Annotated in this window: 54 protein-coding genes and 1 pseudogene (1 of these 55 running past the window's edge); 25 read left to right on the top strand and 30 right to left on the bottom strand. The window is 33.5% G+C overall.

The window, feature by feature from the left end:
- Nucleotides 1-242: 242 nt before the first annotated feature.
- Together AB671_RS00340 and pdeM are read left to right on the top strand one after the other, a co-directional pair.
- Nucleotides 243-2,645 carry a ligase-associated DNA damage response DEXH box helicase gene (locus AB671_RS00340; protein WP_066678315.1) on the top strand — a complete coding sequence of 801 codons (2,403 nt, stop codon included), beginning with the start codon at nucleotides 243-245 and terminating at the stop codon, nucleotides 2,643-2,645.
- A gap of 148 nt (nucleotides 2,646-2,793) precedes the next feature.
- Nucleotides 2,794-3,438 carry a ligase-associated DNA damage response endonuclease PdeM gene (pdeM, locus tag AB671_RS00345; protein ID WP_066678286.1) on the top strand — a complete coding sequence of 215 codons (645 nt, stop codon included), beginning with the start codon at nucleotides 2,794-2,796 and terminating at the stop codon, nucleotides 3,436-3,438.
- A 3-nt stretch (nucleotides 3,439-3,441) separates the two neighbouring features.
- Here the strand turns inward: pdeM and AB671_RS00350 are convergent, their stop codons facing one another.
- Nucleotides 3,442-3,792 carry a hypothetical protein gene (locus AB671_RS00350; protein ID WP_066678285.1) on the bottom strand — a complete coding sequence of 117 codons (351 nt, stop codon included), beginning with the start codon at nucleotides 3,790-3,792 and terminating at the stop codon, nucleotides 3,442-3,444.
- 317 nt (nucleotides 3,793-4,109) lie between these two features.
- Here AB671_RS00350 and AB671_RS00355 point away from each other — a divergent pair, with 317 nt between their 5' ends.
- The gene (locus AB671_RS00355; protein WP_228390933.1) at nucleotides 4,110-4,736 is read left to right on the top strand and encodes a Crp/Fnr family transcriptional regulator; all 627 of its coding nucleotides are present in this window, start codon (nucleotides 4,110-4,112) and stop codon (nucleotides 4,734-4,736) included.
- A gap of 219 nt (nucleotides 4,737-4,955) precedes the next feature.
- On the opposite strand, the gene AB671_RS00360 is transcribed toward AB671_RS00355, so the two are convergent.
- Nucleotides 4,956-5,456 (bottom strand): CinA family protein, encoded by a 501-nt coding sequence (locus tag AB671_RS00360; RefSeq protein ID WP_066676381.1) that lies wholly within the window; start codon nucleotides 5,454-5,456, stop codon nucleotides 4,956-4,958.
- Between the two features lie 377 nt (nucleotides 5,457-5,833).
- Nucleotides 5,834-6,448, bottom strand: coding sequence for a Crp/Fnr family transcriptional regulator (locus tag AB671_RS00365; protein ID WP_228390897.1), 615 nt, complete (start codon nucleotides 6,446-6,448; stop codon nucleotides 5,834-5,836).
- Between the two features lie 618 nt (nucleotides 6,449-7,066).
- On the opposite strand from AB671_RS00365, the gene AB671_RS00370 reads away from it, so the two are divergent.
- The gene (locus AB671_RS00370; protein ID WP_066676375.1) at nucleotides 7,067-7,573 is read left to right on the top strand and encodes a pyridoxamine 5'-phosphate oxidase family protein; all 507 of its coding nucleotides are present in this window, start codon (nucleotides 7,067-7,069) and stop codon (nucleotides 7,571-7,573) included.
- A gap of 38 nt (nucleotides 7,574-7,611) precedes the next feature.
- On the top strand, nucleotides 7,612-7,962 hold the full coding sequence (locus tag AB671_RS00375) for a hypothetical protein (protein WP_066676373.1): 351 nt from the start codon (nucleotides 7,612-7,614) through the stop codon (nucleotides 7,960-7,962).
- A gap of 41 nt (nucleotides 7,963-8,003) precedes the next feature.
- Here AB671_RS00375 and AB671_RS00380 read toward each other — a convergent pair whose 3' ends face one another.
- From AB671_RS00380 to AB671_RS00405, 6 genes are all read right to left on the bottom strand, one after another.
- A complete protein-coding gene (locus AB671_RS00380; protein ID WP_066676372.1) occupies nucleotides 8,004-8,597 on the bottom strand; it encodes a Crp/Fnr family transcriptional regulator in 594 nt (197 codons plus the stop codon).
- Entirely contained in the window at nucleotides 8,594-8,974 is a 381-nt protein-coding gene (gene ytxJ / locus AB671_RS00385) for a bacillithiol system redox-active protein YtxJ (RefSeq protein WP_066676371.1), read from the bottom strand. Before ytxJ ends, AB671_RS00380 begins: the two co-directional genes overlap by 4 nt.
- Nucleotides 8,971-9,426: a DUF1569 domain-containing protein gene (locus tag AB671_RS00390; protein WP_228390896.1), complete on the bottom strand. Its 456-nt coding sequence runs from the start codon at nucleotides 9,424-9,426 to the stop codon at nucleotides 8,971-8,973. Before AB671_RS00390 ends, ytxJ begins: the two co-directional genes overlap by 4 nt.
- On the bottom strand, nucleotides 9,423-9,962 hold the full coding sequence (locus tag AB671_RS00395) for a YfiT family bacillithiol transferase (protein ID WP_066676370.1): 540 nt from the start codon (nucleotides 9,960-9,962) through the stop codon (nucleotides 9,423-9,425). Before AB671_RS00395 ends, AB671_RS00390 begins: the two co-directional genes overlap by 4 nt.
- Nucleotides 9,919-10,542, bottom strand: a complete 624-nt coding sequence (locus tag AB671_RS00400; protein WP_066676365.1) for a hypothetical protein — start codon at nucleotides 10,540-10,542, stop codon at nucleotides 9,919-9,921. Before AB671_RS00400 ends, AB671_RS00395 begins: the two co-directional genes overlap by 44 nt.
- A 65-nt stretch (nucleotides 10,543-10,607) precedes the next feature.
- Nucleotides 10,608-11,750: a DEAD/DEAH box helicase gene (locus AB671_RS00405; protein WP_066676363.1), complete on the bottom strand. Its 1,143-nt coding sequence runs from the start codon at nucleotides 11,748-11,750 to the stop codon at nucleotides 10,608-10,610.
- A 170-nt stretch (nucleotides 11,751-11,920) separates the two neighbouring features.
- Between AB671_RS00405 and pncA the strand changes: the two genes are divergently transcribed.
- Nucleotides 11,921-12,526, top strand: a complete 606-nt coding sequence (gene pncA / locus AB671_RS00410) for a bifunctional nicotinamidase/pyrazinamidase (RefSeq protein WP_066676361.1) — start codon at nucleotides 11,921-11,923, stop codon at nucleotides 12,524-12,526.
- Between the two features lie 152 nt (nucleotides 12,527-12,678).
- Here pncA and AB671_RS00415 read toward each other — a convergent pair whose 3' ends face one another.
- Nucleotides 12,679-13,644 carry a pseudouridine synthase gene (locus AB671_RS00415; RefSeq protein WP_066676379.1) on the bottom strand — a complete coding sequence of 322 codons (966 nt, stop codon included), beginning with the start codon at nucleotides 13,642-13,644 and terminating at the stop codon, nucleotides 12,679-12,681.
- Between the two features lie 286 nt (nucleotides 13,645-13,930).
- Here AB671_RS00415 and aroB point away from each other — a divergent pair, with 286 nt between their 5' ends.
- On the top strand, nucleotides 13,931-14,977 hold the full coding sequence (aroB, locus tag AB671_RS00420; RefSeq protein ID WP_066764695.1) for a 3-dehydroquinate synthase: 1,047 nt from the start codon (nucleotides 13,931-13,933) through the stop codon (nucleotides 14,975-14,977).
- 250 nt (nucleotides 14,978-15,227) lie between these two features.
- Entirely contained in the window at nucleotides 15,228-15,872 is a 645-nt protein-coding gene (locus AB671_RS00425; RefSeq protein WP_066675893.1) for a porin family protein, read from the top strand.
- A gap of 78 nt (nucleotides 15,873-15,950) precedes the next feature.
- Here AB671_RS00425 and purF read toward each other — a convergent pair whose 3' ends face one another.
- The 6 genes and pseudogenes from purF to AB671_RS00455 all read right to left on the bottom strand — a co-directional run bounded on the left by purF (nucleotide 15,951) and on the right by AB671_RS00455 (nucleotide 22,016).
- Nucleotides 15,951-17,450 (bottom strand): amidophosphoribosyltransferase, encoded by a 1,500-nt coding sequence (purF, locus tag AB671_RS00430; protein ID WP_066675891.1) that lies wholly within the window; start codon nucleotides 17,448-17,450, stop codon nucleotides 15,951-15,953.
- 57 nt (nucleotides 17,451-17,507) lie between these two features.
- Nucleotides 17,508-17,860 (bottom strand): annotated as a pseudogene (locus tag AB671_RS00435) (four helix bundle protein).
- A gap of 37 nt (nucleotides 17,861-17,897) precedes the next feature.
- Nucleotides 17,898-18,620 (bottom strand): phosphoribosylaminoimidazolesuccinocarboxamide synthase, encoded by a 723-nt coding sequence (purC, locus tag AB671_RS00440; RefSeq protein WP_066680769.1) that lies wholly within the window; start codon nucleotides 18,618-18,620, stop codon nucleotides 17,898-17,900.
- A gap of 73 nt (nucleotides 18,621-18,693) precedes the next feature.
- Nucleotides 18,694-19,389, bottom strand: coding sequence for a DUF3307 domain-containing protein (locus AB671_RS00445; protein WP_066680770.1), 696 nt, complete (start codon nucleotides 19,387-19,389; stop codon nucleotides 18,694-18,696).
- 2 nt (nucleotides 19,390-19,391) lie between these two features.
- Nucleotides 19,392-19,997, bottom strand: a complete 606-nt coding sequence (locus tag AB671_RS00450) for a SatD family protein (RefSeq protein ID WP_066680772.1) — start codon at nucleotides 19,995-19,997, stop codon at nucleotides 19,392-19,394.
- 153 nt (nucleotides 19,998-20,150) lie between these two features.
- On the bottom strand, nucleotides 20,151-22,016 hold the full coding sequence (locus AB671_RS00455; protein WP_066680773.1) for an endonuclease: 1,866 nt from the start codon (nucleotides 22,014-22,016) through the stop codon (nucleotides 20,151-20,153).
- 192 nt (nucleotides 22,017-22,208) lie between these two features.
- Here AB671_RS00455 and AB671_RS00460 point away from each other — a divergent pair, with 192 nt between their 5' ends.
- From AB671_RS00460 to AB671_RS00505, 10 genes are all read left to right on the top strand, one after another.
- Nucleotides 22,209-23,348: an acyl-CoA dehydrogenase family protein gene (locus AB671_RS00460; protein WP_066680774.1), complete on the top strand. Its 1,140-nt coding sequence runs from the start codon at nucleotides 22,209-22,211 to the stop codon at nucleotides 23,346-23,348.
- A gap of 221 nt (nucleotides 23,349-23,569) precedes the next feature.
- Nucleotides 23,570-26,500, top strand: coding sequence for a reprolysin-like metallopeptidase (locus AB671_RS00465; protein ID WP_066680775.1), 2,931 nt, complete (start codon nucleotides 23,570-23,572; stop codon nucleotides 26,498-26,500).
- A 251-nt stretch (nucleotides 26,501-26,751) separates the two neighbouring features.
- Nucleotides 26,752-27,219, top strand: a complete 468-nt coding sequence (locus AB671_RS00470) for a nucleoside triphosphate pyrophosphohydrolase family protein (RefSeq protein ID WP_066678581.1) — start codon at nucleotides 26,752-26,754, stop codon at nucleotides 27,217-27,219.
- 24 nt (nucleotides 27,220-27,243) lie between these two features.
- Nucleotides 27,244-27,840: a TlpA family protein disulfide reductase gene (locus AB671_RS00475; RefSeq protein WP_228390941.1), complete on the top strand. Its 597-nt coding sequence runs from the start codon at nucleotides 27,244-27,246 to the stop codon at nucleotides 27,838-27,840.
- Nucleotides 27,837-28,442 (top strand): DUF4230 domain-containing protein, encoded by a 606-nt coding sequence (locus AB671_RS00480; RefSeq protein WP_066678579.1) that lies wholly within the window; start codon nucleotides 27,837-27,839, stop codon nucleotides 28,440-28,442. The genes AB671_RS00475 and AB671_RS00480 overlap by 4 nt, the downstream gene beginning before the upstream one ends.
- A 12-nt stretch (nucleotides 28,443-28,454) precedes the next feature.
- Entirely contained in the window at nucleotides 28,455-28,637 is a 183-nt protein-coding gene (locus tag AB671_RS00485) for a hypothetical protein (protein WP_066678577.1), read from the top strand.
- Between the two features lie 319 nt (nucleotides 28,638-28,956).
- Nucleotides 28,957-32,844, top strand: a complete 3,888-nt coding sequence (locus AB671_RS00490) for a response regulator (protein ID WP_066678576.1) — start codon at nucleotides 28,957-28,959, stop codon at nucleotides 32,842-32,844.
- Between the two features lie 12 nt (nucleotides 32,845-32,856).
- Nucleotides 32,857-33,213 carry a response regulator transcription factor gene (locus AB671_RS00495; RefSeq protein WP_066678574.1) on the top strand — a complete coding sequence of 119 codons (357 nt, stop codon included), beginning with the start codon at nucleotides 32,857-32,859 and terminating at the stop codon, nucleotides 33,211-33,213.
- Nucleotides 33,214-33,219: 6 nt separating this feature from the next.
- A complete protein-coding gene (locus AB671_RS00500) occupies nucleotides 33,220-34,290 on the top strand; it encodes a HEAT repeat domain-containing protein (RefSeq protein ID WP_082987188.1) in 1,071 nt (356 codons plus the stop codon).
- A complete protein-coding gene (locus AB671_RS00505) occupies nucleotides 34,284-37,697 on the top strand; it encodes a sulfatase-like hydrolase/transferase (protein ID WP_066678572.1) in 3,414 nt (1,137 codons plus the stop codon). Before AB671_RS00500 ends, AB671_RS00505 begins: the two co-directional genes overlap by 7 nt.
- 165 nt (nucleotides 37,698-37,862) lie before the next feature.
- On the opposite strand, the gene AB671_RS00510 is transcribed toward AB671_RS00505, so the two are convergent.
- Complete coding sequence (locus AB671_RS00510) at nucleotides 37,863-39,098, bottom strand: YaiO family outer membrane beta-barrel protein (RefSeq protein ID WP_066678571.1); 1,236 nt, start codon at nucleotides 39,096-39,098, stop codon at nucleotides 37,863-37,865.
- A 558-nt stretch (nucleotides 39,099-39,656) separates the two neighbouring features.
- Between AB671_RS00510 and thrS the strand changes: the two genes are divergently transcribed.
- The 6 genes from thrS (at nucleotide 39,657) to AB671_RS00540 (ending at nucleotide 45,649) form a co-directional block, all read left to right on the top strand.
- Nucleotides 39,657-41,594, top strand: a complete 1,938-nt coding sequence (gene thrS / locus AB671_RS00515) for a threonine--tRNA ligase (RefSeq protein ID WP_066678570.1) — start codon at nucleotides 39,657-39,659, stop codon at nucleotides 41,592-41,594.
- A 161-nt stretch (nucleotides 41,595-41,755) separates the two neighbouring features.
- The gene (infC, locus tag AB671_RS00520) at nucleotides 41,756-42,256 is read left to right on the top strand and encodes a translation initiation factor IF-3 (RefSeq protein ID WP_066678569.1); all 501 of its coding nucleotides are present in this window, start codon (nucleotides 41,756-41,758) and stop codon (nucleotides 42,254-42,256) included.
- Between the two features lie 244 nt (nucleotides 42,257-42,500).
- Nucleotides 42,501-43,322: an alpha/beta fold hydrolase gene (locus AB671_RS00525; RefSeq protein ID WP_066678568.1), complete on the top strand. Its 822-nt coding sequence runs from the start codon at nucleotides 42,501-42,503 to the stop codon at nucleotides 43,320-43,322.
- Between the two features lie 400 nt (nucleotides 43,323-43,722).
- Nucleotides 43,723-43,920 carry a 50S ribosomal protein L35 gene (gene rpmI / locus AB671_RS00530; RefSeq protein WP_066678566.1) on the top strand — a complete coding sequence of 66 codons (198 nt, stop codon included), beginning with the start codon at nucleotides 43,723-43,725 and terminating at the stop codon, nucleotides 43,918-43,920.
- 118 nt (nucleotides 43,921-44,038) lie between these two features.
- Nucleotides 44,039-44,383: a 50S ribosomal protein L20 gene (gene rplT, locus AB671_RS00535; RefSeq protein WP_066678564.1), complete on the top strand. Its 345-nt coding sequence runs from the start codon at nucleotides 44,039-44,041 to the stop codon at nucleotides 44,381-44,383.
- A 96-nt stretch (nucleotides 44,384-44,479) separates the two neighbouring features.
- Nucleotides 44,480-45,649 (top strand): M28 family peptidase, encoded by a 1,170-nt coding sequence (locus tag AB671_RS00540; RefSeq protein WP_066678562.1) that lies wholly within the window; start codon nucleotides 44,480-44,482, stop codon nucleotides 45,647-45,649.
- Between the two features lie 126 nt (nucleotides 45,650-45,775).
- On the opposite strand, the gene hisIE is transcribed toward AB671_RS00540, so the two are convergent.
- From hisIE to AB671_RS00605, 13 genes are all read right to left on the bottom strand, one after another.
- Nucleotides 45,776-46,366, bottom strand: coding sequence for a bifunctional phosphoribosyl-AMP cyclohydrolase/phosphoribosyl-ATP diphosphatase HisIE (hisIE, locus tag AB671_RS00545; protein ID WP_066678561.1), 591 nt, complete (start codon nucleotides 46,364-46,366; stop codon nucleotides 45,776-45,778).
- Nucleotides 46,363-47,115, bottom strand: a complete 753-nt coding sequence (gene hisF, locus AB671_RS00550) for an imidazole glycerol phosphate synthase subunit HisF (RefSeq protein ID WP_066678557.1) — start codon at nucleotides 47,113-47,115, stop codon at nucleotides 46,363-46,365. Before hisF ends, hisIE begins: the two co-directional genes overlap by 4 nt.
- A 244-nt stretch (nucleotides 47,116-47,359) precedes the next feature.
- Complete coding sequence (gene hisA, locus AB671_RS00555) at nucleotides 47,360-48,073, bottom strand: 1-(5-phosphoribosyl)-5-[(5-phosphoribosylamino)methylideneamino]imidazole-4-carboxamide isomerase (RefSeq protein WP_066678552.1); 714 nt, start codon at nucleotides 48,071-48,073, stop codon at nucleotides 47,360-47,362.
- 2 nt (nucleotides 48,074-48,075) lie between these two features.
- Nucleotides 48,076-48,654, bottom strand: a complete 579-nt coding sequence (gene hisH, locus AB671_RS00560) for an imidazole glycerol phosphate synthase subunit HisH (RefSeq protein ID WP_066678550.1) — start codon at nucleotides 48,652-48,654, stop codon at nucleotides 48,076-48,078.
- Complete coding sequence (gene hisB / locus AB671_RS00565) at nucleotides 48,655-49,749, bottom strand: bifunctional histidinol-phosphatase/imidazoleglycerol-phosphate dehydratase HisB (protein WP_066678549.1); 1,095 nt, start codon at nucleotides 49,747-49,749, stop codon at nucleotides 48,655-48,657.
- Nucleotides 49,750-49,775: 26 nt separating this feature from the next.
- The gene (gene hisC, locus AB671_RS00570) at nucleotides 49,776-50,816 is read right to left on the bottom strand and encodes a histidinol-phosphate transaminase (RefSeq protein ID WP_066678548.1); all 1,041 of its coding nucleotides are present in this window, start codon (nucleotides 50,814-50,816) and stop codon (nucleotides 49,776-49,778) included.
- A gap of 4 nt (nucleotides 50,817-50,820) precedes the next feature.
- Nucleotides 50,821-52,095 carry a histidinol dehydrogenase gene (gene hisD / locus AB671_RS00575; RefSeq protein WP_066678547.1) on the bottom strand — a complete coding sequence of 425 codons (1,275 nt, stop codon included), beginning with the start codon at nucleotides 52,093-52,095 and terminating at the stop codon, nucleotides 50,821-50,823.
- Nucleotide 52,096: 1 nt separating this feature from the next.
- Nucleotides 52,097-52,954 (bottom strand): ATP phosphoribosyltransferase, encoded by an 858-nt coding sequence (hisG, locus tag AB671_RS00580; RefSeq protein WP_066678545.1) that lies wholly within the window; start codon nucleotides 52,952-52,954, stop codon nucleotides 52,097-52,099.
- Between the two features lie 253 nt (nucleotides 52,955-53,207).
- A complete protein-coding gene (locus AB671_RS00585) occupies nucleotides 53,208-54,308 on the bottom strand; it encodes a glycosyltransferase family 4 protein (RefSeq protein WP_066678544.1) in 1,101 nt (366 codons plus the stop codon).
- Nucleotides 54,292-54,966: a glycosyltransferase family 32 protein gene (locus AB671_RS00590; RefSeq protein WP_066678542.1), complete on the bottom strand. Its 675-nt coding sequence runs from the start codon at nucleotides 54,964-54,966 to the stop codon at nucleotides 54,292-54,294. Before AB671_RS00590 ends, AB671_RS00585 begins: the two co-directional genes overlap by 17 nt.
- 11 nt (nucleotides 54,967-54,977) lie before the next feature.
- On the bottom strand, nucleotides 54,978-55,790 hold the full coding sequence (locus tag AB671_RS00595) for a 2,3,4,5-tetrahydropyridine-2,6-dicarboxylate N-succinyltransferase (RefSeq protein ID WP_066678540.1): 813 nt from the start codon (nucleotides 55,788-55,790) through the stop codon (nucleotides 54,978-54,980).
- Nucleotides 55,791-55,899: 109 nt separating this feature from the next.
- On the bottom strand, nucleotides 55,900-56,502 hold the full coding sequence (locus AB671_RS00600; RefSeq protein WP_066764699.1) for a methyltransferase family protein: 603 nt from the start codon (nucleotides 56,500-56,502) through the stop codon (nucleotides 55,900-55,902).
- A gap of 66 nt (nucleotides 56,503-56,568) precedes the next feature.
- Nucleotides 56,569-57,138, bottom strand: a complete 570-nt coding sequence (locus AB671_RS00605) for a C40 family peptidase (protein WP_066675719.1) — start codon at nucleotides 57,136-57,138, stop codon at nucleotides 56,569-56,571.
- Between the two features lie 142 nt (nucleotides 57,139-57,280).
- Here AB671_RS00605 and AB671_RS00610 point away from each other — a divergent pair, with 142 nt between their 5' ends.
- Nucleotides 57,281-57,671 carry the 5' portion of a hypothetical protein gene (locus AB671_RS00610; RefSeq protein ID WP_066675571.1) on the top strand. It continues 263 nt past the right edge of the window, so the window shows 391 of its 654 coding nt (coding positions 1-391); the start codon lies at nucleotides 57,281-57,283; its stop codon lies off the right edge, out of view.

Raw genomic sequence — 57,671 nt, forward strand, 5'->3', positions numbered from 1 at the left:
TAAATTTAAACGCAAAGCGCGCAAAGTTTAATTTTTAAAATATTGAAAACATTTCCGTTCGCAAAGGCACTTCGTTCAGCAAATGATAGCAGATTATCGTAGCTGAGTGAAACGCCTTTGCGAACGAAAAATATGTAGTAGAATATCAAAAAATCTTTGCGCTCTTTGCGTTTATAAATAATAATTAATAAAATTTGAGCAACTTCGAAAATACCAACGGCTTTAAGATCATTCAAAACTGGATGATGGAAAAATCGATTTCTCCATTCAAATTTCAAATAGATACTTGGAAAAAATTCGGAAATGGTTACAGCGGAATGGTCGTTGCACCTACAGGTTTTGGGAAAACCTATTCCGTTTTTTTAGCTTTAATTTCTGATTTTCTAAATCATCCTGAAAAATATAAGAAAGGATTAAAAATGATCTGGATCACACCGCTTCGATCTCTTTCAAAAGATATTGCGAAAGCAATGCAGGAAGCTATTGACGAAATTGGTTTAGATTGGCTGGTTGGGGTAAGAAACGGCGATACAGACCCAAAAGTACGACAGAAACAGGTCAAAAATATGCCGGAAATTTTAGTGGCAACACCTGAAAGCTTACATCTGCTTCTCGGACAAAAAGATCATCAGAGATTCTTCCAAAACCTGCAAAGTATTGTTATCGATGAATGGCACGAATTATTGGGCTCGAAACGTGGAGTAATTGTTGAATTAGGGATCTCTCAATTGAGGAAATACGTTCCGAAATTAAAAATTTGGGGGATCACTGCGACAATTGGAAATCTTGATGAAGCAATGGAAGTGTTGATCCCTTACGATATAAAGAAAACAAAGATCACTGCTAAACAGCATAAAAAGATCGATATTATTTCGGTTTTTCCAGATGAAGTAGAGATTTTGCCGTGGGCAGGACATCTCGGTCATAAATTGGCAGATAAAGTGGTTCCGATTATTTTAGGATCTAAATCGACAATTGTTTTTACCAATACAAGGAGTCAGAGTGAGATGTGGTATCAATTATTGCTCGATGCTTATCCAGATTTTGCCGGACAAATAGCTATTCATCACAGCTCGATCGATGCACATTTGCGAATTTGGATTGAAGAAAATTTAAGTTCAGGAAAATTAAAAGCAGTTGTTTCTACCTCATCTTTAGATCTAGGGATTGATTTTAAACCTGTTGATACTGTAATACAAATCGGTTCTGCGAAAGGTGTTGCAAGGTTTCTGCAACGCGCTGGACGAAGCGGTCACTCCCCTTTCGAAACGTCAAAAATTTATTGTGTTCCTACGCATTCTTTAGAATTGATAGAAGTTTCCGCTTTGAAAGAAGCCGTTAAACAAAATGTAATTGAACCTCGTGAACCGCAGGTTTTATGCTTTGATGTTTTGGTTCAGTTTCTAATGACTTTAGCAATTGGTGACGGATTTTTTCCTGAAGAAACATACGAAAGAATCAAACAGGTTTATACTTTTCAGGAAATAAGAGACGAAGAATGGAAAGAGATCATCGATTTTCTCACGATTGGCGGAAGTGCGCTGAAAAACTATGAAGAATATCATAAAGTTGTGGTAATGGAAGATGGTTTGCATAAAGTCATTTTAAGAAAAATTGCAATGCTTCACAGGATGAATATGGGTGCGATTGTAAGTGATGCCATGCTGAAAGTGAAATTTATCTCCGGCGGATATATCGGAATGGTTGAAGAATATTTTATTTCAAGGCTGAAAAAAGAAGAAAAATTTATTTTGGCTGGAAGAGTTCTGGAAGTGGCGATGGTAAAAGATATGACGGTCTTTGTGCGTGCTTCTAAAGGAAAAGCAATGGCTCCAAGTTATCTGGGCGGAAGATTACCTTTAAGTTCAAATTTAGGCCGTTTTCTAAGAGAAAAATTATCCGGAGCATTAAATCCGAAAGCTACAGAAAAAGAACTTAAATTTTTACATCCCTTATTGATCGATCAGGAAGAGCGGTCGCACATTCCGAAAGAAGATGAATTTTTGGTGGAAATGATTAAAAACCGAGAAGGTTATCATTTGTTTATGTACCCTTTTGAAGGTCGTTTGGTTCACGAAGTGATGGCTGCTTTAATTGCTTACAGGATTTCAAAATTAGCTCCGATTTCCTTTTCTATGGCAATGAATGATTATGGTTTTGAATTATTTAGCGATAAAGAAATTCCTGTAAATGAAGAGGGTCTGGAGAAAATCTTAACCCGGGATAATCTGATGACTGATGTAATTTCTAGCATTAATTCGGCTGAAATGGCAAGAAGGAAATTCAGGGATATTGCAGTAATTTCGGGAATGGTTGTACAGAATTTTCCGGGACAGCAACGGTCGAATAAAGCTTTACAAAGCTCGGCAGGATTAATTTTTAAAGTATTGGAGGATCATAATCCGAATCATTTTCTTGTGAGACAAGCCTATACCGAAGTTTTCAATATGCAATTGCAGGAACAACGTTTGGTAGAAGCTTTTAAACGGATTGAAAGATCTAAGCTTATTTTAAAATATTCCAATAAATTTACGCCTTTGAGTTTCCCGATAAAAGTAGATAGTTTACGACAAACTTTAACAAGTGAAAGCTTGGATGCGAGAATTCAGAAGCTGATCAAACAATCGGGAAGAAATATAAAATGATCTTTAATTTATTTGGGCAGCTTATCCGCCCTCCGTTCCCGCTTTTTTGTTTCGCTTTGCTGCACAAAAAGAGCTTCACTCAGGTCGGGCTGCGAAGTTTGTTATCAAACAAAATGGGTCAATAGAAACATAATTTAACCCTTTCAAAATGAAAATAGCAACTAAAAATATAAATATTCAAAACCAAACTTTTACTTTGACCAATCAGCGTGCTCTGTTTTGGGAAAAAGAAAAAGCATTGATTTTTTCGGATTTGCATGTAGGTAAAACGGCACATTTCCGTAAAAACGGAATTGCTTTGGCCAACCAGATCATGAAAAATGATTTGGAAAGATTATCAATTTTAATTGAGTATTTTCAGCCCGATAAATTTATTATTGTCGGTGATTTATTGCATGCAGGAGATAATTCTGATGTTGATCAGTTTTGTGAGTGGAAAGATCAACATCCAAACATTAAATTCTGTTTGATAGAAGGTAATCACGACAGAATTTCAAAAACTTTAGATAAAAAATTGTGTTTAAATTCAAGATCTAATTTTTTAGAAATTGATAAAATTTCTTTTGTTCACGATTTCGATAAAAATAGAAATGAATTTCAGATTACAGGTCATATTCATCCGGGTTTTGTTATCAATTCTATGGTTAAAAAAATAAAACTTCCCTGTTTTGTAATTACAGAAGATCAATTATTGCTTCCGGCTTTCAGCGAATTTACAGGATTAGATACAAAAAATCTCCCTAAAAAAGGAAGATTTTATGTTTTTACAGATTCAGAGATCTATGAGATATAATATTTACAATTGATCAAACCATTTATAAATATCAGTATCGGAAGATATTGTAAGCTTTTTTCTTAATCTGTTTTTTCTATTCTGAATGGCTTTTGGTGTTACAAAGGTATAAATGGCGATTTCTTTTGTACTCAATCTCAACTTGAGATAAATACAAAAAATAATTTCTGAATTTTGAAGATTTGCATTAATTGCAGACAAATTTTCAAAAAACTCAGGGTATGCAGATTTAAATTTACTTAAAAGACGTGGCGAATTTTGTTTTGCAAGTCTAATGATCTCTTCGTCGTCCAAGATTTTTGCGCTGTAGTTTTCTGCGTTAAAGTTTTGTGTAGTTTCTATATTTCTATTCATAATGTGGCAGAATTTTTCTCTATCATTATCAAAAACTTCGGGTAAAGGTCTGATTTGATTAACGTTCTTATTATCAGTTTTTTTTATTCTTAATCAAGAATCATCGTTTTTAAGATTCCAGATTCAAATGTATCAGAATTTTCATATTGCTTTTTATGATTCTAATCAACATTTATATTTTTAAGATAAGTAAAATATTATCTGTTTAATATCTAATGTGGTATCTGTGTGGTATGTAAATAATTCACTTTTGCATAAAATTATTCTTTCTTTACACCTCTAAAAATCTGAACATTTGGATGTTTTTTAACATTTGAATGGGATTTTTAGATAGAATTAATCCCAATAATATGATAAATGAAGAAGAATTATTTTCTTTTGGAGCAGATCTGAAAACTTACGATCCTGATGATCTTATATTTTCTGAAGGTGAAGTTCCCTGCTTTTTTTTCCTGATCTCAAAAGGAAAAATTAAATTAAATAATTATAATGAAGAAGGTAAAGAGTTTATTCAAGGAATATTCTCACGAGGTCAAAGTGTTGGTCTATCGTCACTTTTTACAGAAAAAACATATCCTGTAAATGCGGTTGCAGTAGAAGGGTCTGAAATTATAAGATTATCGAAAGCGCAATATTTTCAATTTTTGAAACAGCATCCTGAAAAATATTTTAGAATCATACAGTGTCTTTCTGAGCATATGCATTACAAGTTTTTGATGATGCAGAGTATGGCTTTTCAAAAACCTGCCCAAAAACTTTTAACTTTGATGACTTATCTTAAAGACCATCACCATGACAAATCAGAAGATGCAATACAAATCCTTTTAACCAGACAACAGCTCGCTTCTCTTACCGGATTGAGCGTAGAAACCGTAATCAGAGTAATAAAAAGCATGGAAAAAGAAGGGATCTTGAAGATCCAAAACAGAAAGATTTTTTATTAAGAGCGTGTTTAAAACTTATTCAATATTTTTATTATAACCTTTTTCTAAATTAAAATAAACTTTGTTTATTCTTGTTTTAACATTAAGAATTTTAGTTATTTAAGCTAATAGGTCTTAATTCCTTAATGTTAAAAATAAACTTAATTTTTAAACAGGTTCTAAGTTTAAAAATATTCTTTATTTGGATTTTGTTTAATCTTAAAATACAAAGATCGTCCTTTATTTTAAAATTAAAAGCTTATTGATTTCACTTTTAAAGCAGCCTAAAATAAATTCGGTATAATATTCCTGCGCTCCCAAAGCCTGTGTTTTCGGGTGAAGTTCTAATTTTTTAGATAAAATGATCTCACCTTTGTAGGCAAAAGAATAGTATGAAAATATTTTATACGTTGAACTTCTAATTGGGTTGGCGTAGCCTGTAACCGCTATAGACCAGTCGGTTTCGAATAGTTTTGCTACACTGAGGGCCATGGTTTCCGCAATTTTATCAGAGACACAGTCGCAAAGATCGGCTTCATTTTCATCAACATTTAAAAGTTTAACTTTTTGATCTAAGGTATAAGCGGTAATTCCGCCTTTATAGAACAATGATGCATTCGGCATTTGGGAAAAAGCGAGCTGAAAAAGCCCTGAAGTTACACTTTCAGCGATAGAAATCGTTTCATTGGTTGTAATTAATGATTCGCTGATATAGTTAAGTAAGTTTTGTTGAAATTCCATAAGATTTGGTTTAAGTTGCGAGATATTCCTGTATTTTTCAAGGTAATGGAGACCATCAGTTTTCAAGCGCAGGTAAAAACTTTTGTGAATTTATCTACTCTAAAATATTCTGTAAAAAATTACCTCTTCCTCCACAAAAGAGGTAATAATGAAAGAAGTTATGAATAAAAGACTGTGGTTACTGTTGGAATCTGAGATTAAAAAACTGCAAATTTTAAAATCTTATTCTGTGAAATATGATGTTTCTGTTTTTCATATGAGGATTAATTTAGGTGGTTGATGTTGGTGTAATTGCTCAATTTTTATTCTATGGTAGAATATTTCAAATTTACTTTGCGCATGACCAATTAATTTATGATTTGAGTCATGTCATTTTTTTAATAATATATTTTTCTGTCTTCAATCTTCAGCAGATTTTCTTTTTCCATTTTTTTGATGGTCCTAATGATCGTCTCTACACGTAGACCTGTAAGATCGGCAATTTGTTGCCTAGTAAGCTTTATATTAAATGCATGCTGATCTTCACAATCCGTATAACTTCTCAGATAATTAAAAAGACCAAGAATTCTTGCCGCAGGCTGTTGTGAAACCATGTCATGAATCATTTTCATTTTAAAATAAAGGCGATGTGATAAACAGGCATTCATTTCCAAAGAAACATGAGGATGTTCTTCTACCAGATTAATGAAGTTTTTTCTTGGCAGTATTATAACTGTTGAAGGCTTCAGAGCATAAGCATTCACCGTATATTTTTTTTCTATGAATAAATGCGCATCCCCAAAGCTCTGCCCATTTCCTAAAATATTATGAATAAATTCTTTTCCATCGTCATTAAAATTGTTCACTTTTACAACGCCTTCTATGATTTGATAGTAAAAATTCGGCGAATCTCCTTCTCTGAAAATAAGTTCTTTTTCTTTGTAGATTTTAATTTCAGCATTGTAAGATCGCAGCAATTGCTCATCAATCTTCATACAGCTTATTGTTTTCATGGCATAAAAATTTTTATCATTTACTACAGTATTTTTTCTATATGTTTTTACTGTTCAAAATTGTGTCAACACATATTTTATGCCATAATCATGGCTTTAGAGATTTAAAATACAATTTAGGTTTTACTGCATTAAATTTAAAAATAGAGCTTATAAGACTCAAATCTAACTTTAAGATGAGCTGTGATGGTAATCTTCACAAAAGATATAAGTAAATATTAGGGAAGTAACAAGGTTTAAATGAGCTATTGCCTACATTCAAAATAATGTCAACACTTAAATATTTTACTGAATTTCAGTACTTTTTAATAGAGAAATCTTTTCAGAGGTTTTTATGCTGTGAATGATGATAAGCTTACAAAATCAATAAATGTAATCTATCAAATAAAGCTTAACAATCAAATATACAATAAAGTAATTGGTTTGTTTATGATTTCAATCATAAATTTTAGTTAATGTTATTTGATTTTTCTTTATAATCTTTATATTTCATCTTTTTTACATGTAAATTAATTTTTTATTACAGATTTTATATTTTTGGTTAGGTTTTTGAAGAGACCAATAACCGAAGGATTATTGATCCTAAAATACACACCACAATTACAAAATATAATTATTATGTCAACAGAAAATTTGAATAACACAGAAGCTGTAAAAAAAATCAAGGAACTTTCAGAAAGAGCTAAGATCTGTATGTTTTGCACCAACCTTGAAAGTTTGCCTATCAATACCCGACCGATGGGTCTTCAGGAAACTGATGAAAGCGGAAATCTATGGTTTATCAGCAGTGAAGCCAGCAACAAAAATTTTGAAATAAAAGATGATAAAAGAGTGCAACTTTTATTCATGAACAACTCAGATTCAGAATATCTTTCTATATTTGGTGAAGCTGTTATTTATAAAGACAGATCGACCATTGAAGAAAAATGGTCTGCAATGGCAAATGCTTGGTTTGACGGAAAAGATGATCCGAATGTTTCAATTATCCGTGTAACGCCGAAAGACACTTATTATTGGGATACTAAAGCTGGAAAACTCGTAAGTCTTCTAAGTTTTGTAGCTGCTGCAGTTACAGGAAATAAAACCGATAATTCAGACGGTGTAGAAGGTAACGCTACTGTTTGATTTTAATATATTCCTTTACTTTTAAAAACTATAAGATCATGATATTCGAAGATGACCCGCACGCTGTTGTAAATGAAAAGAGTAACAAACCTTTGAGTAATTTTGCAATGATTACTCAGGTAATTCAATTTACCGGAGATAAGTCTTTTATTTTAAATTCTTTACAAAAAATAAAGAATAATACAATTTGTGAAATCAAAAAGAAGGTAATTGATAAATTTATCCATGAATATACGGTGAATTTTACGGGATATGTTGAGAACGACAGTTATCATCTTCATTCTGATGGTTATCAGCTGTCACCTTCTTATGCGAAACAATCTTATGAAAAAGTTTTACGGGAACAGGAATACCTAAATAGAATAATCACCACACTCAACAATGATTAGTTGTTTGGTGTGGTGATTATATTTTCATCTTAAACTAAAGATTATTTATCAGTAACAAAATTCTTTTTTGCCAGTTCTTTTCTCACACGGCTTAAGCTTTCAGGAGTAATTCCCAGATAAGAAGCGATCATCCATTGCGGAACTCTCAGTAAAAGATCTGGATACATTTTGATGAATTTTAAATAGCGTTCTTCCGCTGTTTCTCCCAACAAAGAATTGATTCTATCCTGCAAACTTTTTACATGTTTCTGAATAATCAAATCATTTTTTTCAATTGTATTGGGGAATTCTTCCAAAAGTTTGCTAAAAAAATCCGGCTGCAAAAATAATACTTCAGAATCTTCCACAGCTTCAATATAGTATCGGGATTTTTCATTAAAATAAAGACTGCTTCGGTCACCAATCAGCCAATTTTCAGGAGCAAACTGTATCACGTGCTCTTTCCCGTTTTTATCGATAGAATACATTCTTAGAAGTCCTTTTTCAACAAAAAAAGTATTTCGACACACTTGGCCTTCTTGTAAAAGCATTTCGTGCTTCCCTACTTTTTTCATTTCATACTGAATGCTGCATAAATTTACTTTTTCAGCAGGAACTTCAAAAACTTTTGCTAAATATTCGTTTATATTGCTCATACAATCTGGCTTAAAGAAATATCCTGATGTGATGCGTTGTTGATGGCTTTTCCATCTTCTATAACAATCAATTGCGGGCTTTCGTGACGAATCCCAAAATCTTCAGCAATCTTGTTAGAAATCGGTCTGAATGCCAAAAGATCCAGGAAATAAAAACTTACATTTTGTTCGTCTGAATTTTCTATTTCTTTTTCAAAATTTTTCAAAACCGTTTTACTGATAAAACAGCTTGTAGAATGTTTGAAGACCGCTACTCTATTTTCGTAAGATTGCTTGATTGCTTTTTCTAAATCTTCTTCAGACTTTATCGTTTTCCAGAAAGATTTTGTTTCTCCCTGTTCCTGTTTTCCGCCAAATATTTTATCTAAAAAACTCATACATTAAATTGTTTTAAATGGTGATTGAGATGTTTATATTCCATAAATCCCCAATCTTTCTCTTTCATTTCACCAAAAAGCTCATGTCGATTTGGCAAATGATGATTTTTGTAAGCAAGATAATACTCGTCTAACCTTTTTAAAAGATTGTTTCTTGCTTCTTCAAAGTTACATTCAAAATTAACGATTACTTTTTTAAAAGTAGGCATATTTCTGGGAATTCCGTTATTGAAAATCTGCATTTCCCTTTTCACAAAAATCCCAATCGATTTGAATAGAAAATTAATGGTTGGAAGAGTGATTTTCTTTAAGGCAATCTGTAAGATCAAGTCGCAATGAACCAGCATTTGAGAAACATTCATACTTCCCCATTTTCTCTCAGAAGTTTCTGAAAGCTGGGCAATTCGCTGCTTTATTTCATTAAAATCACTCTCGTTATGAAGACTTTTCACAACCAGTTTTTTTCTTTCCTAAGATTTTCAATATGTGCAAAATGATGATTGCAGTGCCAAACATAATTCGCAAGGTAAACTCTCAGATTATAACTTTCATTGTGTTCAGGATGATGAAAAGTTCTTTCAAACTGTTTATTGGTCATAGCTTTTAATAGAACAGTCCATCTTTGATGAGTTCCTTTTATAGTTCTCATCGCAGGTTTTATCGGCATATTCACACTATCCTGAAGTTCTGCAAATTTTGCTTCGTCGTAAGGTTTTATTATAGGATTGTCTTCCGTAAGCGCCAATTTTAAACGGATAAGACTGTTCATATGGCTGTCTGCAATGTGATTAACAAGCTGTCTTACTGTCCAACCACCTTCTCTGTATTGCGTATCTAATTGGTCATCGCTAAAATCTTCAATAAGATTTTTTAATTTGTCTGGAAAATCTTTGATGACTTTAATATATTCATTGAGTTTAATGTCGCAGATATTTTCAGGAATTTCAAAGCGACCTATCGGGAATCTTTTCTGTTCTAAATTGTCCATTTTTAATGATAATATTTAATAATTCGATCAAAATTACTGCGTTGTTATCTTTAAGATAATACAGCATTTTATTTTTGTACTGATTTTCTTCTGAATAAATCATAAAATAATGGCTGTACTTTTTTATAGCTAAATCATGGTATGATATTTCTTTCTTATCAAATTGTATGCAAGTATCTTTGAAAACAACTCCGCAAAGATTGAACTCTTCACTATTACTGAATTGCTGAATATAATTATTCAGGATTTCATCAAAATATTGATTCCATAATTCATTCACAATATCAAAAAATAACTGATGCTTTTCATTTAATTTTCTTCTATAGAATAGCTTGAAAAATATTTTTAATTCTTTCCCTGATTTAGTTTTAATAAAGATTTGATATTCTCTTCCGATATAAAATTCTAAACCTTTAATGAAATGAATTCCATAACGAATTCCTATAATTTCGTTTTTAGAAATAATCGTAAATAAATCTTCATTATGATCTTTATTTTCAAATTTTAAAAAATACTCATCAATAGTCAATTGACGTTTTCTGGTATCAAATAAGCCTCTAACGATTGTAAATTCTTTCATAAATACAGGTTAGTTCAAAAATAATTGAAAAAAATCCGCTCAATCTGCGAGAAAATATTTAAACTTTAATAACCATGAAGATTAATATCCTCCGTTCTTTGTAAAGTCACTTTCTTACCCATTTTCTTTTGTATCACTCTGAAATGTTGCAATTCATCATCAGTTAAAATTGAAATGGCAGTTCCTTTTTCTCCCGCACGGCCGGTTCTACCAATACGGTGAATATAATCTAAAGGCGAACGTGGCAATTCGTAATTGATTACACAAGGTAAAGATTCGATGTGAATTCCACGACCGATCAAGTCTGTAGCAACCAAAATTTGAGCTCCGTTTACTTTAAATTCTTCCAAATTATTTCTACGTGCACCTTGCGACTTTTGACTGTGGATTGCAACGGCTTTTATTTTATTTTTCTTTAATTTTTCAACCAAATTATCAGCAGATCTTGTAGAAGAAACGAATATTAAAGCTTTCTCAACCTTCTTTTCTTTAATTAAATATCTTAAGAATGGACCTTTATTTTCAGGAGAAACATGATAAGCCAACTGTTCAATATTATCAATTTCTACTTCCTCTTTTTTTATTTCAATAATGGTAGGATTGATTGATAAACGTTCTTTCATTTCAGCAACTTTATCATTTAAAGTCGCTGAAAACAGAGTCGTTTGTTTTGCAACGGGCATCATGGCAAAAAGTTTATCCATTTCTTCGCCAAAACCTAACTGAAACATTTTATCTGCTTCATCGATCACCAAATGCTGTATTCCGGAAATACTTAAAGCATTATGATCAATTAAATCTAACAAACGACCAGGCGTTGCAATAAGAATTTCTACACCAAACATTCCTTTCATCTGCGGATTGATAGAAACACCGCCATAAACTGCCATTGTACGGACTTCACGTTTCAAATTGTCTGTAAACGCTCTGAAAACCTCATCAATCTGAATGGCCAATTCTCTTGTAGGAACCAATATTAAAACCTGTACATTACGATCTTTTTTAACCTCCGCATTTTGTAACTTTTCTAAAATCGGCATCACAAAACAAGCTGTTTTTCCGGAACCTGTCTGTGCAATTCCCATCAAATCTTTTCCCTCTAAAATAACCGGTACAGCTTGCTCCTGAATTGGAAAAGGCTTCAGATAACCCAATTTTTTAACAGAATGAATGATATTGTGTGATAGACCTAAAGATTCGAATGACATATAGTAATTATTTAATGCAAAGATAAACTATTACAGTTTGTTTTTTCTTTCTAAATGCCTTTCAGATTGCAATTTTATTTTTTAAAATGCCGTTTTGTCAGATAATCATGTTTTGGACAAATTTTTGAATGCTAACTTTCATCAATTAATAAGAAATTAGAAAGCTATATATGAAAAAAGCATTAATAATAGTAGACGTACAAAACGATTTTTGTGAAGGTGGAGCTTTGGCTGTTCCAGGAGCAAACGAAGTGATTCCCTACATCAATCTTCTGATGGAAGAAAACCAATACGATCAAATTATTCTTACCCAAGATTGGCATCCTGCAAATCACAAAAGTTTTGCAAGCAATAACAACAGAAAAATTGGTGAAAGCATTATCTTAAATGGTGTTCCGCAGTTTATGTGGCCAGATCATTGTGTAGAAAATACTTTTGGTGCAGAATTTCATAAAGATTTGAACAGAGAAAAAGTAACTCACATTATTCAGAAAGGAAAAAATACTGAAATTGATGCTTACAGCGGTTTTCAAGACAATAATCATTTTATGAAAACCGGATTAGATGATTTCTTGAAATATCACGAAATTCAATTGGTGGAAATCGTAGGTTTAGCACTAGATTACTGTGTGAAATTTACTTGTACTGATGCAGCAGCCAATGGATATGTGACATGTCTGCATTTCAACGGAACCCGCGCTGTCAATGTAAAACCTGATAACGGAAAAAATGCTATCTTTGAAATGTTGCAAAAAGGAGTGACTATTTTGGGATAATTTTTTTGAGTTATAAATTTTAAATTATGAGTTATAAGTTGTGAAACTTAAAAAAATCACTCATTTTCTTAATTATAAAAAAAGACGTTGAATTTCTTCAACGTCTTTATATTTTAAATTAAAAACCCGAAACTTTTAATCTCGTATCTCGACTAAAGCATTTTCAGGTTATTCACTTCCTGTTCAGATAAGATTCTCCAGTGTCCTCTTTTGATGTTTTTCTTGGTTAATCCTGCAAACATTACTCTGTCTAGAGCTTCCACTTCGTACCCTAATCTTTGGAAAATTCTTCTAATCACACGGTTCCAGCCGATGTGAATTTCGATTCCGATTTCATTTTTAGGTTTTCCTTCGATAAATGAAATCTGATCAACTTCTGCAATACCTTCATCCAAACGGATTCCTTCTGCAATAAGTTTCATATCTTCATTCGTTAACTTTTTATCTAAGGTAACATGATAAATTTTCTTAGCATCAAAAGATGGATGCGTTAGCTTTTTAGTCATGTGCCCGTCATTCGTCAAAAGAATAACTCCGGTTGTAGAACGGTCTAATCTTCCTACCGGGAAAACTCTGTATGGAGAAGCATTCGCAACCAAATCCATTACCGTTTTTCTTGCTTTGTCGTCTTTTGTAGTAGAGATATAACCTTTTGGCTTATTCAATAATACATAAACAGGCTTTTCAGGAGTAATGTTTTGTCCGTCGAAAACTACTTTGTCAGTTTTTTCAACTTGGTAACCCATTTCAGTCACTACTTTCCCATTTACTTCTACCAAACCTTGAGTAATTAACTCATCAGCTTCTCTCCTACTGCAAATTCCTGAATTGGCGATATATTTGTTTAGACGAATAGTATCCTTATGAACGTCTTGTTCTACTTTTTTGAATCTTCTTTTCTGTACAAAAGATTTTGCTTTGTCTTGATCTCTTTCGTTACCTTCAGTTCCGGGTCTTCTTCCATATTTCAGGCTGCCTCTTTCGTATTTATCTCTAACGTCAAAACTACCGGGTCTGCTACCACCTCTACTTGGAGTTGATTTACTGAAAGGCTTCTTGTCTTCACCTTGGCTGGTAATAAAAGGTTCTTGTTCAGTTTTTGAATATTTCTTATTCATTCGAGCCTGATAACTGGTATCATCACTTCTTTTGGAATCAGAATTTCTTTCTCCTGCTTTAGGGAATGACTTTTTGAAAGGTTTTGATCCGGAATCTCCAGATTTAAGAGAACGAGGACTGTCTGAATTTCTAGTTGAAGATCTAGGTTTTTTAGGTCTCCCTGAATTATTATTGTCTCTGCTCATTCTAAATATTTTTGCAAAGATAGTAATTTAGTTACGAGTTAGAAATTAAGAATCATAACTTTGTAGCTTAGTATAGCTTTAATTATAAAAAAATCATACGATGATTACCTTATTAGACGAAAATTTTTCGCAACTCAATCAATTTCTGACCGAAAAATCATTCAGTAAAATTTTTATTTTAGTGGATGAAAATACTCATGAATATTGTCTTCCTATATTTTTAGGTAATTTAGAAACCGATATTTCTTTTGAAATTCTGGAGATTGAAGCGGGTGAAGAGATGAAAAACATTCAAACCGCCAATCAGCTTTGGGAAATTCTTACAGAAATGAAAGCCGACCGAAAAGCTTTAATGATTAATCTTGGTGGCGGTGTGATCACGGACATGGGAGGTTTTGTGGCTTCTACTTATAAAAGAGGAATTCAGTTTATTAATATTCCAACAACACTTCTTTCGATGTGTGATGCGTCTATCGGTGGTAAAACAGGAATTGACCTGATGCATTATAAAAATATGGTGGGAACATTTTCTTTTCCTGAACAAATATATGCTTACACCCGATTTTTAGATACTCTTCCCGCAAAAGAACTGAAAAGCGGATTTGCTGAAATGCTAAAACACGGGCTAATTGCTGATAAAAAGCACTGGGAAGCTTTAATAAAGCTGCAACATTTAGATCCTACAGGAATTGAGCCTCTCATTCCGCAGTCAATGGAAATTAAGCAGGAAGTTGTGAATGCAGATTTTCATGAGAAAAATGTGAGAAAAACTTTAAACTTCGGTCATACCATCGGTCATGCTATCGAAAGTTTATGTCTGCAGAGTGAAAATCCTATTCTTCACGGTGAAGCGGTTGCTTTGGGGATGATTTGCGAAAGCCATCTTTCTTATCTTGAAGGTTTAATTTCTAAAGAAGATGCAGATTTAATTATAGAAAATATTCAGAGATATTTCAGCTTTATTGATTTGGGGGATTTTAAAGATGAAGATATTTTCAATTTATTATTGAATGATAAGAAAAATACAGATGCAAAAATCAATTTTTCTTTGCTTTCGGGGATTGGTTCTTGTATTTATGATCATGAATGCAGCACCGAAAATATTCAAAGATCAATCAATTATTACAAAAAACTGAGTGAATTTTAAGTTTTAAACTAAATTTTTAGATTTAAATTTAAATAATTATTATTCGAAGCATATAAATTAAGTAAAATTTAATTATCTAATATTCATAATGTTATGATTTAAACCATTTGCTATTGTGAATGGTTTTTTTATGTTTTTAGTTTTCTTTGAGTTTTGGCAAACAATTTGAAAGATACGACTCGTCAAACTGAAAAGCTTGACAAGTAAAATTTAAAAATTAGAATTAGTAAAATATTAAAAAATTTAAGTTATGAAAAAGTTAATTTTAGGAATCGCAGTTTTGTCAACATCTTTGGCATTTGCTCAAACGACAACCACTACAACTAAAACAACATCATCATCTGACGTAAGATTTGGTATCAAAGGAGGGATGAACGTTTCTTCATTATCAAAAGACGGATCATTAGATGATCAAAAATCAAAAATAGGATTTAATGCAGGTGTGTTTGCAACGATTCCGGTAGCAGAATCTTTTAGCATTCAACCAGAGGTTTTATATACTCAATACGGAAGTAAAGCAGATTATACTGTATTAGGTACTAAATATTCTTCTTCTGCGAAATTAGATTATGTTGCAGTACCAGTAATGTTCCAGTATAATTTTGTACCAAACTTCTATGTAGAAGCAGGTCCGGAATTTGGATTGATGGTAAGTGCTAAAAATAAAGTTAAAAACGAATCTAACGGTGCTTCATCAACAACTGATAACTATAAAGATGATTTAAATTCATTCAACTTAGGTATTGGTCTTGGTGCAGGTTATTATTTCACAGATAACATTGGTATTACTGCAAGATATGTTGCTGGTGTAACTGATGTTGCTAAAGACAGACCAAATGGTTCTGATGCTGTAAGAAACAATACTTTCCAAGTAGGTTTAGCTTACAAATTTTAAGAAAAGAAAAAATCTTATTTCAATAATAAAGGTCAGACTTACTAGTAAGTCTGACCTTTTTATATTTAGAAATTAATCTTAATTAAATAATTCTACTTCTTCTCCTTTCGCTACCGGATATTCTTCAGTGAAGCATCCGAAACAATGGTTTGAAGAACCTAAAATTTCTTTTAAGTTATCTGTACTTAAAAATTCTAAAGAATCTACTCCTAAATAAGCTCTAAGCTCTTCTGTCGTCATATTTGCAGAAATCAAATCGTCTTTTGATGGGGTATCAATTCCTAAATAGCAAGGTGCAATGATTGGCGGAGAAACACTTCTGAAGTGAATTTCCTTTACACCTGCTTCTTTTAAAATTTTAACCAATCTCTTAGAAGTTGTTCCACGTACGATTGAGTCGTCGATGATCACTACTCTTTTGTCTTTAATCTCAGAAATAATCGGGTTTAGTTTCAGATTTACGATTCTTTCTCTCATTTCCTGAGTTGGAACGATGAAACTTCTTCCGATATATCTGTTTTTAATCAAAACCGGACGGAAAGGTATTCCCGAAGCTTTAGAAAAACCGATTGCAGCTGGAACTCCTGAATCAGGAACTCCAATAACGATATCGGCATCTACTGGAGCCTGTTCCCAGATTTTCTCGCCAGATTTTTCTCTGATTTCGTAAACGTTGATGTTTTCTAAGGTAGAATCGGGTCTTGCAAAATAAATGTATTCAAACGAACAGATTCTTTGCTTCGCTTTTGCTTCATCCACCATGATTGAGTGAAGTTTTCCAGGCTCATTTTCATTGGTATAAATGATTTCACCAGGTAAAATATCACGAACATATTGAGCTCCAACAGCGTCTAAAGCTACAGATTCAGAAGCGACAACGTAAGAATTTTCGTTGATTGCTCCTAAAACTAAAGGTCTAATTCCGTTGAAATCTCTGAATGCAAAAAACTTATTTCTTGTCATTCCCACCACCGAATAAGCTCCTTCAATTTTCTCCATTGTTGCCTTAATAGCACCACGAAGTCCAAGGTCAAGATTTTTTTGAATTAATCTTAAGATAACCTCAGAATCTGAAGTAGCTCTGAAAACTACACCTTCAGCTTCCAGTTCATGCTTTAGTTCTTTCGCATTGGTTAAGTTACCATTGTGAGCGATAGAAAGTATAATTTGGTCATATTCGTTTTTGGCAAAAAATGGCTGGAAATTATATTTCTTTTTATCTCCTGCAGTCGTATAACGGGTGTGCCCGATTGCAGAATTTCCCATAAAAGTCTCAGGATTTTGAATCTCTTTATAAACATCCAAAACCAAACCTTCATCTTTCATGTTGGTGATTTTTCCGTCTTTAAGAACAGAAATACCACACGCTTCCTGGCCTCTGTGCTGAAGCGCAAAAAGCCCGAACTGTGAAAGAGAGAACGTATCCAGATCGTTATCAGAATACATTCCAAAGATTCCACACTCTTCATTCGGAGCATCCAGTCTTTCTTCTTCCTGCGTTCTGAAGAGATTTCTTCCGTAGGTTTGAGTTTCAAACTGTTTTAAATATTCACTTTTATGAATGTCTAAACTTTTCATTTCTATTTTTTCTAAATTAGAAGTTAGATATTAGAAATTAGTCTAAGTTAACTTCAATTATAATTTTAAACTTGTCTTCAATGAATAAATCATTTTCTGTATCTCAGTTAAAAGTTCTTTTAAAGGGATTATTTTAGCCTCGGAAATAAAATTTAAATCTATTAATAATTGTAACTGAGTTTGTACGTAGAACCAAACGCAATCCCAAGAAATTGATAAAATTCGTTTTTGTTATTTCTTCCTGCTCCTTCTGCAATATTGGAAGGTATTGAAACTGCACATCTTCTGTTCTGAGAAAGTAAGCCAAACCTTTCTTCATTTGGCAATTCAGCAGTAGCCAGATAAACTTCTTTTACTAAAGCCATTGATTTACTCCAAACTTTCAAATCTTCAATTCGGTGCGATTTCATACTAAATTCTAATATCTAACTTCTAACTTCTCAAACTTTACTTATTAAGTAAAGTTTTCAATCTATTGTAGATCTCAACATAAGCTTCAGTAACTTCTCCAAGATCTCTTCTAAATCTGTCTTTGTCTAATTTCTTCATCGTATCTTTGTCCCAAAGTCTGCAAGTATCAGGAGAAATTTCGTCAGCAAGAATGATTTCGCCGTCTGAAGTTTTTCCTAATTCGATTTTGAAATCTACCAAGATGATATTCATTTTATCGAAAAGATCGATTAAAATTTCGTTGATGTCTGAAGTTAATTCATACATCTCATCAAGCTCTTCATACGTTGCTGCTCCTAAGAAAACAGCGTGGTGATCGTTGATAAGCGGATCTCCCAATTCGTCTTTTTTGTAGCAGATATCGAAGATGGTAACCGGAGATTTAATTCCTTCCTCAACTCCTAATCTCTGAGCCATGCTTCCTGCAGAATAGTTTCTTACGACCATTTCCAAAGGAATAATTGATACTTTCTTTACCAATTGCTCTCTTTCGTCTAGTTGTTTGATGAAATGAGTTTTAATTCCTTTTTCATTTAAATATTCAAAAATAAGAGTAGTGATGGCGTTATTCATTTCACCTTTCAAATCTACAGATCCTCTTTTTTGAGCATTAAATGCAGTTGCATCGTCTTTGAAACGTACTACAACTTCGTCAGGATTTTCGGTTGCAAATACTTGTTTTGCTTTACCTTCATACAGCATTTCTAGCTTTTGACTCATAATTTTTACTTTTTTTTACTTTAGAAAACCTCGAATCAAAGGTTTTCAGTTATAGTTAGATTTATATTACTTTTTACTTAATTAAAATTCCTGCTAAAACAGCGATTCCAAAACTTAACAATGTACCAATTAGTACATATTCTGTTAATTTTCTCTGTTTTGCCTGTGCCAAATCACTGAATCTGAAAACAGATTTTGCCGCAATCATAAAACCTACTCCTTCCCAATGATTGACTACAATAAAAGTGAAGACCAATAAGCGTTCTAAGATTCCGATATATTTTCCGGCATTCGATAAAGATTCTGTTTGTATATTTCCTTCTTCTTCCGTTACAGGAGTCCAAGATGATAATAATAGTTTGATGAAAATCGAAGCAGGAGTTGTTAAAAATAAAGCTCCCATTAAGATTTTCAAAAAGTCCTGGTCTTTAAGGAAATCAAATTCAAATTCACTAAAGTAAAGAGAAGTCCCACCAATCACTGCTACATGAAGAGCCTGATCAATAAAAAACCATCTTTTTTTAGTTTGATTGTTCTGAAAACTTAATTTACAGGCATCAATAATAAAATGAGAAATTCCTACCAAAACAGCTACCCACCAAAGTTTTAGGTCCCAAAGGAAAATAAAACTTAAAACAGTGTGAATAAGAACATGAAAATATAAATATGAACTTTTCAGTTTACAGTGCTCTTTATCTGCAACCCAAGAATTTGGCTGAAGAATAAAATCTCCGAGTAAATGTGCCAATATGAGTTGAGTAAAAATCATGTTTATAGTTCTGAAATTTTCTTTCTAAAATATTGATTGGTTTCTACGATAAGCTCGTAGTTTGCCCGTTTCAGTCTTTGGCTGATTGAAGATTGAGAAATTGCAAATTTCTTCGCCAGATCTTCCTGGGTAATGTCTTTGTTCATGATCATTTCGTGAATAATCTCAGAAGTTGCCATCGTCCATTTATCAAAATCTTTGGATGCCCATTTTAATAAAATATTAAGATCTCGGTCTATAGAATCATTAGAAGTTTTAATGGAAACTGTATCACCATCACTCTTCAGGTCATTTAATAATCTTCCAGAATTCACGTAGGCTGAACCATTGGATTCTGTGATCTTTTCAGATGAAAAATTCTCTTCACCAATGCCAATTGCAATTCTTACGTCTAAATTTTCCTGACTTTTTATAAGAGATTTGATAGCTAAGAAATGCCAAAAGACATCATCGATATTACATTTAAACTGAAATTCGTCTCCTCTGTATATTTCCCATACTTGTGGAGCATTCCCCCAATTTTCTAGGAGATTTTTAAGTTTGGTAATCCAAACTTCAGTGTCTGCATGTTGCGAATTAATAATATCACCAGTGATGACCGCTATCATTTTGCAAATATAATCATTATTACTTATAAATAAAACTTATAAGCAGATTTACTTATAAGTTTTATTTATTAGCTTTTAAGCTTATAAATTTTTCACAAAAAAACTTCGCTCAAAATTGAACGAAGTTGCAAGGTTTTGTATTTGAATTTAATCTTATTTCTTAATAAACTGATAAGCTTTATCATCAAGTTTTAATAAGTAAGAACCTGTTTTTAAATTTTGTACAGAAATATTTTTCTTGTTTTTAAACGGATTTTTCTCGGTGTAAATTAACTGTCCTGAATAATCTACAATTTGAGCAGCTTGAATATTTTCAGTTTTTCCGCTTACAAAAATATAATCATGAACCGGATTTGGATAAATCTTAAACTCTTTTTCGGCTAATAATTCGGTTGCAGAAGTAGATAATGTTCCTAGATTCTGACAGTAATTGCTTGCATACGAATCCCATTCGCTGATATTAAAAGTTGAAGTGGGTTGTGTAACAATATCTTTTCTATAAAGTGAAACATCTGCATTGGTGTTGCTTATAAATTTACTTCCGATGGCATCTACTATTGTTGAATTGTAAGCTAGTTCTACATATTGTGTTCCTGCGAAAGCTAAGGCTTCACCTGCGGTAAGAAATAATGCATCATTGTTTGTAATACATGATAATGTTGATTTTGGATTAAGGATTATGAAACTTTGGTTATTCTGAATTTTTCCTTCAAGCTCAAAACTGCCTGTGAAGTAATAAGAGTTAGTTATGCTATTGTAATATTGGGTTCTTATACTGTAGTTATTTAAATTAACCTCATGTCCAGTTTTATTTATAATCTCCAAGGCCTTATTGTTGTTGGTTCCTTCAATGTATTTTGTAATGAATAGATCTTTAGAATTTGAATCTGCTGCAGAAGTAGATGTAGTTGCGATATTACTGTCTGTAGATTGTAAATAACCTTGATCGTAAGCTCGTACAGTGAAGGAATATGATGTTGAAGGGTTTAAATGATCAATAATAAGTGATGTTAATTTTGTGGTGGTTAAAAAAACACCATTCTGATAAATGTTATACCCTATTACATCAGTACTTGCGCTTGGTGACCATGTCAGATTTGTAAAATAAGCCCCAGATTGTGTGGTGCTTAAATTGTTGGGTGCTTGTGGTGCAATGGCATCTGGAGCTTGTGTCCAAATTGTATTAACCCATTGAGGATTATCAATAAAAGGGTTTCTGTTGTTCTGGATGGCATATACTGCATTATTCCTATTAATTTCTCGCTGAGAAACAGGGTCTTGTGTATGCCACTGAATAAGCATTGAAATATAAGCGGGATCAAAAGCACGCTCTGCTGTACCATCAAATGGAGAGCGGTCTATCGCAGGGTTAATGTTGGTAGAATGGTTAAATACAGGTAGTTTGTCTTCATATCTTACCGCGAAATAAAGCAGCATTCTTGCAATATCTCCTTTGAATTCATTAATGGGTTCATATACTCTATTCGTATATATGTAATTAGGAATAGCGCTATTGGCAATTTTAGAGGTATTGCTAAAAGTGTAATGGACGGTAGAATTTCCAATGCCGTAAGGATAATTATTTCTTAATTGGTTGATTCTTGCATCTGTAGGAATTACAAAATGTAAATCTGAATACATAGGGTAATTGCTATTAAATGTACTTTGTGGTACCGCATGCTCTCTGTTGTAGCCTAATCCTTCGGCTCCTGAGGTGCTGATAAGATTTGCAGAAGTATATTCGTAAGCGTCAGGCCCTGCAGGAATCTCAGAATACATATCTAGTAAAATTGTTGTATTGCTTGATCCGTGATCATAATATTGGTCTAAATCAGTTTGGTTGTAAAAGTTAGGCAAGTCACCATAGCCCCAATTTACATTTTTGATTGCAGTAATTTCATGCAGCTTAGTCTTCAAAGCATACCCAGTCAATCCTATTGTTCCATTATAATACCCTGATGGAATCTGGGCTGAAATAGAAGCGGATATTAAAAGTATAGGAAGTAGAAGTTTTTTCATGTCTAAAAAATTGGACAGCTAAAGTAAGAAATAAACACATTTAAAATTAATTAAGATGATTAATATATTGTTAATAATTTAAAATTAATTTACTGAAAACGAATTACTTATTTACTCTAATTTATCTTCAAAACAAATTATTTTAGTATTTCAGCAATTTAAGTATCTTTGGGACATAACTATACAAGTAATATGAACACAGAAACGATTAACAACATCAAAATGATCGCGGAAACAGCAAAGGAATTTGCTGAAAAGAATATCAGACCAAATATTATGGAGTGGGACGAAAGTCAGACTTTTCCTAAAGAGCTATTTCACCAGTTAGGAGATATGGGTTTTATGGGGATTGTAATTCCTGAAGAATATGGCGGTTCTGGTCTTGGCTATCACGAATATGTTGCTATTCTAGATGAAATTTCTCAGGTTGATCCTTCAATTGGATTATCAGTTGCGGCACACAATTCATTGTGCACCAATCATATTTATGAATTTGGAAATGAAGAACAGAGAAACAAATGGCTTCCACAGTTAGCTACGGGTAAAGTAATCGGAGCTTGGGGATTGACAGAGCACAATACAGGATCTGATTCTGGAGGGATGTCTACTACTGCTGTGAAAGACGGTGACGAGTGGGTAATCAATGGAGCTAAAAACTTTATCACGCATGCAATTTCTGGTGACATCGCTGTTGTAATGACTAGAACTGGAGAAATTGGAGCTAAAAATAATTCTACAGCGTTTGTTTTAGAAAAAGGAATGGCTGGTTTCACTTCAGGTAAAAAAGAAAACAAACTTGGAATGAGAGCTTCAGAAACTGCAGAACTTATTTTTGATAACGTTCGTGTTTCAGATGCGAATCGTTTAGGTGAAGTTGGTGAAGGTTTCAAGCAGGCGATGAAAATTCTTGACGGTGGTAGAATTTCTATTGCTGCATTAAGTTTAGGAACTGCAAGAGGAGCTTATAAAGCGGCTTTAAAATACGCTAAAGAAAGAAAACAGTTCGGAAAATCTATTTCAGAATTCCAAGCAATCAACTTTATGTTGGCAGATATGGCAACAGAAATTGATGCTGCAGAATTATTGATCCAAAGAGCTTCTACGCTGAAAAATGCAAAACAGAAAATGACAAAAGAAGGGGCAATGGCAAAATTGTATGCTTCTGAAGCTTGTGTAAGAATTTCTAACAATGCAGTTCAGATTTTTGGAGGTTACGGATATACAAAAGATTTCCCGGCTGAAAAATATTACAGAGATTCTAAACTTTGTACAATTGGTGAAGGTACTTCAGAAATTCAGAGAATGGTTATCGGTAGAGATATCACAAAATAATTTTTTGGGTTAATTTACCTTAAAATTAATATAAAGAAATAGCATACGTAATTTACGTATGTTATTTTTGTTTTATGTAAGTATTTTTATAATGTTGTATTGTTTGTTTAATGCATTGCATAATTTATTAAATTAAATATCTAAAATTTTCTTAAATAATTTTGTTTTTCATAATATAATTTTTATTAGCTTTGATATTCCAAAATCAAAATAGATACTATATGAAAAAACAACTATTGGTGATTGGAATGCTGGTTTCAGGCATTTCATTCGCTCAGACAGACCGTCTTTGGTCTGAAAGTTCTAGAAAAACAAATTCAGAAATTTTTGAAAACAAATCAACAATCAACAATCCGAAGATCTATAGTTTAGATATTGACGGATTGAAAAACGCTTTGGCAAAAGCACCAAAAAGATTGGCTGTTGGTGAAAAATCAGAAATTATTATTTCTTTTCCAAATTCTGATGGAAAATTGGAGCATTTCAAAGTAAGGGAAAATTCCAATTTCGACCCCCAATTGGCTGCGAAGTATCCGGATATCAAATCTTATGTTGGTGAAGGAATGGGAGATTCAAATTCTACAGTGTATTTCAGTATTTCTCCATTGGGTTTATCCTCTATGGAAATTTACGGTGATAAGTCTGCTGTTTTTATTGAGCCTTACACAAAAGATCTTTCAACGTATGTCGTTTACAGAAAATCAGACAAAAAAGATGATTTAAACAAATTTGAATGTACCGTAATTGATGTGGCTCAAAAAGGAGTCTCAGGTTTAGGTAATCTTCAGGCAAGACCTAATGCGGATGATGCCAAATTAAGAACATTCAGATTAGCTTTGTCTTCCACGGGAGAATATACCGCGTATTTTGGAGGGACAAAAGCTCTTGCTTTAGCAGCAATGAATAATACAATGACCCGTGTAAACGGAGTTTTTGAAAAAGATTTTTCGGCGAGAATGGTTTTAATTGCCAATAATGACGCTGTAATTTATACCAGTGCTTCTACGGATCCTTATTCTGCAGCTTCAGGAATGAGCAGCTGGAATTCTCAGCTTCAATCGACCTTAACTTCGGTAATTGGTGAAGCTAATTACGATGTAGGACATTTATTCGGAGCTTCCGGAGGTGGCGGAAATGCAGGTTGCATCGGTTGTGTTTGTGTGAACGGATCAAAAGGAAGTGGTTATACTTCTCCGGCAGATGCAATCCCTTCGGGAGATAATTTTGATATCGATTATGTAGCTCACGAATTGGGTCACCAGTTTGGCGGGAATCATACGTTCTCAATGAGTAATGAAGGAACCGGAGTTAATATGGAACCTGGTTCCGGATCGACTATTATGGGATATGCAGGAATTACAAGTCAGGATATTCAGGCGCATTCAGATTCTTTCTTTCATGCGGTGAGTATTCAGCAGATTACAGATAATATTAAGGCTAAAACCTGTCCTACAAGTACGAGTACAGGAAACTCAGTACCAACAGCAAATGCAGGTGCAGATTATACTATTCCAAAAGGAACTCCATTTATGCTAACCGGTGCTGGAACTGATGCAAACGGAGATGCTCTTACTTATATCTGGGAGCAGATGAATAATGCATCTTCTTCTCAAACCGGAGCGAGTTCAGCGGCAAGTGCTACAAAAGCAACAGGACCAACCTTTAGATCTTGGACTCCGCAAACGACTCCTACAAGATATTTTCCGAGAATGGCTTCTGTTTTAACGGGTGCGACAACAACGGCTGGCTCAGAAATTACTGTTGAAGCATTATCAAACGTTGCAAGAACATATAATTTTAGATTTACCGTTCGTGATAACAGAGCTGGAGGTTCTGGAAATAATTCTGATGATGCGGTAATTACTGTTAACGGAACTGCAGGCCCATTCAGTGTAAGTTCTCAAAATACAGCAACAACTTATTCGGGAGGAACTTCTCAAACAATAACATGGAATGTTGCCGGAACTACAGCAAACGGCGTGAATGCTGCAAACGTAGATATTCTTTGGTCTACAGACAGCGGAAATACCTGGACTACTCTACTTTCAGGAACTCCAAACGATGGTTCTCAGGCGGTGACGATTCCAAATGCTTCTACAACTACGGGAAGAATTATGGTAAAAGGTTCAAATCACATTTTCTTTGATGTCAATAATGCAAATATTACGGTAAATGTAGGTTCGGGAACTTCTGATACTACTCCACCGACAGCTCCAACTTTAGCGGCTTCAGGAACAACTTCTACAAGTACAAATCTTTCTTGGTCGGGCGCTACAGATAATGTTGCTGTGACGGGTTATGATGTTTATCAAGGGGCTTCATTGGTAGGCTCTACGACTTCTACTTCTTATACCGTAACAAGTTTAACGCCTTCTACGACGTACAGTTTTACGGTTAAAGCTAAAGATGCGGCAGGAAATAATTCTGTTTCAAGCAATACGGTTTCTGTGACCACTCTTGCTGGAAGCACAGTTACTTATTGTTCTGCAACATCAACCAATACAGCGGATGAAAGAATCGGAAATGTAAGCTTCGGAACGATTAATAATACATCCACAGGAACTGCAGGTTACGAAAACTTTACCGCAGTTTCTACGAATGTAACGAGAGGTTCAGCGTATACGATTTCTGTAACTCCGGTTTGGACTTCAACTAAATATAATGAAGTTTATGCAGTTTACATTGATTACAATAAAGATGGAGACTTTACAGACAGTGGAGAATTGGCTTGGACGAAAACGGGTTCACAGACAAGTCCGGTAACAGGATCTATCACAATACCGTCAACTGCAACTCTTGGAACAACAAGAATGAGAGTAATGATGCAATATAGTTCTGTTCCGTCATCTTCTTGCGGTTCTTATACTTACGGACAGGTTGAGGATTATACTTTAAATATTGTGTCATCGGGAAGGGGTGACGATTTTGATACAAAAGATTTAATGACAGATATTAAGTTATATCCAAATCCTGCGAGAGACATTTTAAATGTTTCAAATACGACTAATGAAGATTATAAAATCTTCGATATGGGTGGGAAGCTAATCAATTCAGGAAAACTCAAAGGAGGCTCAGTGAATGTAAGTGGTCTTGTAAAAGGAGCTTATGTAATTCAGGTGGGCGAAGTTTCTAAACGATTTATTAAAAACTAAATATCCTTTCAATTAAACCTTAATCTTTAGGCTGCTCAGAAATGGGCAGTCTTTTTTTATAATTGATGAATGGTAATTAATGATCGATTTATTAATGGTAGTTTAAAAACAAATAGTATTTGTTAATCAATTTTTATATAAATAATGAATGTGTTTTTTTTGCTGGAATTGTAAAACCTATTAAAAACCTAACATCTGATATCTAATATCTAATATCTAATTTTTATATTTGCCTTAAATAATAAAATTTCATGGATAAAATTGACAGCCTGAACCAAGTAGCAGAATTCCACACCACTTTTAAAGCACCTATTTTAGATACTCCACAAATTCCTTCTCAGGAAAGATGTGACTTGAGAGTTGAGCTTTTACAGGAAGAATTAAATGAATTGAAACAGGCTATTGCAGATAATAATATTGTAGAAATTGCTGATGCATTGTGTGATTTGCAGTATGTTTTGAGCGGTGCGGTTTTAGAATTTGGATTGGGGAATAAATTTGTAGAATTATTCAACGAAGTGCAGCGTTCTAATATGTCTAAAGCTTGCGATAACGAAGAGCAGGCAAACGAAACAGTTGAGTTTTATAAAGAAAAAGAAGTTGAATCTTTCTATGAGAAATCAGGAGAAAAATTCAATGTCTACAGAAAAGCAGATCATAAAGTATTGAAAAATAAATACTACTCTCCTGCCGATTTAAAAACAATTATTGAAAATTAATATGAAATCAAAGATTCACAAATAATGAAAAATAATAGAAATATGATTTGTAAAAAGATCATCACCAATATTTTTACTTTTTCAGTTCTTACTTTGGCTATGCAGCAGTTTAGTGCTCAAAAAGTCGTGGTAAACAGAGAGGTAGAAACGAACAATGACGGAAAAATGCTTTTAGGGCACCAGCTTAAAGAGCAGTTTGCGAAAGAACCTTATTCGGAATGGTACACAAAAGAATTTAACGAATATGCTTTAGATCAAAAAGCAGTTACAGAACTAAGAAAAAATAATATTAACTCTTATAATCTGATTGTTTTTGTGGGAACTTGGTGTGAAGATAGTCATAGAGATTTTCCTAGATTGATGAAAATTCTGGAAGAAGTAAAATATCCGGATAGCAGATTGACGATTATTGCGGTGAACCGTAAAAAAGAATCTCCTACTGGTGATGAAGTAAAATATAATGTTTCTAAGGTTCCTACAATCATTGTCGAAAAATATGGCAAGGAAATTGGAAGAATGATAGAAATGCCGACTACGGGGTATGTAGAAAGAGATCTTGTAGAGATCTTAAAAAAAGATGACGGGTCGGTATTGAAAGAAATATTTAAAAAAGAAAATTGAAAAATTTAAAATTAATTCTTCCGTTTATTGCCGGGATTCTTTTGATGCTGATTCTGTTTTTTAGTTTTAAATCTTGTTTTAAAATGAGTGAAAAAACTGAAAAATCCGATTATTACATTCTGACCAATCAGATTTCAAAAATGAACAAAATGGTTGTTCTGGAGCAGGATTTTTCTGCCATGCAGAAAACCAAATTTGGATATGAATTTCTCGGAAAAGAAATGACGAGTAATAGCATTATTACTTACACCAAAACCAATGCGCAGGTTTCGTATGATTTGAATAAAATGAAAATAGAAGTTGATTCTATTAATAAAAAACTGATCATTAAAGAGCTTCCCAATGCAGATATAAGAATTACACCAAGTGTAGAAATTCAGTCATTAGACGATTCTTTCATCAATAGAATTTCTGAGCAGGATATCAAAAATGTACAGCAAAAAGCTAAACAAACTGCTATAAAATCTGTAGATCAGAATAAATTGAGAAGCGAAGGTCATCAGCAATTAATGGAAAATCTTAATAATATTTTCGTTTTGGCAAAGGCTTTGAATTATAAGATAGAAGATCAAACCGGTAAAATCGGTGTTCTTGGACTCTAAAAATTCAAAACTATGGATTCAAAAGATGATAACAAAAAGAAAGAATCTGCCAATTCCGCAGAAACGAAAAAACAAAACGAAGACTTCCGTGATATTCCGGCTTCTTCAGAGAAACAAAATCCACCCGATGTTGATAAAGAAGACGTTCAAAAATCTTCCAAAAACAAGTCAGGAAAAACAGATAATACCAAGTGAAAGCTTGGTATTTTTTATGGCAGCAATTTCCGCCCTCTGTTCCTCTTATTTTTCTAATGAAGTGTGTTCGATCATCTAATGAAAACTAATTGACCCGTTTGAAATACTTCGTAGGCTGAAGAAGGTGTTTTGTGAAATGATACACAATAATTTCTATATAAACAATTATTATTTAATTCTTATTAAGTATAAATAAAATTGTCTTGAGGATAATTAATTTTAAAATATTATGTTTGTTAAATGATGAAATTGCACTAATTTTGAGGCGGAATGCGGCTTTCAGTATAGACGTATGTGTTGAAATTAACTAATAAAACCTATGAAGCTTTCTCACGAGCAAAATAACGAAAAAACCAGAATCGATCGCCTTATCCATTACGACCTTCTCGATCTTAGGAAAATTCCCGAATTAGATATTTATGCAGAAAGCGTTTGCCTTATAACGGGCTGCCCCGCATCATTGGTTGCAGTAATGGAAGAAGATATGCAGACAATACAGAGTTGTGTTGGTTTGGAACTCGACACTGTAGATCGTAATGATACCATTTGTCAACACGTTATCAGAAGCAAAGACGTTACCGTAATTAACGATACCTTGTTGGATGAGCGTTCTAAGCACAACCAATTAATGGTGGCTGGTGGTGTACGCTTCTATGCTGGTGTTCCGCTAATAGATGATGAAGGTTTTGTTTTGGGAACCATCTGTGCTGTAGATTTCAAACCAAATCATTGTACGCCCAGACAGATAGAGCTGCTTCAAAAAGTTGCAGCGGCGGTCACTAAAATACTTACGCTCAAAAAACGAAATTTATATGCAGAGTTCTTTAAAGATACCTTTAAAATTACCAATAATTTTATATGTGTTCTAGACTCAAAGTTAAATTTCAAGGAGCTTAATCCTATTTTTGAAAAAACATTCTCTAATCAAAACATCGATCTTTTACAGACGTCTTTCCTTGAATTATTTGATATTGCTCCTACGGAACTTGTCAAGATCGATAACTTTATAAAGACTCAAGAAACAGTAGATTTTATAGCTAAACATTATTCTGAATCTGGTCATGAAAGCATTGTGGAATGGCAGCTGAAATTCAATTCTGCGAAAACTGAGATCTTCTGTTTCGGAAGAAATGTTACAGAAGAAATGCTAGAGAAAGCAAAGCTAGAAAGTTCTGAACGCAAGTTTCGCAAATTTTTTGAAAATGCACTTGGTCTAATGAGCATGCATGATCTGGATGGAAACATTTTAGAAGTTAATCAACAAGGAAGAGAGTTGCTGCAATTTTCTGAAGAAGAAGTAGAGCATCTTAATTTAAAAGATCTATTGATCGATAAACATAAAAAATATTTTTCTGATTATCTAGCAAGAGTTGTAGAAAATCAAGAAGACATTGGCGTTATGGGGCTTAAGGCCAAAGATGGACAAGAGTTCTTGTGGATGTATCATAATATGCTGGTGTATAATGATGCTGGAGAGCCTTACGTGGTGAGTACTTCTCTCAATATGACCGAAAGAATTAAGCTCGAAAATGATCTGCTGCAAACCAAGCAACTTTTAGAAGAAATTAATACCGTTGCGCAAGTTGGTGGTTGGGAGCTTAATCTAGATCAAAATACATTAATGTGGTCAGATTATACTAAAAAGATCCATGGTGTTTCTTCAGATTTTATTCCAGATTTTGATACGGCAATTAATTTTTATGAAAAAAATAGCCAACCTATTATTCAGAAGCTTTTTAAAGATGCTGTAGAAAAAGGCATTTCTTATGATAGAGAGCTTCAGATCGTAAAAGCTGATGGATCTGTAAAATGGGTTCGTGCAAAAGGTATTCCGCAGTTTGAGAACGGTACTTGCAAAAGAATTTTCGGAATTATGCAAGATATAGAAGACACTAAAAAAACATATCTGGAGCTTGAAACCCGAAAGTCGATGCTTCAGGCGTTTGTAAGCAATGTACCTGCAGCTGTAGCTATGTTGGATACAGATTTAAATCATTTATCTGTTAGCAATCGTTGGTTGGAAGAGTTTAACCTAAATGCTTCCTCTATTTCCGAAAAAAACTTGTATAGTATTTTCCCAAATATTCCTGATGAACGAAAAAGAATTTATGAAAATGCTTTAAAAGGAATTCCTTACAAAAATGAAAATCAATTATTTCAGATCGCTGGTCGTGAGGAGATGCAGAATTATAGTTGGGAAGTTTTCCCATGGAGATTGGCAGATCAGTCCATCGGAGGAATTATTATTTCTACACAAAATATTACTTCAGATGTTAAAGCTCACAAAGAACTTATAGAAGCTAAAGAATTGGCAGATTTGGCGAGCAAAGCAAAATCTGAGTTCTTAGCCAACATGAGTCATGAAATCAGAACGCCTCTTAATGGTGTCATTGGTTTCTCAGATTTGTTGCTTCAGACACCGCTCAACGATATTCAGATACAATATCTTAATTACATCAATGAATCTGGAACTACCTTGCTTAATGTGATTAACGATATTCTTGATTTTTCTAAAATTGAATCAGGAAAATTAGAACTTTTAATAGATCAGCATGATGTTTACGATGTTTCTAATCAGGTTATCAATGTGATATTGTATCAAGCTCAGCAAAAAAACATCGAATTATTATTGAATATCGAACAAGGCTTGCCAAAAACGATGTTTCTCGATGAAATAAGAATGAAGCAAGTACTCATCAATTTGCTAGGAAACGCCATTAAATTTACAGATGAAGGCGAAATAGAGCTTAAGGTAGAAAAGATACATTCTAATGAAGACCATATCCGTTTAAGATTTTCGGTAAGCGATACCGGAATTGGTATTCCATTAGAAAAACAAAAAAGAATTTTTGATGCTTTCACTCAGGAAGACAGCTCGGTGAGTAAACGTTATGGTGGTACAGGTCTGGGGCTTACCATTTCTAACCGTATTCTTAATTATATGGGTAGCAATCTTTCATTGACCAGCGAAATAGGAAAAGGCTCTACATTCTTTTTCGAAATTGATTTTAAATATTTAGATTATGAAGTAGAACAAGAAGAAATGCCGATAAACAGAGTTTTAATAATCGATGATAATGAAAAAAACCGAATTATTTTGCAAGATATGCTGCGGTATAAAAACATCGATTCGGTTCAGGCTTCTAATGGTTTTGAAGCTTTGCATTTGTTGGTAGAAGGAGAGCAATTTGATATGATCTTGGTAGATTACCACATGCCGGTTCTCTCTGGTGTAGAGACTTTAAGCAAAATTAAAGAGCTCTTTGAAAGTCAGGGTAAAGAAGCCCCTTTTATATTGCTACACACCTCTTCTCAGGAACATGAAGTTTTGGAGAAAATTAATTCGTACAATAATACATACTGTCTGCTGAAGCCTGTTACAGCCTCGCAACTGTACAAAACGATTCAAAGGGTTTTATTTAAAAATACAAATGAAAACCTACATTCTAACTCGTCTACACAACAGAATGCAGAAGTGTTTTATCAAAAACTAAATGTCTTGGTTGCTGATGACAACGTTGTGAATCGTGCACTGAATAAACGGATTATGAACAAGCTGGCACCTAATGCTGTCTTGGTAGAAGTTATCGATGGGCAAGATGCGGTTAGTGAATGTGAAAATCAACATTTCGATTTGATATTAATGGATGTTCAGATGCCCAATATGGATGGTTTGCAGGCTACTAAATTGATACGCGAAATGCAGGATTTTAAAAAAGTACCTATTATTGGGGTAACGGCAGGAAATATTATTGGCGAAAAAGAAAAATGTCTGGATGCAGGTATGGACGATTTCCTTGCAAAACCAATAAAGCAAAGTGATGTTTTGGAGATGCTAAAAAAATACTTGAATTCTACACCCCAAATAGTTGTTGAGGATTACTTTGATGAATCTATGCTGAAGGAACAGGTAGGTGATGATAACAGTTTTAGAACCTACTTTTTAGAATTGGTAGTTCAGGAACTTACTCATTCTAACGAAATAATTGCGGAAGATAAAACAAAACTTACTTCCGAAGAAACGAGAGCCTTTTTACATAAACTAAAAGGTACAGCAGGTACGGCTGGCTTGCATAAGCTGGCCTCTGTAGCAGCTGAGTATGAATATAAAACCATGGACATGTTATTGTATGATGATATGATTCGGGATATAAAAAAGCATATCGATATTTCTTTAAATATTGTAAAAGAGTTAATTAGTAAATAAAAAATAAAATTTATGTTGATTTTAATAGCTGACGATGACGAGCTGATTTTAAAAACAGTAGAACACAAGTTGTTAAAAGAGGGTTTTGAAGTTATTCTCTCAAGAAACGGAAAAGAGGCAATAGAAGTTTTAAAAACCACAGATGTTGATCTTATTATCACCGATATCATGATGCCTTTTGCCTCTGGGACAGAGATCTTAGCTGCTTCCAAAGCGTTGGGTAAAGAAACCCCGACCATTATTTTGTCTAGTTTAGGGCAAGAAGAAGTGGTATTGGAGGCTTTTGATCTCGGCGCATTAGATTTTATGGTAAAACCTTTCAGTCCTAATGAGTTATTACTCCGTATCAAGAGATTAAGGCTTAATTAGATTCTGATGCATTATTTATCGATCAATTTACATGAATTATTTCTTTCGCTGGTAGGGATTTGTCTACTGTTAGTGGCATTGATCTTAGTCGTGATCATTATTAGTTTTGTAAAATACCGAGATATTATTCGACACAATTTTTGGGGAAGCATTATCGATCAGAAAGTTACCGATGCTATCATTCATGAAGCTATTGACGATACACAGAAAGGCGCTTTTGAGAAGTTTTTGAACGTCCAGGCCTTTAGAGATCTATGTATCCAAAAAATGATTGAAGCCGAAAAGAAATTTTCTGGCAGCATCCATGCGGTTATTCAAGCTTTTTATACCAAGTATGATTTCAAGGCAGATTCTCTAAAAAAGATGACTGTCAGGAAAGCTTTTACGGTGGCTCGTGGCATCCAGGAGTCTACAGCAATGCACGCTGATGAAGCCTTACCGAGTATAGAACAGTTTTTAAAACACAAAGATCCTAACGTCTACGAAGAAGCTCAATATGCAATGGTAACCTTCAAGGGTTTTGAAGGGTTACAGTTTTTATCCAATTTTAAAAATATTTTGTCAGACTGGCAACAGTTAAGGCTGCTTCGTTGCATTGATGAATTACCCGAAGACAAAAGAGATCTAGTTTCAGAATGGATGTCATCAGAAAATTATTCTGTGGCATTGTTTGCGCTTCGTTTGGTAGGACAATTTCAAGCAATTGGCTTGTACCCAGAAGTTGTAAGTCTTCTGGCGCACCCGGAAGATGAAGTGAGAATTCAGGCTTTAAAAACGCTTCAGGTTTTAGAAAACGAAAATACATTAGACGATATTATTCAGAATTTTGAAGATAACAATATTGAAGTTCAGATGGAGGTCATAAGGCTAATCAAGTCGCTCAATGACCCCAAAAGTTTAACATTTCTTAAAGACCAGCTGCTTAATTCTAAATCAGTATCTCTAAAAATTGCGGTTGCTGAACTTCTTTATACATTTCGAGAACAGGCTTACCTTAGAGAAGCTGCGCTTTTTGACTCTTCCGATGAAGAGCTGGCTCTTATCATTAATCATGCTTTACAAGAAAAAATATGTTAGAATTTGCAGAGTGGATTTTCCCGTTTTTTTTATGGACATTTTTAGCATATTCTGTATTAGTTGCATTAATTTACATCTGGATAGGCTTCTATTCATTTGGAGCTGTTACAGCATATAATAAAAAAAATACTTTTACAGATTATAGTCTGGTGTTATCTAATCCTAATGCACCAACCTTCAGTCTTATTGCGCCTGCTTATAATGAGGGCGTTACTATTGTAGAAAATGTACGGTCTTTATTGTCTTTGTATTATCATAAACTCGAAATTATTATTGTAAATGATGGAAGTAAGGATGATTCTATAGAGAAATTAATTCTGGCCTATGACTTAGAAAAAGTATCGTTCTTTATTCAAGGTAATATTGAAACCAAACCTATACGAGGTATTTATAAAAGTAAAAACCCGGCTTTCAAAAAATTAATCGTTGTAGATAAAGAAAATGGCGGAAAAGCTGATGCTTTAAACGTAGGTGTGAATATATCTACAGGTGACAAGGTTGTTTGTATAGATGTAGACTGTATTTTAGAGCAAGATGCGATTGCAAAACTGGCAAAACCTTTCTTAGAACAAACCGACAAAAAGGTGATTGCCTGCGGTGGTGTTATTCGTCTCGCAAATAATTGCACCATTGAAAATGGAAAGGTCACTCAGGTTAATCTTCCTAAAACATGGTTGGGGCGCGCACAGGCTTTAGAATATATTCGGGCATTTGTTCTTGGGAGAATGGCTTGGTCGCGAGCTTCAGGGTTAATTCTTATTTCTGGAGCCTTTGGTGCTTTTGATAGGAAAATTGTTATTGAATGTGGTGGTTATGATATCAAAACTGTTGGTGAAGATATGGAACTGGTGGTACGTATGCGCCGCTTTATGGAAGAGCAAAAACGTCCTTACGCAGTAATCAATATTCCAGATTCGTTATGCTGGACAGAAGCTCCGGAGTCTAAAGCAATCCTAAAAAAACAACGTAACCGCTGGATGCGTGGTACGATGGAAACACTATGGAAACATCGGAAATTAATGTTCAACCCCAAATACGGAAAACTTGGGATGATCAGCCTACCCTATTGGTTTTTCTTTGAATTCCTTAGCCCGTTGATAGAGTTTTCTGGTTATTTTATATTGCTGGCTTATCTGATCTTAGGGATCATTAATTTACCTCTTTTTTTGACCATTACGGCAATGGTTATTACTGGATGCATGCTGTTTTCTATTTATGCCATTTTGGTAGATTTGGTAAGTTGCCGTGTTTATACCAAACGAAAAGATTTTATTAATCTTATCAGGACAGCTTTGGTAGAGCCACTCTATTTTCATACCATGGTAACCAAAGCTACTGTGAGCGGTTTTTTTGATTATTTCAAGAAAGGTCATACTTGGGGAGAGATGACACGTCAAGGATTTCAGCAGAACGCAGAGGGTATGTCTTTTAAGCAAAAACTGCCGCTTTATTTCAAAGAAAGTACATTGTTTTGGGCTAAGACATCACTTGTTTTCTTGTCGGTTTTTATTTTATGCACTATTGTAGAATCCCAATGGTATATTTATAAACTTCCTGAGCTGTCGCAAATATCAATTTTGTTCCCATTATTGGTGAATAATCTATTTTTTGTATCGCTATTTATTTTAGGCATTGGCTTGGTGTATTCAGTAGTACAATTATTTTGGCCAAAAATGAGTAATCAGTTATTGATGCTTGTTTACACTCTTAGTTTGCTTATGCATTTCATTTTCTTTATTTATTTTGCGGAGTCTCGTAATATTTTGGGTGCAGATTTATTTTATTATTCAAAAGATGAATTAATTCATATTCTTAAAACCAGCGGACTGCTAAGTATTCAGAATGTTATAGCTCTAGTAGTGCTGATTATCTTGTTGTATCTACCAATTTATTTTTCCACTAAAATTAAATTTAAATCAAAACAATTTTCTTTGATCTTTATAACTGGAACTGTTGTATTAGCAGGAATTTTATTTTTTGTAAAAGCGCAGATTAGTCGTAAAACAAATAATGAATTTATAAGTAATGCTATCCAAAGCAAATGGTCTTATTTTTTCAGAGATAGTGAAGAAGAGTTTGTAGAAAGTACACTCGATTATCTGTCATTTATGCAGAATGATGATGATACTGCAAACACCGAATTTCCGTTTCTGAAACAAGAAAACACTCCAGATGTTTTAGGAGCTTATTTTAATACGTCACCTAAAACACCCAATTTGGTCTTCATTATTGTAGAAGGTTTGGGGCATGCTTATAGTTCGAATGATGGTTACGTCGGGAATTTTACACCTTTTATCAATGAGTTGTCTAAACAAAGTTTATATTGGCCCAATTGTATTAGTTCTTCAGGTAGAACCTTTGGTGTGTTACCGTCTATGACGGGTTCTTTGCCATTTGGTAAAAACGGGATTTTAGAGGAAGAAAAAATCCCTGAAAATTTTAATCTTTTTAATGTTTTAAAGAAAAATGGTTTCGAAACTGGTTTCTATTACGGTGGTGACGCGTCTTTTGATGGGATGAAAAAACTGTTGGATTATAGCCATGTAGACCGTATTGTGGATGAATCAAAATTCGACGAAAAAAAATATAAAAAATTACCAAAAGGACAAAGTGAAAGTTGGGGTTACGACGATCAATCGGTATTTTCTAAAATGTTGAATACTCAGAAAGAAAATACTCAGCCTTACTTTAATGTCGCATTGACCTTGAGCACACACAGCCCATTTTTAATTAATAATCAAAGTTATTATGAAAAAAAGTACGACGAAGTGATTAAAAGTGGGAACTTGTCTGAAAATCAGATGAAATGGGCGCTTCAAAGCAAAGCTCAATTATCTACTGTTCTTAATCTTGACGATGCTGTTAAAAATTTTATAGAAAGCTACCGCAAAAGAACAGATTTTAGTAATACAATATTTGTAATAACAGGCGATCACAGTATGCCTGAAATATCAATGATGAGTAAGATAGACCGCTATCATGTACCATTAATTATCTATTCACCGATGTTGAAAGAGTCTAAAGAGTTCCGGAAACTCGTAAGTCATTTTGATGTTGCTCCCTCTTTTTTAGCGTATTATCATAAGAATTATGGTCTATCAACCCCTAGATCTGTTGCTTGGGTGGGCGGTGCCTTGAATACGAACAGCTCCAAGAGCATTCATGCTTATCCCATGATGAAAAGTAAAGACAAACTGAATGATTTTGTTTTTGATAACTATCATTTGGCGGATGGAGAACTTTGGGAAATGGATAAGAAATTATTAGAAGATCGCTCTGATAACCAATTGGGGCTAAGCAATGCGAAGCGACATTTTGGTTTATTTCAAAAACATAATGCTATTTTTTCAAAAACAAAAAAGCTTATGCCTGATAGTATTGTTGTGAATTTTATGAAAAAGAAATAATGATCATTTGTAATTTATCATCATTGAAGTTCCTTCACAAGCATTGTTGAAAAACGACTTTGTACAGTCTAAAAACATAAGCTGATAAAAAATTAGTTTGAACTTTTCCGTAAGCTATATGCTTATAATTTAAAACAGATATGCATAAAAAAATACACCAAAACCTTAAAAAGTTTTGGTGTATCCTATAGAGAGGTCATATTGATTTCCTGTAGTATTTGGCAGATATTCTTGGTTAAAATAAGTCGCAGAAACTGAGAATTGATTGGTCTTTGCCACCGAAAAATTATAATTGGCACCTACTTTAAAAGTTTTCAATTTGTAGGTTTCGTACGTTAACAAATTATTCATGTATCCCTCTGGGCTTATCCCTGTACCAACTTGAATCCCGAAATAATCATTAGCACCTTTCGTGTAATAGCGTACTGTTGCGGTGTAAGAATGTGAAATATTCTTTTTATCTGGCGTTAAATAGGTTTTGAAATTAAACCAATAATTTTTATAATATTTCCCTACAGAAGCTGTGTACATCCAGATATCATTAGAAAAATGAAGTTGTCTGTAACCAATTTCAGCTTCGAAACTTTTAGGCAAATTAGCATATAACGACGCGCCGGTTCTGTATTTTGGAAAGATTCCGACATTGTTAGAAAATCCTGCTGCAACGTACATATAGAACATTTTTGAAATTTTAGGATAAGCTTCAATTTCTAATTGTGTGCCATCAGATGCAAATTTATTAGCATAATTACCTTTTACAATAACAGAGCCGTATTTTGTGGCGCGCCTATAACTAAGGCTCACGATGTGCCAGTCATCAGAAAATTGTTTGTCAAAGTGGGTGTAGTTGTATGAGATACCTACAGCATTTTTTGAACTATATTCTTTTATTCTTGACGACAGTTCTCTAGCTTCAGTGTTTTTCGGATTAATTAATAATAAAATGGCAAGGGTTTCTTCTGCTGCTTCATAATCATTGTTACTGAATAATATTTTGGCTTTTAACAATAGAAAGTCTTCTGCTTTTGGATGATGCATTAACCCTTTTTCTATTACAGATAAGGCTTTTGTAGAATTATCATTCCAATATTCTAATGAAGCATAAGCAAGAAAAAAGTCTTGATCTTGCACATTTTTGTCATCCATCTTTTGGAAGACCGTACGGGCTTTTTCGGTCTCATTATTCCATGTATAAAGTCTTCCTAAAAAGACTGAAATATCGGTGTAATCGGGTGACTGTTCTAATGCTTTTTGGGCTATTGTAATGGCTTGATGGTAGTCTTTCTGTTCGAAAGCGACGCTTCTGGCTTTTAAGAATAACTCATCTGAACTTAGGTTGTCTTGCGCTAAAAAAAGGCTGGAAGATGCTAAAAACAACAAAAGTGTTGCGTATTTTTTCATGAATTAAAAACGTAAAAATTTCAATTATCGAAGATATAAAAATTATCGATTACTATTGTTATAAGGTTCATTATAAGTAAAGTTTTCATAATTTCAATTAGATGATCTTTCTAAATATTGTGAAAACGTATTTAAGGATTTTTTTTAAATTATACGACAAAAAGAATAAAATGTGGGCTTAAAACCTTTTAAAGCTAAAGAAAAATACCTTGTAAAAGCAAAATAGTTAAATCATGTAATGATTTTGTCGCAAGATGATTATTTAGATTTAATATTTCTCTGAGGAGAGCGGTTTATTTTTTACTATCTTGATTTTAAAAAGTTTGTAAGAAGAAAGATAGGGATTTGAAAATAGTACTTAAACATTGTTGTGCTGCAAGTTTTAGCAAGTTCTTAAGATTTGTAACTATCTCACAATAACATCAATGTTTAATTGTCGAAAGGAACCGTAAACGTAAAAACATAAAATAAATTGTATTTTTTGTGAATTATCGCGTTACAATTTCTTAAAGACGTAAAAAAAGCGTATTTTTGCATCTTATAATTTCTTAGTAAACAATGATAAAAATTACACTTCCAGACAATAGCGTCAGAGAATTTGAAGGAGCGACGACTCCTTTGGATGTGGCAAAATCTATAAGCGAGGGATTGGCTAGAAACACCATTTCCGCAGTTGTAAACGGCACACAAGTCGAAATTACCACGCCTATAACCACAGATTCTACAATACAGCTTTTGACCTGGAATGATGATCTTGGTAAAAAAGCCTTTTGGCACTCTTCTGCTCACCTTTTAGCGCAGGCTATCCTTGAATTTTATCCAAATGCTAAGTTAACGATTGGTCCTGCTATTGAAAGCGGTTTCTATTATGATGTAGATTTTGGTGATGAAACGTTATCTGAAAAAGATTTCGAAAAAATCGAAAAGAAAGTTTTAGAAAATGCTAAAAAAGGATCAACCTTCTCATTATATCCGGTTTCTAAAGAAGAAGCTTTAAAGACGTATGCAGACAATCCTTACAAAGTAGAATTAATCTCTAATCTTAATGATGGAGAAATCACTTTTGTAACACACGATAATTTTACAGATCTTTGTCGTGGCGGTCACATTCCAAACACTGGAATTGTGAAAGCAATGAAAATTTTAAATGCTGCAGGAGCATATTGGAGAGGTAATGAGAAAAACCCTCAATTAACAAGAGTATACGGTATTTCTTTCCCAAAACAGAAAGAATTGACTGAGTATCTTGAGTTATTAGAAGAAGCTAAAAGAAGAGATCACAGAAAATTAGGTAAAGAATTAGGGATTTTTGCTTTTTCAGAAAAAGTAGGTGCAGGTTTACCACTTTGGTTACCAAAAGGTACTGCTTTGAGAAAAAAATTAGAAAATTTCCTTTCTGATGCTCAGAAAAAAGGAGGTTACGAATTTGTAATGTCTCCTCACATCGGATCTAAAGAATTATATGTAACTTCTGGGCACTGGGATAAATATGGAGCAGACAGCTTTCAGCCAATCAAAACTCCGAATGAAGGAGAAGAATTTATGCTGAAGCCAATGAACTGTCCGCATCACTGTGAGATTTATAAAACTTCACAGTGGAGCTACAGAGATTTACCAAAAAGATATGCAGAATTCGGTACTGTTTACAGATACGAGCAAAGTGGTGAGCTTCACGGCTTAACAAGAGTTCGTGGGTTTACTCAGGATGATGCTCACTTGTTCTGTACTCCAGATCAGTTGATGGATGAGTTTAAGAAAACAATTGATTTGGTTCTTTACGTTTTCGGTTCTTTAGGTTTTGCAGACTTTACCGCTCAAATCTCTTTGAGAGATCCTGAGAATAAAGAAAAGTACATTGGAACTGACGAAAACTGGGAGAAAGCAGAAAACGCGATTGTAACTGCTGCCAAAGAAAAAGGCTTGAATACCGTTACAGAATATGGCGAAGCTGCATTCTACGGCCCTAAATTAGACTTCATGGTAAAAGATGCTTTAGGAAGAAAATGGCAGTTAGGAACAATCCAAGTAGATTATAATTTACCTGAAAGATTTGACCTTACTTACATCGGAAGCGATAACGAAAAGCACAGACCAGTGATGATCCACAGAGCGCCGTTTGGTTCTATGGAGCGTTTCATCGCAATCTTATTAGAAAATACTGCCGGAGATTTCCCATTATGGTTGGCTCCTGATCAGTTTACGATATTACCAATCAGTGAAAAATATGTAGATTATGCTAAAAAAGTTTCACAACTTTTAGAAAATCACGATATTAGCGGTCTGATTGACGACAGAAATGAGAAAACGGGTAAAAAAATTCGTGATGCCGAATTGAAGAAGATCCCATTCATGCTTGTTGTGGGAGAAAATGAAGAAAAGGATGGCACAATTTCTGTAAGAAGACGTGGCGAAGGTGACCTTGGAGCGATGAGTCTTGAAGATTTTATTGCTTATTTTAAAGAATCTTCAAAAACAGGATTAGAATTTGGCGGATAGCTTTTAGCTTTGACCTCCAATAAATAATAAATAGACCGTAATTAGTTATAAGAAAACAGCTAATTACAATGAACAAAGATTAACCAATAAAATTTAATACAATAGCACAGCGATTTAACAACAGAGGCCCACAAAGACGTCCTGTACAAGAGGACTTACACATGATAAACGATAAGATTCGCGTAAGAGAACTTCGTTTAGTGGGCGATAACGTAGAGCCAGGAATTTTCCCTATCGATAAAGCAAGACAAATTGCTAAAGAACAGGAACTTGATTTGGTTGTAATTTCAGATAAAGCTGAGCCTTTTATTGCAAGAATATTAGACTATAAAAAGTTTTTATACGAGCAAAAGAAAAAGCAGAAAGAGCTTAAAGCAAAACAAATCAAAGTTGTCGTAAAAGAGATTCGTTTCGGACCTCAGACTGACGAACATGATTATGAGTTTAAGAAAAAACATGCTGAAAAGTTCTTGGAAGAAGGTTCTAAACTGAAAACATACGTATTTTTCAAAGGACGTTCTATTATCTTTAAAGATCAAGGTGAAATTTTACTTTTAAAACTGGCTCAGGAATTAGAGCACGTTGGTAAAGTAGATCAGTTGCCTAAACTTGAAGGTAAGAGAATGATTATGATGATGAGTCCTAAGAAACCAGCTAAATAATTCAGTAAATTCCTTTTTTGGAATGAAGATTATATAACCTCAAAGTAATTTGAGGTTTTTGTTGTTTTCTGTAGTGAAAAATTAAACCTACTCGTTTTAAAATGTTTCTGTTATTTTTTGATTATTTTTTTTGAATCTTGAGGTAGATCAAGATGAGGGTAAAACTTTAGTTCTACCTTTGTTTTAGAAATAAGAAACAATAATCCTTATTCTCTTTAATATTAATACCAAAAAAAATTAAACAATGAGTACACTTAAATTACAGGACGGAACAGAAATTTTTTACAAAGACTGGGGAAAAGGTCAGTCGTTATTTTTTCACCACGGATGGCCATTATCAAGTGATGATTGGGATGCACAAATGTTTTTCTTTCTTGAGCAAGGTTACAGAGTAATCGCTCATGACAGAAGAGGTCATGGAAGATCTGAGCAGACTCCTTATGGACATGATATGGATACTTATGCTTCTGATGTTGCCGAAATTGTAAAAGCTTTAGATTTAAAAGATGTCATTCATATCGGTCATTCTACCGGAGGTGGTGAAGTGATAAGATATGTTGCTAAACATGGTGAAGGCAGAGTGGCAAAAGCCGTTTTGGTAAGTGCTGTTACGCCGATTATGGTTCAGAACGAAAATAATCCTAATGGTGTACCGATGTCGGTTTTTGATGATATCAGAAATAATACGGCAAAGCACAGACAGCAGTTTTATATTGACCTAACTTTCCCTTTTTACGGATACAACAGAGAAGGAGCCAATGTTTCTGAAGGTATTCAGAGAAACTGGTGGAGACAGGGAATGAATGGCTCGATTAAAGCACATTTCGACTGTATTAAAGCTTTTTCTGAAACCGATTTTACTGAAGATTTGAAAAGTGTGAATGTTCCGGTTTTGGTAATGCACGGTGAAGACGATCAGATTGTTCCTTTTGAAACAACAGGTAAAATTGCTGCAACTCTATTGAAAAACGGAAAACTTATTTCTTATCCCGGTTTCCCACATGGAATGCCGACAACAGAAGCAGAAACAATCAACAAAGATTTACTGGAGTTTATCAAATCTTAATTTTAAAAAAACTTATATATTTAAACCACGATTATTCAATGAATCGTGGTTTTTAATTTTTATAAATCAACTAAAATGTGGATTTTAAATAGAAGCCTTCCCTATTCTCTATAAAATCTTTTTTCATCTCGAAAATTTTTCGTAATTTTGCACACCAATTATCTGCGTGAGGGATAGTAATGAAAAGCCCACAGCAAGCGACAGAATATGCGGATGAGCGAGGACTTGCAATGTATAGCCCGACCCGAATGAGTGAATGAAGCGAAGCGGAATGAACGAGTAAGGGACACGCCCAATCAATGTAATAATCTACCAATGTAACAATTATTGGTAAATTGATAAACTGCTACATTGGTACATTTGAAACGATATTGATAACAAAAACATAAAAAAGCAAACAATGCCAAAATTAAAAACGAAATCAGGTGCTAAGAAACGTTTTGCTCTTACCGGAACTGGTAAAATCAAAAGAAAAAACGCTTACAAAAGCCACATCTTAACTAAAAAAGAAACTAAGCAGAAGAGAAATCTTACTACTACTTCTTATGTAGCTAAAGTGGATACTAAAAGCGTTCAACGTCAATTAGCAATTAAGTAGTTTTTATAAATCATTATTCGGTTTATAAGAATTCAAACAAATTCAATATTTTAACCCTGAAACGGTGCACCAAAGAGCAACATGTGTTGCCGCCCTTTTCAAAAAAACAATTTAAATTATGCCAAGATCAGTAAATGCAGTAGCTTCTAGAGCTCGCAGAAAAAAATTAATGAAACAAGCTAAAGGTTTTTTCGGTAGAAGAAAGAACGTTTGGACTGTTGCTAAAAACGCGGTACAAAAAGCAATGCAATATGCTTACCGTGGAAGAAAAGAGAAAAAGAGAAACTTCAGATCACTTTGGATCATGCGTATCAACGCAGGAGCTAGAGAGCACGGAATGTCTTACTCTCAGTTTATGGGAGCTCTTAAAAAGAACAACATTGAGCTTAACAGAAAAGTTTTAGCTGATTTAGCAATGAATCACCCTGAAGCTTTCAAAGCAGTTGTAGATCAAGTAAAATAATGTAAAATTTTTTGTTATCAATATAAATCCTGAGTTTTTTGCTCGGGATTTTTTTATTATTTACATTTGCGTATTATTAAAGTACCATCATTTAAAGTGAAAAAATTAACAGGTCTTCTACTTCTTTCTTTAGCATCCTACAATTTGAATGCGCAGAGTTTTATCCAGGCTTATCAAACCAGAGCCAATGAGGTAACGCAAACTAACATTACATCATTGCTACAAGAATTCGAATCATATGGTGTAAAAACATCAGGTTCAGCTGCAAATAACAATACCTTGAACTGGCTTAAAGCTAAATATCAAACTTACGGTTATTCACCAAGCCAAATTACTGAAGATAGTTTTACTGTAAATGGAAATGCGACCAAAAATTTAATTATTACAAAAACAGGAACTGTTTATCCCAATACCTACATCATTATTTGTGGTCACTACGATACAATAGTAGGCCCAGGAGTTAGTGACAACGGAAGCGGAACATCTATTTTACTGGAAGCTGCCAGAATTTTAAAAGATGTTCCGACTGAATATTCTATAAAGTTCATTCATTTTTCGGGAGAAGAGCAAGGGCTTGTGGGTAGTTATCACTATGTAAATAATGTGGTTTTTCAAAATGGCACACGTCAAATGGATATTAGGTTAGTTTTCAATATTGATCAGGTTGGTGGCAAATTCTCTGCACCGAGTAATTCTGTGAAATGTGAAAGCGATCAGTCTGGTTTACCAGGAAATAATGCCACTTCCTTGTCTTTTACACAACAGTTGGCAGCGTGTACCACCCTATATTCTCCTCTACAGACTGTAATGTCTAATGCATATTCATCAGATTATGTACCTTTTGAAGGTAAGGGAGATATTATTACCGGTTTTTATGAGACTCCACAGAGCCAGAATGAGCATACTGCTAATGATACTTTTGCCAATGTAGACCCAACCTATGTTTTCAAAGTAGGAAAAGCTGCAGTAGGAGCTTTACAACATTTTGCAATTGCATCTTCTGTTTTAGCAACGCATGAAACGAATTCAAATTTATTAGAAGATATAAAGATCTATCCAAACCCTGCGAAAGATATTCTAAATCTTGATATTCCGAAAGAAATTAAAAAATTCAGTTTTGAAATAAAAGACATGAGTGGCAGATTACTTTCGGTTCACGAAAATGAAAAGACTATAAATGTTTCAAAATTATCAAGCGGAGTATATTTATGTACTGTAAAATCTGATGGTGAAACGGTTACGAAAAAAGTAATTATTGAAAAATAAAATAATTTATAAGCCACGAATGCACAAATATTAATATCTTTTTTTGATAATATTTGTGCACTCGTGGCAAAATAGATAGTCTAGATGGTCTGCAATCAAAACAATAAACTTTTAGCTGGTAACAGGTTATTTGTTTCTATCCAAAAGTATTTTTTCAATATTTTCTAGCTGTAAATTTTTAGCTTTCAGTAAAATTAAAAAGTGATATAATAGATCTGCTGCCTCATTTTTAAACAGATCATCGTTGTTATCTTTGGCTTCGATTACCAATTCTACAGCCTCCTCTCCTACTTTTTGAGCCATTTTATTAATTCCTCTTTGGTATAAAGAATAGGTGTAAGAATTTTCGACCTTATCATCAATTCTTTGGCGGATTTTTTCTTCCAATTCATACAAAAAACCTTTAGGAGCTTTCTCTCTAAAACAACTGAAACTTCCGGTGTGGCAAACGGTATTTGTGGGAATCGCCTTAATTAAAATGGTATCGTTATCGCAATCTGTATCAATACTTTTTACCTTTAAAAAGTTTCCTGACTCCTCGCCTTTTGTCCAAAGTCTGTTTTTTGAGCGACTGAAAAAAGTAACACTCCCTTCTTCTTTTGTTTTATTAAAAGCCTCTTCATTCATATAACCCAACATTAAAACCTGTAAATTTCTATCGTCCTGAATAATAACAGGAACTAAATTGTCGTTATTTTTATTAAAATTGATGTTCATCGTATGTCTATTTTCTTAAATTTTAATTCGTTTTTTAAATCATTGATTTTAATTTCTCCAAAGTGAAAAATACTTGCTGCTAAAGCTCCTGTTGCTTTGGTTTGATTAAAAATAGTTTCAAAATCTTCAGTTTTCCCTGCACCACCTGATGCAATTACTGGAATATTCACATTTTCAGAAATTAATTTTGTGATCCGTAAATCGAAACCATTTTTGGTTCCGTCTCCATCCATTGAAGTTAAAAGGATTTCTCCAGCGCCTAATTCTTCTACTTTTTTTGCCCAATCTAATGTTTTTAGATCTGTCATTTCTCTTCCTCCTTTTACAAAAACGCAATCGGTGCCGTTAATCAATTTTGTATCTATGGCAACAACAACGCACTGACTACCAAATTCTTTAGCCAAATCAGAAATAAGTTCTGGATCTTTTACTGCAGAAGAATTAATGCTGATCTTATCTGCTCCGGCTTCCAAGAGTTTTCTTACATCTTCCACAGAAGAAATACCACCTCCAACGGTGAAAGGAATACTCAGTTTTTTGGCGATGTTTTTTACCAATTCAGCGAATGTTTTTCGTTCTTCGATGGTTGCAGTAATATCAAGGAAAACCAATTCATCTGCTCCTTCATTCTCGTATTTTTTTGCCAATTCTATTGGATCTCCGGCATTTCTCAATCCTTCAAAGTTGGTTCCTTTTACGGTAGTTCCGTCTTTTATATCCAGACATGGAATGATTCTTTTTTTAAGCATTTTATTTAATGGGTTACGCAGTTACGCAGTGGCGCAAATTTTTTAATTATTTTTTGATAGGATTTTATCCTATCCTTTATTAAATCGTCCCTTTGGGACTTTATTGATTTTTTATTTTGCCCAAAATCTTTAATTGATATTTAAAGAAATCAGCAAACCTCTTGAGGTTTCTAAAACTTATGTGCTCTTTTATATACAAAAAATTAAAACTCTTCTGTGACTTATGTGTTAAAAGCTTTTGTGGTTAAACAAAACTCTCCAGTTGTTTCAATGAAATTCTCCCTTCGTAAATCGCTTTGCCGATAATCGTTCCGTCACATCCAATTTCTTTCATTTTGTAAACATCTTCAATGCAGGAAATTCCGCCGCTTGCCACCAGTTTTACTGAAGTTTTACTTATAATTTCTTTGTACAAATCTTCTGAAGCTCCTTCCAACATTCCGTCTTTGGAAATATCGGTACAGATTACATTTTTAATTCCCTTTTTCTGATAGTAAAGAATAAAATCGATTACATCTCGATCGCTTTCCTCCAGCCAACCTGAAGTTTTTATTTTTCTATTCTCACAATCAGCTCCTAAAATAATTTTTTCAGAACCATATTTTTCAATTAAATCAAAACAAAATTCAGGATCTTGAACGGCAATACTTCCAATTGTAATTTGCTTTGCTCCTGAATTAAAAGCAATTTCTATATCTTCAATAGTTTTCAAACCGCCACCAAAATCGATTTCTAAAGAGGTTTCATTGGCAATGCTTTCTAATATTTTTTGGTTGACAATATGTTTAGATCTTGCGCCATCCAGATCCACTAAATGAAGAAATTTTATACCAAAACTTTCAAATTCTTTGGCAACTTCTACGGGATTTTCGTTGTATATTTTTTTAGTTCCATAATCACCTTTCGAAAGGCGCACACATTTTCCGTCGATAATATCAATAGCAGGAATAATTCGCATATCTAAAGTTTTAAAAAGTTTTGTAATAATTGGCTTCCAATTTCTCCTGATTTTTCAGGGTGAAACTGCATCGCATAAAAGTTATCTTTCTGCAAAGACGCACTGAAAGGTAAAATATAATCACAAACAGCAGTCGTATTTTCTGACAATTCACAATAAAAACTGTGCACAAAATAGGCATCACTTTCTTCTTTAATTCCGGAATAAATGGTTGAATTAAAACCTGAAATTGTATTCCATCCCATGTGCGGAATGATATTTTCTGCAGAAAACTTTTTTACATGAATATCAAAAATTCCCATTCCAACCGTATTTCCTTCTTCGGTATTTTTGCACATCAACTGCATTCCGAGACAAATTCCTAAAACAGGTTGCTTCAAAGTTGGAATTAACTGATCTAATCCTTTTTCATTTAAGGTTTTCATCGTTGAAGATGCTTCCCCAACTCCGGGAAAAATTACTTTATCGACATTTTTTATTAACTCAAAATCATCCGTAATAATCGATTCTGCTCCTAATCTGTTCAATGCATTTTGTACAGAATTGACGTTTCCGCCGTTGTATTTTATAATTGCAATCATCTATAAACTTCCTTTTGTTGACGGTACATTAAAATTCTGATCGGTTTGGTTTACAGCCATTTTTATCGCTTTTGCAAAGGCTTTAAAAATAGATTCTATTTTATGATGTTCGTTTTCTCCTTCCGCTTTGATATTAAGATTACATCTAGCAGAATCGGTGAAAGATTTGAAAAAATGCTCAAACATTTCCGTAGGAACATCTCCAATTTTTTCACGTTTAAAATCAGCTTCCCAAACCAACCACGAACGACCTCCAAAATCAAGCGCAACCTGTGCCAAACAGTCGTCCATCGGAAGCAGAAAACCATATCTTTCAATTCCTTTTTTCTTTCCTAAAGCTTTTAAAATGGCTTCGCCTAAAACAATTCCTGTGTCTTCAATGGTGTGATGTTCATCAACTAGTAAGTCTCCGTTAACTTTAATTTTTAAATCTAAATTGCCGTGTTTTGATATCTGTTCAAGCATATGATCGAAAAAATGTAAACCTGTTGAGATTTCAGACTTTCCACTTCCATCAAGATTGATTTCTATTTGAATATCTGTTTCATTGGTTTTTCTTGAAACTTTGGCTTTTCGTGGAATCTGCTTTAAATATTGATAGATTTCATTCCAGCTTTCAGTCGTCAAATTCGCATCTTCATTTTGAATTTTATTAATGAATATTGATTTTGAATCTAAATTTTTTGCTAATTGAATATCTGTCAATCGGTCTCCAATTACAAAAGAATTTTCTAAATCATAATTTCCGTAAATGTATTTACCCAACATCCCTATTCCAGGTTTTCTTGTCGGTAGATTTTCACTTTCAAAGCTTTTATCAATCAAAATATCATTGAAAATAATTCCTTCATTTTCAAAAGCTTTCAGCATTTTTTCTTGAGGTTTTATAAAATCTTCATAAGGAAAACTTGCGGTTCCCAGACCATCCTGATTGGTCACTATAACCAATTCAAAATCAAGTTCTTTTGTAATTTTTGAAAGGTTTTGAAAAATGCCAGGATAGAATTCCAGTTTTTCTAAAGAATCAACCTGAAAATCTGTTAGCGGTTCTTTAATTAATGTTCCGTCACGGTCTATTAATAATACTTTTTTCATTTTTAAATAATTTTATTTTCAGCTAATTAAACCTTATAGGTTTCGCACTGATTTAAAACGTTAATCAATTGAATGTTTTCTTCTCTATTCCCCACATTAATTCTGATACAATTGGGAATTTGAGGGCTTCTCTTACTTGTTAAAATTTCTTTTTCCAACAATTTTTCGTAAACCTTTTCTAGATCTTCAAACTCAATCAAGAAAAAATTTGCATCAGTTGGATACACTTTTTTAATACAGTTAACTAATTGAAATTCATTTTCCAACCATGAAATTTCATTTAAAATACTTTCTATGTTTTGCTTTACATTTTCCTGTTTATCGATGAGCTCAATTACTTTATTTGAGCTTAAAGAATTCACATTGTAAGGCGCTTTTACCGTATTGATTAACTTAATAATTTCTGCAGAAGAATAAGCCATTCCTACTCTTGCTCCAGCCATTCCCCAAGCTTTTGAGAAAGTCTGAAGGACAATAAGATTTGGATATTTTTCTAATAAGTCAATACAGGATTTTTCCCCTGAAAACTCAATATAAGCTTCATCCACAACTACAATTCCATTGAAATTTTTAATATAAAACTCAATATCTTTTACAGAATTTCCTGTAGGATTATTCGGTGAACACAAGAAAAAAACTTTAGATTTAAAATCTTTTGAAATTTTCAGAAAATCATCTTTTACTATTTCAAAATCTGCATTTAAATCTAGTTTTATGACTTTATTTTCATTGATTGAAGCATAAAAACCATACATCGCAAACGACGGATTCATCATTAAAATTGAATCTTTTTTGGGATCACAGAAAACTTTTATAATTAAATCAATTAACTCATCACTTCCATTTCCGACTGCAATTTGATTGGCAGAAATATTTTTTATTTCAGAGAGTTTTTGCTTTACTATTTTTTGAGTAGAATCAGGATAACGACTCAATTCTCCAAACGGACTTTCATTAGCATCCAGCAAAACCGCATTTTCAAATTCATTATGATCCCTAAAACTAATGTAAGGCTGTAATTCTAAGATATTTTTTCTTACTAAACTATTGATATTAAATTCTTTCATTTTCTTATTTTAATCTGATTGATACGGCGTTTTTGTGAGCAAATAATCCTTCTGCTTCTGCCATGAGTTCTATTGTTTTTCCTAAATTTTGGAGTCCTTCTTTTGATAAATTCTGAAACGTAATTTTCTTTACAAAACTGTCTAAAGAAACTCCGCTGTAATTTTTTGCAAATCCGTTGGTTGGAAGCGTATGATTGGTTCCACTTGCATAATCTCCCGCGCTTTCACAAGAATAGTTTCCAAGAAAAACCGAACCTGCATTTTGAATTTTTGGAATATACTTTTCATAATCTTCCAAACCTAAAATCAAATGTTCCGGAGCATACAGATTGCTGAATTCAAGGGCTTTATCTAAAGAATCTAACAAAATGAAATGACTGTTTTTCAAAGCTTCTTTTGCAAATTTATTTCTTGGAAGTTTTTTAAGCTGTTTTTCTGTTTCTTCAATGGTTTGGTTAAAAATTTTCTCATCAGTTGAAAGAAAAATCACCTGACTGTCACTTCCGTGTTCTGCCTGAGAAAGTAAATCTGCGGCGCAATATTCTGGAATTGCCTGTTCATCAGCAATGACCAAAACTTCACTTGGTCCTGCAGGCATATCTATTGCGACATTATAATTTTGAGCAAACTCTTTTGCCGCGACTACATATTGATTTCCCGGTCCGAAAATTTTGTAAACATTCGGAATACTTTCTGTTCCTAAAGTCATTGCTGCAATAGCCTGAGCTCCGCCGATTTTAAATATTTTTGTAACTTCACAAAGCTTTGCGGTATATAAAATGGCTGGATTAATATTCCCTTTTTTATCAGGCGGTGTACACAAAATAATTTCTTTACAACCAGCCAATTGAGCAGGAATTGCCAACATTAAAACTGTAGAAAATAAAGGTGCTGTTCCACCGGGAATATAGATTCCTACTTTTTCGATGGCTCTGTTTTCTCGCCAACAAATGACTCCTTTTGTCGTTTCAATTTTTTCAATTCCGGGAATTTGAGAGCTGTGGAATTTCGTAATATTTTCTTTTGCCTGCTGAATGGCTTTTTTTAATTCCTTACTTATTAAATTTTCTGAAATTTCTATTTCTTCTTCAGAAACTTTAATATTTTTAATTTCAGCCTTATCAAATTTTTCATTGAAATTAATTAAAGCCTGATCGCCATTTTTATCAACTTCATTAAAAATACCGGCTATTAATTCTGTCAATTCTTCTCTTTTGATGACCGGTCTTTTCACCAATTCTGGCCAGATTTCTCTTTGAGGATATTTATTGATTTTCATGTTAAATCACCATTTTATCGATTGGAATGATTAAAATATCTTGTGCTCCTTTTTCTTTCAATTCGTCTATGACTTCCCAAAAACGTTCTTCATCAATGACTGAATGAATGCTGCTCCAACCCTCTTCAGCTAAAGGAATTACCGTTGGACTTTTTAAAACCGGGAGAATGTTTGAGACTTCTGAGATCTTTTCATTCGGAACATTCATCAAAATGTATTTCGAGTTTTTTGCTCTTAAAACAGATTGAATTCTGAACAGAAATTTTTCTAGATTTTTTTGCTTATCACTATTTAACTGAAACGTTTTTGCAAGGACAGCCTCAGACTTTAAAATGGTAACTGTTTCCCTCAAACCATTTTTGAATAAAGTGCTTCCGGAACTTACAATATCACAAATTCCATCGGCAAGACCAATGTTGGGAGCAATTTCTACCGAGCCAGAAATGACGTGTATATCTGCTGAAATATTATTTTTCAAGAGAAAATTCTTCAGTGTATTAGGGTAAGAAGTAGCAATTTTTTTGCCTTGAAAGTAAGTGATATCGTCTGTTTCAATTTCTTTTGGAATGGCTAAAGAAACTCTGCATTTTGAAAATCCTAAACTTTGGATAATTTCAATATTTTTTTGTTTTTCGACCAAGAGGTTTTCGCCGACAATCGCGATGTCAACTACACCATCTTCCAAATATTGAGGGATGTCAGAATTTCGCAGATACATAATTTCCATTGGGAAATTATCTACAGAAACTTTCAGTTGGTCTTTCCCGTTGTTGACGAAAATTCCGCAATCTTTGAGAAGCTGAAGAGATTCTTCATAAAGCCGTCCGCTTTTTTGTATGGCAATTTTTAATGTACTCATTTCAATTGTATTGAGTCTGAGTAAATAAAAACTGATTGTTTGAAATAAATTGCCGCGGAAGAATTTAGAAACAAAAAACCGTCTGTTTACTCAGACGGTTTTTAATTATTTTGATTTCTAACATAGTCATATATCAACAATTCCGTCTAGCAGAGATGATGATAATAATGATGTACTGTTAAAAAATTCGGTTTCATATTTCTTTGAATATTGTGGTACAAATGTAGGACTAATTTTTAATCCCGCAAGAATTTTACGAAATAATTTTTTGATAGAGATTCATCAGTTGATGTGCAATGGGTTCGTCATTGAACTTCTGAACGAACTCAAAACCCTTATCAGAACGGCGTTTTCTTTCAGATTCGCTATCCCATAAAAATTTTATTTTTGATTGAATATCCAGATGATTTTCGGGATTGATGTAAACAGAATCCGGGCCTCCTGCTTCTGGAAGACAACTGGTATTGCTTGTAATCGTAACCGTTTTTGAAAAAAGAGCTTCAATTACAGGAATTCCAAAGCCTTCAAAAAAACTTGGATAAACAAAAATGTCTGCTGATTTGTAAATGACAGCCAACTCATCCATAGAAACTCCTTCCAAAAAATGAACCTGTTTTTCCATTTTGTTTTTCTGAATAAAATTTGCTATTTCCTGATGATACTTTGTCTTTTTTCCGACTACAACTAAAGGGATTTCAGTGTCTTTTATAGCTTTAACAATATTCAAAAGATTCTTACGGTCTTCGATTGTTCCCACATTTAAAATGAACCTTTCGGGAAGATTAAATTTATGCTTTGTTTGCTGAATAAATTCTTCAGATTGTTGCTCTTTAAAAGCTTTGTGACAACCTTGATAAATCACTTCAATTTTGCTTTCCGGAACTTTCAGATATTGAATAATATCCCTTTTGGTCTGCTCTGAAATGGCAATGATTTTGTCTGCTGTATTTGCTGCTTTTTTGAATTTCCAAAGATGGATTTTTCTGTCAAAAAAAGAATAATATTGAGGATATCTTACGAATATTAAATCGTGAATAGTGACGATTTTTTTAATCGGTTTTTTGTCCCATTTTAAAGGTAATTCGCCAGATAATCCATGGAAAATGTCCGCATTTTTTTTTTGCGCATCTTTTCCCATTTTAAACTGTCGAGACATTGTTCCTTTGGAGGTTTCTACAAAGGTAACGTCGGAGTTTTCTAAAATATCAGAACCTCTTTCCGATTTGTTTTTATTAAGTAATAAATACTGATTTTCAGGATAATATTTAGATAAAATTCTTACTAAATCTCTCGAATAGTTTCCTAATCCTGAAGTGTTATGAAAAAAACGTTTGGCATCAAATGCTATCTTCATTCTCAGGTTTTATAATGTTTTGGGTAAGCTGTTTTCTCTTCCAGTGTTCAGATTTGTCACTGTAAAGGAAGAATTTACCGAGCTTATATTTAAACTGCATATTATTGTCATAATGTGGACCCATAAAACGATGTGGAATAGTTGGATCTTCTTTTAAACAGGCTTTAACTGCGTCTGTATAAACGGTTGGTCCTGTTGTTTTGTGTACATTATGAGGGTATGGATTGTTTTTGATATTATCTAAAATCATCTCCAAAGTTCTCTGTAAAAATGGGTGCCCTGCAGCATATGCAAGACCCCATTGTACATAATATGTGTGTGGAATTTCATCCGTCACCAAAGCGACATCGTCTTCACGAATAAACTTTTTGATCGGCTTGTTGATTCCGCTGTCTACGTCTAGGTAAACACCACCTTTTTTATAAAGAATGGCATATCTGAAAAAATCTGCTTTGGCAGCTCCTATCGTCAGTCTTTTGTAAGCTTTCAAATATTCCGGCGGAAATTCATCTTTAAAGAAAGTCTGAATCCTGTTATCATCGTAAAAATGATATTCGTACTCAGGGTTTTTTTTGAGCATTCTTTTGATATGAAACTTCGTAAGCCAAGGCAGCTTATCGGTTTTAAAAGTCTGAAAAATTTGTTTAGGAATTGCCATTTTGCAAAGATTTAAACAGCTACGTTATTTTCTCTTAAAGCATCGTTTAGCGATGTTTTTTTATCTGTAGATTCTTTTCTCTGACCGATGATCAAAGCACAAGGAACCTGATATTCTCCTGCAGGATACTGCTTCGTATAACTTCCCGGGATTACTACCGAACGAGCAGGAACTCTACCTTTAATTTCAATTGGAGTTTCACCTGTTACATCGATAATTTTTGTAGAAGCCGTCAATACAACATTTGCTCCCAAAACAGCTTCTTTTTCAACGTGAACTCCTTCTACAACGATACATCTTGAACCGATAAAACAGTCATCTTCAATAATTACCGGAGCAGCCTGAAGCGGTTCTAGAACACCACCGATACCAACACCACCGCTTAAGTGAACGTTTTTACCAATCTGTGCACAGCTTCCCACTGTTGCCCAAGTATCAACCATTGTACCTGAATCTACGTAAGCACCAATATTTACATAAGAAGGCATCAAAATAACACCTGGAGCAATATAAGCTCCTTCTCTTGCAATTGCATGAGGTACAACTCTTACCCCTTTTTCAGCATAGTTTCTCTTTAAAGGCATTTTATCATGAAATTCAAAAGGACCTACTTCAATCGTTTCCATCTTCTGGATCGGGAAGTACATTACTACAGCTTTCTTTACCCATTCATTCACCTGCCATCCGTTTTCTGTAGGCTCTGCGGTACGAAGTTCACCTTTGTCAACCAAAGAAATAACCTCTCTGATCGCCTTTTGGCTGTCTTCATTCTGCAATAATTCTCTGTTGTCCCAGATATTTTCAATAGTTTTTTGTAACGACATAATGATGTTTATAATTTGTTTTAAAAATTCGCTGCCAAATATACAAAAAAGTTGTGCAAAAGTGACGATTTAGAATAGGTGTAGATGATTAAAATTTCATTAAATCTTTCTATAAAAATCTTCTTACTTTGGCTTTGTACTGTAGATAAATTTCATCGTGTTGGTGTAATAGAAATTCTTCTTCCAATCTAATCTGGGTTTGAATAAGAATGTAGGTAATCATTAAAAAACTTAATGAAATTAACGTTGGCAATGTGAAAAACAAACCTATTAAACTTACTAAAATACCAAGGAAAATAGGGTTTCTTGAATAATTAAAAAGTCCGGTTGTGATTAATTCAGTTTTCAAATCTTCATCAATTCCTATTCGCCATGAGTTTTTCATCTGAAACTGAGCGATAAGGATCCATATTAAACTTAAAATTAACAAGGCGATTCCTATATATTTAAATATAATTTCTTTGGGTAAATTAATTTTAAAACTGCTAAAAATATTTTCAGGAAAAATGAAAAGTAAAACTGTATAAATAAAAATAAGAAACAAGGTATATTTAAAATATCTCCCAATAAATCCATAAGCTGAATCATCTTTTGGAAGCACGTTCGGGTTTTTCCCTATTTTTTTTGAAACGATAAAACTTGTTCCAAAAAATGCGGTCATAAAGAAAACGATAAAAAATAGAGGAATGAAAACTCTGATAAAATCTGTCATAATTATTAATTTTTGACAAATGTAGAGCTCTGTACAATGCAATTCTATTGCAAAGTTTGAATTTAATTATAAAACTCTTTGAGCGTGAAGATATGCCTTGTTCCAGTATTTTTCGTTTAAAGAAGAAATGATTACTCCTTTTGAAGTCGATGCGTGAATGAATTTTATTTCACCATCAATTTCAATAGTATGAACAATCCCAACATGAGAAACACGGCTTCCTCCTGCGGTTGCAAAAAATAATAAATCACCTGGCTTTACCGTTTTGATGTCGATTAGTTTACCTGCATCTGCCTGATCAGCTGATCTTCTTGGCAGGCTGAAATTGTTTTCCTGAAAAACTTTCACAGTAAACCCGGAACAGTCAAATCCTGAAGAATTATTACCGCCAAATTTGTAAGGAGTTCCTAAATAAGTTTCGGCATCTTTTAAAAGACTTTTTATAGAACCTGAAACTTTTCCGTCAAAAGAAGAATCTAATTTTCTTAGATTTTCTGACTTTGTAACAGTTTTTGACGGAGTTTTCTTTGACGAAGAAACGTTTTTAGAACTTCCACAAGAAATAATAATTGTGGTGGCTATCACTAAAACAACCCATCTTTTACATAATTTAATTTCCGAAAAACGCAATTCCATATTCATTTGAAAATCAATTTATTAATACGAGACAAATATAGATTATTTTTTTATTTTATACAATAACTATACTATAACTATACTTTAATCATAGTATAGAATCATTAAATTTATACTTATATTTGTAGGTTATTTTGAAATTATGGCAACTTACGAAAGTTTTATTAAGCTCAACGGAGCGATTGATGATTTGGTTTTTTATAATCTAAATGGTAAAAATGTTGTACGTAAAAAAAGTGGATTCAATAAAACGGCTTATAATAAAAGTCCGACTTATGAAAAAGTAAGACAAAACAGTTTTGAATTTGGTCATTGCTCAAAAATTGGAAAACTAATTCGTTTGTGTATTTCAAAATATATTGAGTTGGCAGATGAAGCTCTACTCTATCAGAGGTTTGCAAAGACAATGACCCGTATTAAAGATTTGGATATAGAAAATGTAAAAGGAAAAAGATCTGTAAAATCGGGTTTAAAAACTATTGAAGGACGAAATATACTCCAGCAATTCGAGTTTGGAAGCATTCCGGGTTTTA

The organism is Chryseobacterium sp. BGARF1 (assembly GCF_001677955.1).
Lineage (GTDB): Bacteria > Bacteroidota > Bacteroidia > Flavobacteriales > Weeksellaceae > Chryseobacterium.

Excerpts from the sequence above, each read along its gene's own strand:
- AB671_RS00340 (WP_066678315.1), top strand. The coding sequence starts at position 243 with ATGATGGAAAAATCGATTTCTCCATTCAAATTTCAAATAGATACTTGG.
- pdeM (WP_066678286.1), top strand. The coding sequence starts at position 2,794 with ATGAAAATAGCAACTAAAAATATAAATATTCAAAACCAAACTTTTACT.
- AB671_RS00350 (WP_066678285.1), bottom strand. The coding sequence starts at position 3,792 with ATGAATAGAAATATAGAAACTACACAAAACTTTAACGCAGAAAACTAC.
- AB671_RS00355 (WP_228390933.1), top strand. The coding sequence starts at position 4,110 with ATGGGATTTTTAGATAGAATTAATCCCAATAATATGATAAATGAAGAA.
- AB671_RS00360 (WP_066676381.1), bottom strand. The coding sequence starts at position 5,456 with ATGGAATTTCAACAAAACTTACTTAACTATATCAGCGAATCATTAATT.
- AB671_RS00365 (WP_228390897.1), bottom strand. The coding sequence starts at position 6,448 with ATGAAAACAATAAGCTGTATGAAGATTGATGAGCAATTGCTGCGATCT.
- AB671_RS00370 (WP_066676375.1), top strand. The coding sequence starts at position 7,067 with ATGTCAACAGAAAATTTGAATAACACAGAAGCTGTAAAAAAAATCAAG.
- AB671_RS00375 (WP_066676373.1), top strand. The coding sequence starts at position 7,612 with ATGATATTCGAAGATGACCCGCACGCTGTTGTAAATGAAAAGAGTAAC.
- AB671_RS00380 (WP_066676372.1), bottom strand. The coding sequence starts at position 8,597 with ATGAGCAATATAAACGAATATTTAGCAAAAGTTTTTGAAGTTCCTGCT.
- ytxJ (WP_066676371.1), bottom strand. The coding sequence starts at position 8,974 with ATGAGTTTTTTAGATAAAATATTTGGCGGAAAACAGGAACAGGGAGAA.
- AB671_RS00395 (WP_066676370.1), bottom strand. The coding sequence starts at position 9,962 with ATGGACAATTTAGAACAGAAAAGATTCCCGATAGGTCGCTTTGAAATT.
- AB671_RS00400 (WP_066676365.1), bottom strand. The coding sequence starts at position 10,542 with ATGAAAGAATTTACAATCGTTAGAGGCTTATTTGATACCAGAAAACGT.
- AB671_RS00405 (WP_066676363.1), bottom strand. The coding sequence starts at position 11,750 with ATGTCATTCGAATCTTTAGGTCTATCACACAATATCATTCATTCTGTT.
- pncA (WP_066676361.1), top strand. The coding sequence starts at position 11,921 with ATGAAAAAAGCATTAATAATAGTAGACGTACAAAACGATTTTTGTGAA.
- AB671_RS00415 (WP_066676379.1), bottom strand. The coding sequence starts at position 13,644 with ATGAATAAGAAATATTCAAAAACTGAACAAGAACCTTTTATTACCAGC.
- aroB (WP_066764695.1), top strand. The coding sequence starts at position 13,931 with ATGATTACCTTATTAGACGAAAATTTTTCGCAACTCAATCAATTTCTG.
- AB671_RS00425 (WP_066675893.1), top strand. The coding sequence starts at position 15,228 with ATGAAAAAGTTAATTTTAGGAATCGCAGTTTTGTCAACATCTTTGGCA.
- purF (WP_066675891.1), bottom strand. The coding sequence starts at position 17,450 with ATGAAAAGTTTAGACATTCATAAAAGTGAATATTTAAAACAGTTTGAA.
- purC (WP_066680769.1), bottom strand. The coding sequence starts at position 18,620 with ATGAGTCAAAAGCTAGAAATGCTGTATGAAGGTAAAGCAAAACAAGTA.
- AB671_RS00445 (WP_066680770.1), bottom strand. The coding sequence starts at position 19,389 with ATGATTTTTACTCAACTCATATTGGCACATTTACTCGGAGATTTTATT.
- AB671_RS00450 (WP_066680772.1), bottom strand. The coding sequence starts at position 19,997 with ATGATAGCGGTCATCACTGGTGATATTATTAATTCGCAACATGCAGAC.
- AB671_RS00455 (WP_066680773.1), bottom strand. The coding sequence starts at position 22,016 with ATGAAAAAACTTCTACTTCCTATACTTTTAATATCCGCTTCTATTTCA.
- AB671_RS00460 (WP_066680774.1), top strand. The coding sequence starts at position 22,209 with ATGAACACAGAAACGATTAACAACATCAAAATGATCGCGGAAACAGCA.
- AB671_RS00465 (WP_066680775.1), top strand. The coding sequence starts at position 23,570 with ATGAAAAAACAACTATTGGTGATTGGAATGCTGGTTTCAGGCATTTCA.
- AB671_RS00470 (WP_066678581.1), top strand. The coding sequence starts at position 26,752 with ATGGATAAAATTGACAGCCTGAACCAAGTAGCAGAATTCCACACCACT.
- AB671_RS00475 (WP_228390941.1), top strand. The coding sequence starts at position 27,244 with ATGAAAAATAATAGAAATATGATTTGTAAAAAGATCATCACCAATATT.
- AB671_RS00485 (WP_066678577.1), top strand. The coding sequence starts at position 28,455 with ATGGATTCAAAAGATGATAACAAAAAGAAAGAATCTGCCAATTCCGCA.
- AB671_RS00490 (WP_066678576.1), top strand. The coding sequence starts at position 28,957 with ATGAAGCTTTCTCACGAGCAAAATAACGAAAAAACCAGAATCGATCGC.
- AB671_RS00495 (WP_066678574.1), top strand. The coding sequence starts at position 32,857 with ATGTTGATTTTAATAGCTGACGATGACGAGCTGATTTTAAAAACAGTA.
- AB671_RS00500 (WP_082987188.1), top strand. The coding sequence starts at position 33,220 with ATGCATTATTTATCGATCAATTTACATGAATTATTTCTTTCGCTGGTA.
- AB671_RS00505 (WP_066678572.1), top strand. The coding sequence starts at position 34,284 with ATGTTAGAATTTGCAGAGTGGATTTTCCCGTTTTTTTTATGGACATTT.
- AB671_RS00510 (WP_066678571.1), bottom strand. The coding sequence starts at position 39,098 with ATGAAAAAATACGCAACACTTTTGTTGTTTTTAGCATCTTCCAGCCTT.
- thrS (WP_066678570.1), top strand. The coding sequence starts at position 39,657 with ATGATAAAAATTACACTTCCAGACAATAGCGTCAGAGAATTTGAAGGA.
- infC (WP_066678569.1), top strand. The coding sequence starts at position 41,756 with ATGATAAACGATAAGATTCGCGTAAGAGAACTTCGTTTAGTGGGCGAT.
- AB671_RS00525 (WP_066678568.1), top strand. The coding sequence starts at position 42,501 with ATGAGTACACTTAAATTACAGGACGGAACAGAAATTTTTTACAAAGAC.
- rpmI (WP_066678566.1), top strand. The coding sequence starts at position 43,723 with ATGCCAAAATTAAAAACGAAATCAGGTGCTAAGAAACGTTTTGCTCTT.
- rplT (WP_066678564.1), top strand. The coding sequence starts at position 44,039 with ATGCCAAGATCAGTAAATGCAGTAGCTTCTAGAGCTCGCAGAAAAAAA.
- hisIE (WP_066678561.1), bottom strand. The coding sequence starts at position 46,366 with ATGAACATCAATTTTAATAAAAATAACGACAATTTAGTTCCTGTTATT.
- hisF (WP_066678557.1), bottom strand. The coding sequence starts at position 47,115 with ATGCTTAAAAAAAGAATCATTCCATGTCTGGATATAAAAGACGGAACT.
- hisA (WP_066678552.1), bottom strand. The coding sequence starts at position 48,073 with ATGCGAATTATTCCTGCTATTGATATTATCGACGGAAAATGTGTGCGC.
- hisH (WP_066678550.1), bottom strand. The coding sequence starts at position 48,654 with ATGATTGCAATTATAAAATACAACGGCGGAAACGTCAATTCTGTACAA.
- hisB (WP_066678549.1), bottom strand. The coding sequence starts at position 49,749 with ATGAAAAAAGTATTATTAATAGACCGTGACGGAACATTAATTAAAGAA.
- hisC (WP_066678548.1), bottom strand. The coding sequence starts at position 50,816 with ATGAAAGAATTTAATATCAATAGTTTAGTAAGAAAAAATATCTTAGAA.
- hisD (WP_066678547.1), bottom strand. The coding sequence starts at position 52,095 with ATGAAAATCAATAAATATCCTCAAAGAGAAATCTGGCCAGAATTGGTG.
- hisG (WP_066678545.1), bottom strand. The coding sequence starts at position 52,954 with ATGAGTACATTAAAAATTGCCATACAAAAAAGCGGACGGCTTTATGAA.
- AB671_RS00585 (WP_066678544.1), bottom strand. The coding sequence starts at position 54,308 with ATGAAGATAGCATTTGATGCCAAACGTTTTTTTCATAACACTTCAGGA.
- AB671_RS00590 (WP_066678542.1), bottom strand. The coding sequence starts at position 54,966 with ATGGCAATTCCTAAACAAATTTTTCAGACTTTTAAAACCGATAAGCTG.
- AB671_RS00595 (WP_066678540.1), bottom strand. The coding sequence starts at position 55,790 with ATGTCGTTACAAAAAACTATTGAAAATATCTGGGACAACAGAGAATTA.
- AB671_RS00600 (WP_066764699.1), bottom strand. The coding sequence starts at position 56,502 with ATGACAGATTTTATCAGAGTTTTCATTCCTCTATTTTTTATCGTTTTC.
- AB671_RS00605 (WP_066675719.1), bottom strand. The coding sequence starts at position 57,138 with ATGGAATTGCGTTTTTCGGAAATTAAATTATGTAAAAGATGGGTTGTT.